At 62.9% G+C, this 43,575-nt stretch carries 43 protein-coding genes; 23 read left to right on the top strand and 20 right to left on the bottom strand.

What is annotated here, in order from left to right:
• Nucleotides 1–128 precede the first annotated feature (128 nt).
• The 5 genes from BN1132_RS00140 to BN1132_RS00160 form a co-directional block, all read right to left on the bottom strand.
• Nucleotides 129–830 carry an ABC transporter ATP-binding protein gene (locus tag BN1132_RS00140; protein WP_042074015.1) on the bottom strand — a complete coding sequence of 234 codons (702 nt, stop codon included), beginning with the start codon at nt 828–830 and terminating at the stop codon, nt 129–131.
• An 8-nt stretch (nt 831–838) separates the two neighbouring features.
• Nucleotides 839–1,612, bottom strand: a complete 774-nt coding sequence (gene livG, locus BN1132_RS00145; protein ID WP_042074016.1) for a high-affinity branched-chain amino acid ABC transporter ATP-binding protein LivG — start codon at nt 1,610–1,612, stop codon at nt 839–841.
• On the bottom strand, nt 1,609–2,877 hold the full coding sequence (locus BN1132_RS00150) for a high-affinity branched-chain amino acid ABC transporter permease LivM (RefSeq protein ID WP_042074017.1): 1,269 nt from the start codon (nt 2,875–2,877) through the stop codon (nt 1,609–1,611). Before BN1132_RS00150 ends, livG begins: the two co-directional genes overlap by 4 nt.
• Complete coding sequence (gene livH / locus BN1132_RS00155; RefSeq protein ID WP_042074019.1) at nt 2,874–3,800, bottom strand: high-affinity branched-chain amino acid ABC transporter permease LivH; 927 nt, start codon at nt 3,798–3,800, stop codon at nt 2,874–2,876. Before livH ends, BN1132_RS00150 begins: the two co-directional genes overlap by 4 nt.
• Nucleotides 3,801–3,864: 64 nt before the next feature.
• Nucleotides 3,865–4,986 (bottom strand): branched-chain amino acid ABC transporter substrate-binding protein, encoded by a 1,122-nt coding sequence (locus BN1132_RS00160; protein WP_042074020.1) that lies wholly within the window; start codon nt 4,984–4,986, stop codon nt 3,865–3,867.
• A 435-nt stretch (nt 4,987–5,421) separates the two neighbouring features.
• On the opposite strand from BN1132_RS00160, the gene BN1132_RS00165 reads away from it, so the two are divergent.
• Nucleotides 5,422–6,426, top strand: coding sequence for a substrate-binding domain-containing protein (locus BN1132_RS00165; protein WP_042074022.1), 1,005 nt, complete (start codon nt 5,422–5,424; stop codon nt 6,424–6,426).
• Nucleotides 6,427–6,516: 90 nt separating this feature from the next.
• Here the strand turns inward: BN1132_RS00165 and norR are convergent, their stop codons facing one another.
• Nucleotides 6,517–8,043: a nitric oxide reductase transcriptional regulator NorR gene (norR, locus tag BN1132_RS00170; RefSeq protein WP_042074023.1), complete on the bottom strand. Its 1,527-nt coding sequence runs from the start codon at nt 8,041–8,043 to the stop codon at nt 6,517–6,519.
• Nucleotides 8,044–8,213: 170 nt separating this feature from the next.
• Here norR and norV point away from each other — a divergent pair, with 170 nt between their 5' ends.
• From norV to BN1132_RS00200, 7 genes are all read left to right on the top strand, one after another.
• Nucleotides 8,214–9,698 carry an anaerobic nitric oxide reductase flavorubredoxin gene (gene norV, locus BN1132_RS00175; RefSeq protein ID WP_042074025.1) on the top strand — a complete coding sequence of 495 codons (1,485 nt, stop codon included), beginning with the start codon at nt 8,214–8,216 and terminating at the stop codon, nt 9,696–9,698.
• On the top strand, nt 9,695–10,861 hold the full coding sequence (gene norW, locus BN1132_RS00180; RefSeq protein ID WP_042074026.1) for an NADH:flavorubredoxin reductase NorW: 1,167 nt from the start codon (nt 9,695–9,697) through the stop codon (nt 10,859–10,861). The genes norV and norW overlap by 4 nt, the downstream gene beginning before the upstream one ends.
• Nucleotides 10,862–10,912: 51 nt before the next feature.
• Nucleotides 10,913–11,254, top strand: a complete 342-nt coding sequence (locus BN1132_RS00185; protein WP_042074027.1) for a TehB family protein — start codon at nt 10,913–10,915, stop codon at nt 11,252–11,254.
• A gap of 121 nt (nt 11,255–11,375) precedes the next feature.
• Nucleotides 11,376–12,593: a 4Fe-4S binding protein gene (locus BN1132_RS00190; protein WP_042074028.1), complete on the top strand. Its 1,218-nt coding sequence runs from the start codon at nt 11,376–11,378 to the stop codon at nt 12,591–12,593.
• Nucleotides 12,594–12,784: 191 nt separating this feature from the next.
• The gene (gene tnaC / locus BN1132_RS20480; protein WP_223302601.1) at nt 12,785–12,856 is read left to right on the top strand and encodes a tryptophanase leader peptide; all 72 of its coding nucleotides are present in this window, start codon (nt 12,785–12,787) and stop codon (nt 12,854–12,856) included.
• Nucleotides 12,857–13,060: 204 nt separating this feature from the next.
• A complete protein-coding gene (gene tnaA, locus BN1132_RS00195) occupies nt 13,061–14,527 on the top strand; it encodes a tryptophanase (protein WP_042074029.1) in 1,467 nt (488 codons plus the stop codon).
• Nucleotides 14,528–14,598: 71 nt separating this feature from the next.
• Complete coding sequence (locus BN1132_RS00200) at nt 14,599–15,813, top strand: aromatic amino acid transporter (protein ID WP_042074031.1); 1,215 nt, start codon at nt 14,599–14,601, stop codon at nt 15,811–15,813.
• A 105-nt stretch (nt 15,814–15,918) separates the two neighbouring features.
• On the opposite strand, the gene BN1132_RS00205 is transcribed toward BN1132_RS00200, so the two are convergent.
• Complete coding sequence (locus tag BN1132_RS00205; RefSeq protein WP_042074032.1) at nt 15,919–16,302, bottom strand: hypothetical protein; 384 nt, start codon at nt 16,300–16,302, stop codon at nt 15,919–15,921.
• A 323-nt stretch (nt 16,303–16,625) separates the two neighbouring features.
• Here BN1132_RS00205 and BN1132_RS00210 point away from each other — a divergent pair, with 323 nt between their 5' ends.
• The gene (locus BN1132_RS00210; RefSeq protein ID WP_042074033.1) at nt 16,626–17,843 is read left to right on the top strand and encodes an aromatic amino acid transporter; all 1,218 of its coding nucleotides are present in this window, start codon (nt 16,626–16,628) and stop codon (nt 17,841–17,843) included.
• Between the two features lie 144 nt (nt 17,844–17,987).
• Here the strand turns inward: BN1132_RS00210 and BN1132_RS19835 are convergent, their stop codons facing one another.
• Nucleotides 17,988–18,155, bottom strand: coding sequence for a hypothetical protein (locus BN1132_RS19835; protein WP_157005264.1), 168 nt, complete (start codon nt 18,153–18,155; stop codon nt 17,988–17,990).
• A gap of 215 nt (nt 18,156–18,370) precedes the next feature.
• Here BN1132_RS19835 and BN1132_RS00215 point away from each other — a divergent pair, with 215 nt between their 5' ends.
• Nucleotides 18,371–18,937 (top strand): hypothetical protein, encoded by a 567-nt coding sequence (locus BN1132_RS00215; protein WP_244462889.1) that lies wholly within the window; start codon nt 18,371–18,373, stop codon nt 18,935–18,937.
• A 119-nt stretch (nt 18,938–19,056) separates the two neighbouring features.
• Here the strand turns inward: BN1132_RS00215 and BN1132_RS00220 are convergent, their stop codons facing one another.
• Nucleotides 19,057–19,536 carry a DM13 domain-containing protein gene (locus BN1132_RS00220; protein ID WP_042074034.1) on the bottom strand — a complete coding sequence of 160 codons (480 nt, stop codon included), beginning with the start codon at nt 19,534–19,536 and terminating at the stop codon, nt 19,057–19,059.
• A 103-nt stretch (nt 19,537–19,639) separates the two neighbouring features.
• Nucleotides 19,640–20,206, bottom strand: coding sequence for an NAD(P)H-dependent oxidoreductase (locus tag BN1132_RS00225; protein WP_042074035.1), 567 nt, complete (start codon nt 20,204–20,206; stop codon nt 19,640–19,642).
• Nucleotides 20,207–20,332: 126 nt separating this feature from the next.
• On the opposite strand from BN1132_RS00225, the gene BN1132_RS00230 reads away from it, so the two are divergent.
• Together BN1132_RS00230 and BN1132_RS19235 are read left to right on the top strand one after the other, a co-directional pair.
• Complete coding sequence (locus BN1132_RS00230; RefSeq protein WP_042074071.1) at nt 20,333–21,235, top strand: LysR family transcriptional regulator; 903 nt, start codon at nt 20,333–20,335, stop codon at nt 21,233–21,235.
• A 308-nt stretch (nt 21,236–21,543) separates the two neighbouring features.
• The gene (locus tag BN1132_RS19235; RefSeq protein ID WP_084202512.1) at nt 21,544–22,230 is read left to right on the top strand and encodes a hypothetical protein; all 687 of its coding nucleotides are present in this window, start codon (nt 21,544–21,546) and stop codon (nt 22,228–22,230) included.
• Nucleotides 22,231–22,394: 164 nt separating this feature from the next.
• Here BN1132_RS19235 and glyS read toward each other — a convergent pair whose 3' ends face one another.
• Nucleotides 22,395–24,464 carry a glycine--tRNA ligase subunit beta gene (glyS, locus tag BN1132_RS00235; protein ID WP_042074036.1) on the bottom strand — a complete coding sequence of 690 codons (2,070 nt, stop codon included), beginning with the start codon at nt 24,462–24,464 and terminating at the stop codon, nt 22,395–22,397.
• 9 nt (nt 24,465–24,473) lie between these two features.
• Complete coding sequence (gene glyQ, locus BN1132_RS00240) at nt 24,474–25,403, bottom strand: glycine--tRNA ligase subunit alpha (protein ID WP_042074037.1); 930 nt, start codon at nt 25,401–25,403, stop codon at nt 24,474–24,476.
• Between the two features lie 188 nt (nt 25,404–25,591).
• Between glyQ and BN1132_RS00245 the strand changes: the two genes are divergently transcribed.
• The 6 genes from BN1132_RS00245 to BN1132_RS00270 all read left to right on the top strand — a co-directional run bounded on the left by BN1132_RS00245 (nt 25,592) and on the right by BN1132_RS00270 (nt 28,485).
• Entirely contained in the window at nt 25,592–26,170 is a 579-nt protein-coding gene (locus BN1132_RS00245) for a DNA-3-methyladenine glycosylase I (RefSeq protein WP_042074039.1), read from the top strand.
• Between the two features lie 308 nt (nt 26,171–26,478).
• Nucleotides 26,479–26,733, top strand: coding sequence for a hypothetical protein (locus BN1132_RS00250; protein WP_042074040.1), 255 nt, complete (start codon nt 26,479–26,481; stop codon nt 26,731–26,733).
• 47 nt (nt 26,734–26,780) lie between these two features.
• Nucleotides 26,781–27,053 carry a hypothetical protein gene (locus BN1132_RS19240; protein ID WP_084202513.1) on the top strand — a complete coding sequence of 91 codons (273 nt, stop codon included), beginning with the start codon at nt 26,781–26,783 and terminating at the stop codon, nt 27,051–27,053.
• Between the two features lie 43 nt (nt 27,054–27,096).
• The gene (locus BN1132_RS00260) at nt 27,097–27,351 is read left to right on the top strand and encodes a hypothetical protein (protein WP_042074042.1); all 255 of its coding nucleotides are present in this window, start codon (nt 27,097–27,099) and stop codon (nt 27,349–27,351) included.
• A 77-nt stretch (nt 27,352–27,428) separates the two neighbouring features.
• Nucleotides 27,429–27,671, top strand: a complete 243-nt coding sequence (locus tag BN1132_RS00265) for a hypothetical protein (RefSeq protein ID WP_042074043.1) — start codon at nt 27,429–27,431, stop codon at nt 27,669–27,671.
• Nucleotides 27,672–27,828: 157 nt separating this feature from the next.
• Nucleotides 27,829–28,485 carry an OmpA family lipoprotein gene (locus BN1132_RS00270; RefSeq protein ID WP_042074045.1) on the top strand — a complete coding sequence of 219 codons (657 nt, stop codon included), beginning with the start codon at nt 27,829–27,831 and terminating at the stop codon, nt 28,483–28,485.
• A gap of 76 nt (nt 28,486–28,561) precedes the next feature.
• On the opposite strand, the gene BN1132_RS00275 is transcribed toward BN1132_RS00270, so the two are convergent.
• Nucleotides 28,562–28,906, bottom strand: coding sequence for a RidA family protein (locus BN1132_RS00275; RefSeq protein WP_042074046.1), 345 nt, complete (start codon nt 28,904–28,906; stop codon nt 28,562–28,564).
• Nucleotides 28,907–28,926: 20 nt separating this feature from the next.
• A complete protein-coding gene (gene tusA, locus BN1132_RS00280) occupies nt 28,927–29,172 on the bottom strand; it encodes a sulfurtransferase TusA (RefSeq protein WP_042074048.1) in 246 nt (81 codons plus the stop codon).
• Nucleotides 29,173–29,343: 171 nt separating this feature from the next.
• Between tusA and BN1132_RS00285 the strand changes: the two genes are divergently transcribed.
• Nucleotides 29,344–29,535 carry a hypothetical protein gene (locus BN1132_RS00285; RefSeq protein WP_010672410.1) on the top strand — a complete coding sequence of 64 codons (192 nt, stop codon included), beginning with the start codon at nt 29,344–29,346 and terminating at the stop codon, nt 29,533–29,535.
• Nucleotides 29,536–29,579: 44 nt separating this feature from the next.
• Here the strand turns inward: BN1132_RS00285 and BN1132_RS00290 are convergent, their stop codons facing one another.
• The 6 genes from BN1132_RS00290 to BN1132_RS00315 form a co-directional block, all read right to left on the bottom strand.
• Complete coding sequence (locus tag BN1132_RS00290; protein ID WP_042074049.1) at nt 29,580–30,836, bottom strand: ABC transporter substrate-binding protein; 1,257 nt, start codon at nt 30,834–30,836, stop codon at nt 29,580–29,582.
• 3 nt (nt 30,837–30,839) lie between these two features.
• Nucleotides 30,840–32,285, bottom strand: a complete 1,446-nt coding sequence (locus BN1132_RS00295) for an ATP-binding protein (RefSeq protein WP_042074051.1) — start codon at nt 32,283–32,285, stop codon at nt 30,840–30,842.
• 123 nt (nt 32,286–32,408) lie between these two features.
• Nucleotides 32,409–33,131: a response regulator gene (locus BN1132_RS00300; protein WP_042074053.1), complete on the bottom strand. Its 723-nt coding sequence runs from the start codon at nt 33,129–33,131 to the stop codon at nt 32,409–32,411.
• 333 nt (nt 33,132–33,464) lie between these two features.
• Entirely contained in the window at nt 33,465–34,628 is a 1,164-nt protein-coding gene (fadA, locus tag BN1132_RS00305) for an acetyl-CoA C-acyltransferase FadA (RefSeq protein ID WP_042074055.1), read from the bottom strand.
• Nucleotides 34,629–34,649: 21 nt separating this feature from the next.
• Nucleotides 34,650–36,797, bottom strand: coding sequence for a fatty acid oxidation complex subunit alpha FadB (gene fadB / locus BN1132_RS00310; protein WP_042074056.1), 2,148 nt, complete (start codon nt 36,795–36,797; stop codon nt 34,650–34,652).
• Between the two features lie 204 nt (nt 36,798–37,001).
• Complete coding sequence (locus tag BN1132_RS00315; protein WP_042074060.1) at nt 37,002–38,939, bottom strand: acetoacetate--CoA ligase; 1,938 nt, start codon at nt 38,937–38,939, stop codon at nt 37,002–37,004.
• A 196-nt stretch (nt 38,940–39,135) separates the two neighbouring features.
• Between BN1132_RS00315 and pepQ the strand changes: the two genes are divergently transcribed.
• From pepQ to hemG, 4 genes are read left to right on the top strand one after another with little or no spacing between them, the layout of a single operon-like run.
• Nucleotides 39,136–40,458, top strand: coding sequence for a Xaa-Pro dipeptidase (gene pepQ, locus BN1132_RS00320; RefSeq protein WP_042074061.1), 1,323 nt, complete (start codon nt 39,136–39,138; stop codon nt 40,456–40,458).
• Nucleotides 40,458–41,075, top strand: coding sequence for a YigZ family protein (locus tag BN1132_RS00325; protein ID WP_042074062.1), 618 nt, complete (start codon nt 40,458–40,460; stop codon nt 41,073–41,075). Before pepQ ends, BN1132_RS00325 begins: the two co-directional genes overlap by 1 nt.
• Nucleotides 41,076–41,111: 36 nt before the next feature.
• Entirely contained in the window at nt 41,112–42,569 is a 1,458-nt protein-coding gene (locus tag BN1132_RS00330; RefSeq protein WP_042074066.1) for a TrkH family potassium uptake protein, read from the top strand.
• A 7-nt stretch (nt 42,570–42,576) separates the two neighbouring features.
• Nucleotides 42,577–43,101, top strand: a complete 525-nt coding sequence (gene hemG / locus BN1132_RS00335) for a menaquinone-dependent protoporphyrinogen IX dehydrogenase (RefSeq protein WP_042074068.1) — start codon at nt 42,577–42,579, stop codon at nt 43,099–43,101.
• The last annotated feature ends 474 nt before the right edge of the window (nt 43,102–43,575 follow it).

Raw genomic sequence — 43,575 nt, forward strand, 5'->3', positions numbered from 1 at the left:
AGCGCAGGATCAGCACCAGTTCTGGCACGACCCTGCGCTTCCTTTTGCCTGCTCATCGGCCAGCCGTTCGGACACATTTGCCACGCGAGCGCGTGACGGGTTGGTTCGGCGCTGGCCGCTGCAACTGGCTAGCCACCCAGGTAGGCCTGGCGGACGGCGGGGTTGGCCAGCAGGGCCGCCCCCGTATCCTGCAGCACCACCCGGCCGTTCTCCAGCACATAGCCGCGATCCGCCAGCTTGAGCGCCTGGTTCGCGTTCTGCTCCACCAGGAAGATGGTCATCCCCTTCTGGCGCAGCTGCTCTATGGTGTCGAAGATCTGCTGGATGACGATGGGAGCCAGCCCGAGCGACGGTTCATCCAGCAGCAGCAGGCGCGGCTTGCTCATCAGGGCGCGGCCGATGGCCAGCATCTGCTGCTCGCCGCCGGACATGGTGCCGGCCCGCTGCTCCAGCCGCTCGTGCAGGCGGGGGAACAGGGTAAATATCTGATCCAGCAGGCCGCGCTGCTCCGCCTTGTCGACGAAGAAGGCCCCCATCAGCAGGTTCTCCTCCACCGTCAGGCGGGCGAAGATGCGGCGCCCCTCCGGCACCACGGCGATGTCCTTGCGCATGATGCGGGCGGTGCTGAGGGTGTTGATCTGCTCTCCCTCGAACCAGATGCTGCCGCTGCTGGGCTTGGGTTCGCCACAGAGCGTCATCAGCAATGTGGTCTTGCCGGCGCCATTGGCGCCGATCAGGGTGACGATCTCGCCCTCTTTCACCTCGACGCTGACGTCGTGCAGCGCCTGGATCTTGCCGTAATGGGTCGATACGTTGCGAAGTTCTAACATCATGACTCCTATGATTCGCCCAGATAGGCCTTGATCACCGCCGGGTTGCTGCGAATGTCGTCCGGCTTGCCGTTGGCCAGGGGCGTGCCCTGGTTGACCACGAAGATGCGGCTGGAGATCTCCATCACCAGCTTCATATCGTGTTCGATCAACAACACTGACACCCCGAACTCGTCCCTCAGGTTGGAGATGAGCTCGTTGAGCTCGTCCGTCTCGTGGGGGTTGAGGCCGGCGGCGGGCTCGTCCAGCATCAGCAGCTCTGGCCGGGTCGCCATGCAGCGGGCGATCTCGAGCCGGCGCTGCTGGCCGTAGGCCAGGTTCCCCGCGGCGCGGTTCGCGAGATCCTTGAGCCCCACCTTCTCCAGCCAGAACGCGGACTGCTCCAGCCCCTCTTTCTCGGCGCGGCGGAAGGCCGGGGTCTTGAACAGGCCGGCGAGGAAGCCGGTGTTGAGGTGCCTGTGCTGGGCCACCAGCAGGTTCTCCACCGCCGTCATCTCCTTGAACAGGCGCACGTGCTGGAAGGTCCGCACTATCCCCTTGCGGGCGATGAGGTGGCCGGGCAGGCCCTGGATCTCCTCGCCCTTGTAGCGGATGACGCCGCCGCTCGGGCGGTAGAAGCCGGTCAGGCAGTTGAAGATGGTGGTCTTGCCTGCGCCGTTGGGGCCTATGATGGAGATCACCTCCCCCTTGTTCACGTCCAGCTTGACGCCGTTGACCGCGAGCAGGCCGCCGAAGCGCATCGACAGATCTGAGACATCCAACAATGTGTGATTGTTGCTCATTTACGCAGCTCCATATGGGGTCGACTCATGGGCAGCAGTCCCTGCGGCCGCCAGATCATCATGAATACCATCAAGAGACCGAACATCAGCATGCGATATTCGTTGAACTCGCGGGCGAGCTCCGGCAGCACCGTCATGACGATGGCCGCCAGCACCACCCCGATCTGGGAGCCCATGCCGCCCAGCACCACAATCGCAAGGACTATGGCCGACTCGATGAAGACGAAGGACTCCGGGCTGATGAAGCCCTGGCGCGAGGCGAAGAAGCTGCCGGCGAAGCCCGCGAAGCAGGCGCCTATGGTGAAGGCGGTCAGCTTGATGATGGTAGGGTTCAGCCCCAGGGATTTGCAGGCGATCTCGTCTTCCCGCAGCGCCTCCCAGGCGCGGCCCAGCGGCATGCGCAGCAATCGGTTGATGACGAACAGGGTGGCGATCACCAGCACCAGCGCCATCAGGTAGAGGAAGATCACCTTGTGGTTCGCGTTGTAGGCGATGCCGAAGAACTCGTGGAAGGTCTCGAAGCCGCCGTCCTTGACGGTGCGGTTGAACTCCAGGCCCCCCAGGGTCGGCTTGGGAATGCCGGAGATCCCGTTCGGGCCGCCGGTCAGGGTGGTCATGTTGTTGAGCAGGATGCGGATGATCTCGCCAAAGCCCAGGGTGACGATGGCCAGGTAGTCCCCCCGCAGCCGCAGCACCGGGAAGCCGAGCAGGAAGCCGAAGGTGGCCGCCATCAGGCCGGCGATGGGCAGACACTCCCAGAAGCTCAGGCCGAAGTAGCTGTTGAGCAGGGCGTAGCTGTAGGCGCCGACCGCATAGAAGCCGACGTAGCCGAGATCCAGCAGGCCGGCGAGGCCCACCACCACGTTCAGGCCCAGCCCCAGCATGATGTAGATAAGCGTCAGGGTGGCCAGATCGATGGCGCCGCGGGAGGCCATGAAGGGCCAGCTCACCGCGAACAGCAGCACCAGCACGGCGGTCAGGTTATAGAGCTTGGGCGCCTCCTCCGGGCTTGGCAGCACCAGCTTGGTGAAGCCGACGGAGAAGCCGCTGATGGAGGCCTGGAATAGGCGCGCGATCTGGCCGCGCAGCATCTGGAACCAGAAGACGAAGGTGGCGCCCCCCAGCAGCCAGGCGAGGGACACATCGAGACGACTCACCACCAGCAGGCGGGAGCCGTCGGTCTCCAGCTCGAAGCCGAGCAGCCAGAAGGAGAGCACCAGCAGCATCAGGCTGGCGATGCAGGCATGGATGAATTGCTTTTTCATACTTTCTCGACCTCCGGGCGACCCAGGATGCCTGTCGGCATGAATAGCAGCACGAAGATGAGCAGGGCGAAGGCCATGACATCCTTGTACTCGGTGCTGAGGTAGCCAGCGGTGAGCGCCTCCACCACACCGAGCAGCAGGCCGCCCAGCACGGCACCCGGGATGCTGCCGATGCCGCCCAGTACCGCTGCCGTAAATGCCTTGAGACCGGCCATAAAGCCGAGATAGGGGTTGATGACGCCGTAGTACATGCCGAGCAACACCCCGGCGACGGCGGCCAGGGCGGCCCCCAGCACGAAGGTGATGGAGATGACCACATGGGTGTCTATGCCCAGCAGGTTCGCCATCTTGATGTCTTCGGAGCAGGCGCGGCAGGCGCGGCCCATGCGGGAGCGACCGATGAACTGGGTCAGCGCCAGCATGGTGACGAAGGTCACCACGAAGATGATGAGCTGCATGTAGGAGAGGCTGGCCTGGAAGCCGTCCTCGCCGCCGAGGGACCAGCCCCCGGAGATCAGGGTGGGCATGGCGATGTCGCGCGAGCCCTGTGCCATCCGCATCATGTTCTGCAGGAAGATCGACATGCCGATGGCGGAGATGAGGGGGATCAGGCGGTTGCCGCCCCGCAGCGGGCGATAGGCGACCCGCTCTATGGTCCAGCCATAGCTGCCGGTGATGATGATGCTGACCAGGAAGGCGCCCCCCAGCAGCAGCACAGTGCTGTCGATGCCCATCATCATGAGCCCGGCCATCACCATGAAGGCGACGTAGGAGCCGATCATGTAGACCTCGCCGTGGGCGAAGTTGATCATGCCTATGATGCCGTAGACCATGGTGTAGCCGATGGCGATCAACGCATAGGTGCTGCCTATGGTCAATCCGTTCAGCAACTGCTGAACCAGGTAAAGAAGGTGTTCGGACATACCGCGTTCCCTGTACTTGCCCGCAAAGAAAGGAGGGGTGACTCATGTCACCCCGACTGGCAGATTATTTGACTTGAGTGGAGGTTCCGTCGGCGTGCCACTGGAAGACACCGAACTCGAAGCCTTTGAGGTCACCGTTCGGTGCCCAGGTCAGGGGACCCATGACGGTGTCGATCGGTGCGGCCTTGATGGCGGCAGCCACGGCAGCCGGGTCATCCTCACCCGCCTTGGCGATACCGGCCGCCAGGGCCTGCATGGCCGCGTAGGTGGTCCACACGAACGGACCGGAGGAGTCCTGACCCTTGGCCTTGAAGGCTTCCACTATGGAGGCGTTCGCCGGCACCAGGTCGTACTTGTTCGGCAGGGTGACCAGCAGGCCTTCGGAAGCCGGGCCGCCGATGGCGGAGATGTCCTTGTTACCCACGCCTTCCGGACCCATGAACTTGGCCTTCAGACCCTTCTCGCCTGCCTGGCGCAGGATCAGACCCAGCTCCGGGTGGTAGCCGCCGTAATAGACGAAGTCCACGTTCTCTTTCTGCAGCTTGGCGATCAGGGCGGAGAAGTCCTTGTCCCCGGCGGTGATGCCCTCATAGGCCACGACCTTGACGCCGGCCTTGTCCAGGGCGGCCTTCACGCTGGAGGCGATGCCTTCACCGTACTGCTTCTTGTCGTGGATGACGGCCACGCGCTGGGGCTTGACCTGCTCGATGATGTACTTGGCGGCGGTCGGGCCCTGGTCGCTGTCCAGGCCGATGGTGCGCAGGGTCAGCTGGTAGCCGCGCTCGGTGATCTTGGGGTTGGTGGAGGCCGGCGTCACCATCAGCACCCCTTCATCTTCATAGATGTCGGAGGCGGGCAGGGTGTTGTCGGAGCAGAGGTGGCCGACCACGAACTTGACGCCGTCGTTGATCACCTTGTTGGCGATGGCCACGGCCTGCTTGGGATCGCAGGCGTCGTCATAGATGACGGCTTCGATCTGCTTGCCCTTGATGCCGCCCGCCTTGTTGATCTGCTCGACCGCCATCTTGCCGCCGGTGAACTGCATGTCACCGTACTGGGCGACCGGGCCGGTCAGGGGGCCGGCGATGCCGATCTTGATGGTATCGGCCGCATTGGCCATGGATACCGAGCCAAACAGGGCCAAAGAAACCGCTGCCCTGACCGCCATTTTGTTGAAGTTATGCATTGATTCGTCCCTTAATCAGTGAATTGTTTCATTTTATGCACGTCATTCCGAGCCTGTGTCCCGCCAGCCCGGCGATAGATAAGGTTCTATCATTCCTCGCCGTGCAATAACAAGATGTTAAAGATACTAACCGGGTGGGGGTGGAGGGTCGTTTTTTGGAGCAAACAACCTGCCATTTTTTCCGTATCGGGATTAAATTCTGTTTTGGTTGATTAACATATTCACAACACCGGGTGGTGTGGTGGAAAAACAGAGTAAAAAACTGACGATATTTCATTCTGCGTTCGCTCTCATTTTGACCAAAATTCGTTTGCGCAAAAAGAAATGACCGCCTAGATTAGCCAGGATTGACAATTCACTGGCAGCTCTCGTTAAAACCAAGCCTTTATTCGGGAAATCTGCTACTGTTCCGCCTTTGATCTTCAGGAGACAGAGATGGCCACAATCAAGGATGTCGCCTCACGGGCAGGCGTATCCATCTCCACCGTCTCACATGTACTCAATCACACCCGTCGGGTCAGCGAAGACGCGACCCAGAAAGTGCTTGAGGCGGTGGCAGAACTCAACTACGCGCCCAATTCGGTGGCACGCAGCCTCAAGATAAATGCAACCAAGACCATCGGCATGCTGGTGACGACCAGCGCCAACCCCTTCTTCGCGGAAGTGGTGCAGGGGGTCGAGGCGTACTGCTTCGAGCAGGGCTACAGTCTGATCCTCTGCAATACGGAGAACCAGCCTCCCCGCCAGCAGCACTATCTGCGCATGCTGATGGAGAAGCGGGTCGACGGTCTGCTGGTGCTGGGAACCGATATCGATACCCAGTTCAGGGACATGCTGCGCATCCACAAGAACGTGCCGCAGGTGGTGCTGGACTGGGGCAACGAGTGCGACTTCGCCAACGTGATCAACGACAACGCCCGCATCGGTGCGCGGCTGGCCGTGCGCCATCTGCTGGAGCAGGGCCACACCGACATCGTCTGCATCACGGGGCACCTCGCCAAACCGACTACCCAGCAGCGGCTGGACGGGGTGCGCGATGCCCTGGCCGAGCAGGGCCTGACCCTGAAGGACGAGCAGATCTTCGAAGGGGACTACGAGAGCCAGAGCGGCTTCGATGCCATGCAGCGCATCCTGGCCCTCACCCCGCGGCCGACTGCGGTGTTCGCCTTCGACGATCCCATGGCGATCGGCGCCATCTGTGCCGCCTGGGAGGCCGGGGTCAAGGTGCCGGATGACATCTCCATGATCGGCTATGACGACGTGGAGATGGCGCGCTTCTCCAGCCCGCCGCTCACCACCATCCGCCACCCCAAGGCCGAACTCGGTCTGCTGGCGGTGCAGCAGCTGGTGAGCCGGATCCGCAACAAGGAGCTGGAAGTCGAGTCCATGACGGTGCAGCCGGAGCTTATCGTGCGCCGCTCGGTCAAGTCCCTGCGCTGATCCCCGCGTCGCCCGCGAGCCAACGCCATGAAAAACCCCCTCCCTCGCGAGGGGGTTTTTGTTTTTGGACTGCTCATATCTGGGGAGTCGTCAGGCCTTGAGGCCGAGCCGCCTGGCGAGGCGGTGCAGGTTGCCGCCGTCCAGATCCAGTGCGCGGGCGGTGGCGGCCCAGTTGCCGCCATGGGCCGTCAGGGTCTGCTCGATGAGCTGGCGCTGGAACAGATCGGTGGCGGCGCGCAGGCCCAAGCCGGCAATGGTCGGGGAGGCGGGCTGGCTGACGGTGTCGGCGGGCAGGGATGAGCCCGTCGTCCCCAGGTTGAAGTGGTGGGGTTCCAGGGTCGGCGAGGGGCTGCCCTGTTCGGCCCGCGCCAGCACGGCGGCGCGGTGGATGGCGTGCTCCAGCTCCCGCACGTTGCCGGGCCAGTCGTGGCGCTCGAGCAGTTGCAGCGCCTGTGGCTGGATGCGCAGCCGCTCCAGACCCAGGCTGAGGCGGCAGCGCTCGCAAAAATAACCGGCCAGCAGGGGGATGTCGCCGGGGCGCTCCCGTAGCGCCGGGGCCTGGATCGGGAAGACGCTCAGCCGGTGGTAGAGATCGGCCCGAAACTGCCCCTCGACCACCGCCTGCTTCAGATCCCGGTTGGTGGCCGCCAGGATGCGCACGTTCACCTTGAGCGGGGTATCGTCACCGATCCGCTGCAGATCGCCGTATTGCAGCACCCGCAGCAGCTTGGCCTGCAGCGCCAGCGACAGCTCCCCTATCTCGTCGAGAAACAATGTGCCCTTGTCCGCCAGCTCGAACTTGCCCGCCCGGTTGTGGATGGCGCCGGTAAAGGCCCCCTTCACGTGGCCGAACAGCTCGCTTTCGGCCACCGATTCCGGCAGGGCGGCGCAGTTGAGGTAGACCAGGGGGGCATGGGCGCGGGGTGAGCCGCCATGCACCGCTTTGGCGATCAGCTCCTTGCCGACTCCGGTCTCCCCCAAGATCAGCACGTTCAGCTCCGAATTCGCCACCACCTCGATCTCGTGGCGCAGCCGGGCCATGGCGGGGGACTGGCCTATCATCTCCGGCTGCTCAGGGCCGGGCCGGGTGCCGGGGATCAGGGGCTCGCTGCTCTGGCGGGCGAGGCGTTCCAGCAGCAGGGCATTGTCGAGGGCGGCGGCGGCCAGGGCGCCCACCAGCCGCAGCTCCTCGTCGCTGATGCCGTCGAACTGGGCCGGGTTCATGCCGTCTATGGTCAGCGCGCCGATCAGCGCCTGATCCGAGAACAGCGGCAGGCCGACGCAGGCGTGCACCTTGAAGTCGTCGTGATCCGGCAGTAGGCCGTCATAGGGGTCGGGCAGGCTGCTGTCGGCGGGGAAGCGCACCACGTCGCCGGCGCGGGCGATGGCCTCGAGGCGCGGGTGATCCCTGAGGGCGAAGCGGCGCCCCAGCACGTCCTGCATCAGGCCGTCGATGGCCAGCGGGATGAACTGGCCCCCCTCGTAGCGCAGCAGGGCCGAGGCATCCGAGTTCAGCAGGCTGCGCACGCTCTGGATCAGGCGGTGGAAGCGGTCCTGATGGGAGATGCCGAGTTGCAGGTCGAGGGCGATGCGCGCCAGGCTGTCGGTCGAGATCACGAGAATTGTCCAAATGACAGTGTGTTTGTGATTTTGACTATATGTGGTGATTGTCTAAATGACAATAATTGAAATTGGTGTCGATAAAAATCAATGAGTTATGACTTGGCACGTCCGCTGCAATAGCTGGTTCAGTCGAACATCCACTATTGCATTCGAGGAACTGCCTGATGAGCATTCACGTCAAGAACAACATCCACTGGGTCGGCCAACGGGACTGGGAGGTGCGCGACTTCCACGGCACCGAGTACAAGACCCACAAGGGCACCAGCTACAACAGCTATCTCATCCGCGAAGGGAAGAACGTGCTGATCGATACCGTCGATCACAAGTTCAGCCGGGAGTTCGTGCAGAACCTGGCGGCCGAGATCGATCTCGCCGCCATCGACTATGTGGTGATCAACCACGCCGAGGAGGATCACGCCGGCGCCCTGACCGAGCTGATGGTCCGCATCCCCGGCACTCCCATCTACTGCACCCACAATGCCATCGACTCCATCACCGGCCATCATCACCACCCGGAGTGGAACTTCCACCCGGTCAAGACCGGTGACAGCCTGGACATCGGCAACGGCAAGCAGCTGGTATTTATCGAGACCCCCATGCTGCACTGGCCCGACAGCATGATGACTTACATGACAGAAGATGCGGTGCTGTTCTCCAACGACGCCTTCGGCCAGCACTACTGCGACGAGCACCTGTTCAACGACGAGGTGGATCAGACCGAGCTGATGGAGCAGTGCCAGCGCTACTACGCCAACATCCTCACCCCCTTCAGCCCGCTGGTGACGGCCAAGATCAAGGAAGTGCTCGGCTTCAACCTGCCGGTGAGCATGGTGGCCACCTCCCACGGCATCGTCTGGCGCGAGGATCCCACCCAGATCATCCTGAAATACCTGGAGTGGGCCGACCACTATCAGGAAGACCGCATCACCCTGTTCTACGACTCCATGTCCAACAACACCCGCATGATGGCCGACGCCATCGCCCAGGGCATCCACGAGGTGGACCCCGGCGTGGCGGTGAAGATCTACAACGTGGCCCGCCACGACAAGAACGAGATCCTGACCCAGGTGTTCCGCTCCAAGGGGATACTGGTGGGCTCCTCCACCATGAACAACGTCATGATGCCCAAGGTGGCGGGCATGCTCGAGGAGATCACCGGCCTGCGTTTTCGCAACAAGCGTGCCTCGGCCTTCGGCAGCTACGGTTGGACCGGCGGCGCGGTGGACCGGATCCAGACCCGGTTGATGGATGCAGGCTTCGACATCAGCCTCTCCCTCAAGGCCAAGTGGCGGCCGGATGGCTCGGCGCTGGCGGAATGCCGCGAGCATGGCCGCCGGCTCGCCCGTCAGTGGGCGCTGCACCCGCTGGACGCGCCCCGCCCGATCACCACAACCCAGGCAACCGTGACGCCCGTCTCCGCGATGCCTGCTGTTGAGCCGAAAGCCGCAGCGGTGACCGCCGAATGGGACGATGATCAGGCCATGCTCTGCACCGTCTGCCAGTGGGTCTATGACCCGGTCCAGGGTGAGCCGGATCAGCTGGTGGCGCCTGGCACCTCCTGGGCCCAGGTACCGGACAGCTTCCTCTGCCCGGGCTGCGGCATCGGCAAGGAGGTATTCGAACCCTGTGGGGTGGAGGCCTGTGTATGAGTGCAGCAACCCTGAATGACGCCGGCATCAGCCGGGAGATAGTGGTGATCGGCAGCGGCTTCGCCGCCCAGCAGCTGGTCAAGAGCCTTCGCAAGCTGGACGCCGAGCAGCCCATCCTCCTCATCACCGCCGACAGCGGCGACGAGTACAACAAGCCGGATCTCAGCCACGTGGTGAGTAGGGGCTGCCCTGCCGCAGCCATGACTCGCCTTAGCGGCAGCGACTTTGCCGAGCAGCAGCGCATCGCGCTGCTGCCCCACTGCCCTGTGCTCGGCATCGATCCTGCCCGGCGGTTGGTGCTGACCGCCAAGGGGGAATTCCCCTACGGCCAGCTGGTGCTGGCCACCGGTGCCAGCGCGGTACGCCCCGAGCTGCCGGGCAGCGAACATCTGGTCACCCTCAACAGCCAGCAGGAGTATGCCGCCGCCGAGGGGGCAATCCAGCAGGCCCGCCGCATCCTGGTGCTGGGAGCCGGCCTCATCGGCTGCGAGCTGGCGATGGACATGGCGAGCGATGGCCGCGAGGTCACCTTGGTGGATCTGGCCGACAGCCCCCTCAGCGCCCTGCTGCCCGCCACCCTGACCCAGCCGCTGCAACAGGCGCTGCGCAGCCAGGGGGTCAGCCTGCGGTTCGGGACAGGTCTCGCCAGGATGGATGACCAGCCGGGCGATGGCTGGCGCGTCACCCTGAGTGACGGGCGCGTCAGCGAGCAGGATCTGGTGATCGCCGCGATCGGCCTGCGGCCGAATCTGGCCCTGGCCCGCGGGGCCGGGCTGGCCGTGGAGCGCGGCATCCTGGTCGATGATCGGCTGCAGACCAGCGACCCCCATATCTTCGCGCTGGGGGATTGTGTGCAGTGGCGGGGTCAGCTGCTCCCCTTCCTGCAACCCATAGTGCTGGGCGCCAATGCGCTGGCGCGCACCCTGCTCGGCACACCGACCCCGCTGGCCCTGCCGTCCATGCTGGTGAAGGTAAAGACGCCGCGCTACCCGCTGCAACTGGCCGGCCGCACCAAGGGCGAGGATCTCGCCTGGCAGTGCCGCTGGAACAGCCACGGCATGGTGGCCGAGGCGCGCGATCAAGCCGGCGAGCTGTGCGGCTTCGTGGTGGGGGGCGACCAGATGAGCGCCGCCTTCCCGCTGCTGCGTCAGCTGCCCCGTTAACCCCTTTCATTGCACCGGCCGGGGCGACCCGGCCACGCGAGGAGAACCGATATGGCCATGCAACTGATTCCGTCTCACTGGGTAGTGCGCCGCTCCACCCCCTTCTTCACCCGCCAGAATGTGCCCCAGGCCCTGCTCACCCACCACAACACCGCGGCCGGGGTGTTCGGCCAGCTCTGCGTGATGGAGGGCACCGTCACCTATCACGGTTTTGCCGACGAGCAGGCCGAGGAGCCTGAGCTGAGCCTGGTGATCCGGGCCGGGGAGTTTGCCACCAGCCCGCCCCGGTACTGGCACAGAGTCGAGCTGTCGGAGGATGCCCGTTTCAACATCCACTTCTGGGCCGAGCAGGCCGAATCCGACCAGCCGCTGTTCAACAGCCGCAAGGCATAAGGTTCAACCATGGGGAGGGACATTGGGCGCAAATGTCCCCCTCTGCCCATGCAGATCAAAATAATCAATTCAGATGTCCGTTATCCTTGCCGCCAGTGGTGGATGAGGCAGTGAGGGAAACATGAGCGTGATCGAAGCCGTGACCATGGCCGCCGGCCTGGCCTATCTGGTGCTGCTGGCGTGGCAGGCGCGATCGGGCTGGCAGTGGCGTCTTGCCCTCGGCCTGCTGCTCATGCTCTGGTTGCTGGCGGCTGACAGCCTGCTCTGGCTCGGCGTGGGGCTGGTGGCCGGCGCGCTTACCCTCTGGCACCAGCGGCGACCGCTGCCCACCCTCGAGGCGCTCGACAGCCAGTGGCTGCGGACGCGCACACGGCAGCTGCTGTTGCTCTGCTGGGGGCTGGTGACGCTGCAGTACGGCCTGCATGTCTGGCAGTTGGGGCAGGGGATGAGCCCCTGGCTGGTGCGCCCTGACGTGGTGGACGGCTTCCTGCCCATCGCTGGCGGGCTCGGGCTGCGGGCCTGGCTCGGGCAGGGGCTGGTGGATCCCCACCATCCGGCGGCCACCGTGACTGTGCTGGTGCTCTCGCTGTCGGCCCTGCTGCTGGGGAGGGCGTTCTGCGCCTGGTTCTGCCCGCTCGGGCTGGTGGGCGAGTGGCTGCACGGCCTGCGCATCCGATGGATAGCGGGGGAGTGGACGCCGCCGCGCTGGTTCGATGTGGTGTTGCGCGGCCAGAAGTTTCTGGTGCTTGCTTTCCTGCTGTTTATCGTGCTGATCGCGGTGCCAGGCGCTGCCCTGCCCGGCTACCTCGCCAGCCCCTACCATCAGGCGGCGGACATGAAGATGGGGGCCTTCTTCTTCAACCTGACCCCGATCTCGGGCCTCTGCCTTGTCTGGGTGCTGCTGCTCACCGCCACCTTCCGGCAGGGGTTCTGTCGCTACCTCTGCCCCTATGGCGCCTGGCTGGCCCTGCTGGGTCTATTGACGGTGCTGCGCATTCGCCGTGACCCGGCCCGTTGCCTGCGCAGCGCGGGCCACGACTGCGACAAGTGCAGCCGGGCCTGCCCGTCGCGCATCCAGGTACACCAGCTCATCGCGGTGCGCAGTCTCGAGTGCACCAGCTGTCTGAGCTGTGTGGCCGCCTGCCCCAAGCGGGCCGATGCGCTGCACTTGGGCTCCCAAGGGCGCCGGCTCGCCCCTCGCCAGTTGCTGGGGCTGCTCTGCCTGTTGCTGCTGGTGCTGCCGCTGCTCTCCTACGGCTTGCTGGATCTCTGGGTCAGCCAGACGCCGCTGGCGGAGCGCTATGACCTGCTGCAACGGCTGCCCTGGTTGAACCATTGAGCCACCGAGTCGCCGCGTGCATCGGGGTGGGACAGTGCCCGCCCCGATGCGACGGCGACCTGTATAAATTTCCCCCGGCAAATTGTTATCGCCATCCCAAATTGCTCATGTTGCAATTGATCATATGCAAGGGCTCACCATAATGGACCCTGTTAATTGGCGTTGTTAATTCCAACCAGATGAGCAACAACATGAATATCAAGGTCAGCTATCCCAAGTGGTTTACCCTGGACCATAAAATCGCGTTCTTCTTCCCGCTGTAATATCCCTGTGGTGCCGCTGCATTTCCAGAAATGCAATGCATCCGTCTGAATACCTAATCTGAAATAGTCTGCACCTGTCTTCGCTTGTTTATTTTGCGAGGCGATGTCGTGCACCCATTCTCAATATTTTCTGCCTGCCGGATATTCTATTTTCGGCGGGGGATGAGACACATTCTGAATATTTAACTCTGGGGTGTTTATATTATGGAAAACTTCAAGCATCTGCCCGAACCCTTCCGCATTCGTGTCATCGAGCCGGTCAAGCGCACCACCCGCGCCTACCGGGAGGAGGCCATCGTCCGGGCGGGCATGAACCCCTTCCTGCTGGACAGCGAGGACGTCTTTATCGATCTGCTGACCGACAGCGGCACCGGCGCCATCACCCAGGACATGCAGGCCGCCATGCTGCGCGGTGACGAGGCCTACAGCGGCAGCCGCAGCTACTATGCGCTGCAGCAGGCGGTGCAGGAGATCTTCGGTTATTCCCTCACCATTCCCACCCACCAGGGGCGCGGCGCCGAGCAGATCTACATCCCGGTGCTCATCAAGAAACGGGAGCAGGAGAAGGGGCTGGATCGCAAGAAGATGGTGGCGCTCTCCAACTACTTCTTCGACACCACCCAGGGTCATACCCAGATCAACTGCTGCGTGGCGAAGAACGTCTACACCAGGGAGGCGTTCGACACCTCTGTCACCGCCGACTTCAAGGGCAACTTCGATCTGGTCAAGCTCGAGGAAGCCATCCTGGAGGCGGGCCCGGCCAACGTGCCCTACATCGTCAGCACCATCACCTGCAACTCTGCCGGCGGCCAGCCGGTGTCGATTGCCAACCTGAAGGCTGTCTACGAGATCGCCAAAAAGTACGACATCCCGGTCATCATGGACTCCGCGCGCTTCGCCGAGAACGCCTACTTCATCCAGCAGCGCGAGCCCGGCTACGCGAACTGGACCATCGAGGAGATCACCAAGGAGTCCTACAAGTACGCGGACGGCCTCGCCATGTCCGCCAAGAAGGACGCCATGGTGCAGATGGGGGGCCTGCTCTGCTTCAAGGACGACAGCATGCTGGACGTCTACACCGAGTGCCGCACCCTGTGCGTGGTGCAGGAGGGCTTCCCGACCTACGGTGGCCTGGAGGGGGGCGCCATGGAGCGCCTTGCGGTGGGCCTGCGTGACGGCATGCGCCAGGACTGGCTGGCCTATCGCATCGGCCAGGTGCAGTACCTGGTGGACGGGCTGGAAGCCATCGGCGTGGTGTGCCAGCAGGCGGGGGGCCACGCGGCCTTCGTCGACGCGGGCAAGCTGCTGCCGCACATCCCGGCGGATCAGTTCCCGGCCCACGCCCTGGCGTGCGAGCTCTACAAGGTGGCCGGCATCCGGGCGGTGGAGATCGGCTCCCTGCTGCTGGGGCGCGACCCCGCCACCGGCAAGCAGCACCCCTGCCCGGCGGAGCTGCTGCGCCTCACCATACCGCGTGCCACCTATACCCAGACCCACATGGACTTCGTCATCGAGGCCTTTGGCGAGGTGAAGAAGAACGCCAAAAACGTGAAGGGGCTCGACTTTATTTACGAGCCGGCGGTGCTGCGCCACTTCACCGCCCGTCTGAAGGAGGTCGACAATAACAATCAAGCGGCCTGCACCAAAACTGAAAAATTAGTAGAAGCATAACGAGTCAGGGGCACAGATTATTCTGTGCCCTTTTTTTTCACAGCCTTGTGAATTTTCGGGAGTGACAACACATGACATCGAAACCGTCCGTCATCGGAGGGGCCTGCATCATTGCCAGCGTCTGTGTCGGTGCCGGCATGCTGGGGTTGCCGAGTGCAGGCGCCGGGGCCTGGACCACCTGGTCATCGCTGGCCATTATTCTCACCATGATCATCATGACGGTCTCCGGCTGGATGCTGCTGGAAGCCTTCAAACCCTATGCGCTGACTGCCTCCTTCAACTCGGTGACCAAGGATCTGCTCGGTCACAACATCAATGTCTTCAACAACCTGACCGTCTATTTCGTGGGCGGCATCCTGTTGTACGCCTATATCACCTCCTCGGGCCTGATCCTGAGCGGCCTGCTGGGCATCGGCAGCCAGCTTGCCTCCGTCCTGTTCGTGCTGGTGTTCTCCTGGTTCGTCTGGCATTCGACCCGGGCGGTGGACCGGATTTCGGTCGTCTTGATCGTCTTTATGGTGCTGAGCTTCGTGTTCGGGGTCTCGGGCCTGGCCAGCAAGATCGACACCGCCATGCTGTTCAGCACAGTCGCCGAGGAGCTGGAGCAGGCCCCCTATGCCCTGGCCATGCTGCCGGTGGCGCTCACCTCCTTCGGCTACCACCATTCGGTGGCCTCGATGCGCGCCTACTACGGCGAGGAGCAGAAGGCGAAGCAGGCGATCCTGGGGGGCACCCTGATCGCGCTGGCGCTCTACCTGCTGTGGCTGCTCAGCATCTTCGGGAATCTGCCCCGCAGCGCCTTCGGCCCCGTCATCGCCAAGGGGGGCGACGTGGACGTGCTGCTCGGGGCGCTGGCCTCGGTGATCGAGTCCAGACAGGTATCACAGGCCATCAACCTCTTCTCCATGGCGGCCATCCTCTCCTCCTTCATCGGGGTGGGGCTGGGGGTGTTCGACTATCTGGCGGATCTGTTCAAGTTCGACAACAGCCGCCAGGGCCGCGCCAAGTCCTGGGCCGTGACCTTCCTGCCGCCCCTGGTGCTCTCCCTGCTGTTCCCGTTCGGCTTCGTGGTGGCCATCGGCTACGCCGGGGCTGCGGCGACCGTCTGGGCCTGCATCATCCCCGCCCTGCTGGCGAAGAAGTCCCGGGAGCTGGCCCCACAAGAGGCGGGCTTCAAGGCGCCCGGCGGCCAGCCCATGATCTTGGCGGTCATCGTCTTCGGGGTGCTCACCGCCATCTTCCATCTGATGGCCATGGCGGGCATGCTGCCCGTCTATACGGGGTGATCCGCAAGGGCGGGCATGCGGCCTCTCTATACGGGATGAGTGCGGCATAAAGCGGGGCCTGGCCCCATCACGCTGAAACGGCGCCCAAGGGCGCCGTTTTGTTGTTTATGGCTGCGGCCGGGATCGGTGGCGCATCAGCAGGACCAGCATGATCCCCATGGCGATCAGCACCGCAAGGGAGGAGGCGGCGAGGAGGGGGTCGACCCGCTCCGGTGGCAGCAGCCGGCCATAGAGCAGGTAGAGCCCCGCCGACATCACCAGCGCCCCCAGCTGGTGCAGGTAGAACTGCACGGACACCAGCCGCCCGCTCGGGTTGTCGAGCCACAGCCGGTGGCACAGGGCATAGATGAACGAGACCACGAAGCCGACCAGCATGATGTGGGCATGGGTCACGAACTGGCCGTGATCCTTGCTGGCGGCCATATGGATGCCCAGCACCATGCCGAGCAGGGCATAGCAGAGGGCGCTGATGACGAACTTCCTGTCCATGGGATGGCTCCTTGCCGTGAAAACCGGCTTGAGTATAGTCCCGCGCCCGCGGCAGGCGGGGCGCACGGGGAGTGACTCCAGGGGAATGGCGCCAACATTTGATACCCGGGGGTGAGCAGGGTAAAGTCACACCCCCAAGATGGCGGCCCTGCTGCCATGTTGGGATCGGTAGCTGGCCTCAGCCACGTCTTGCCTCGCTGACGCAGCAGCAAGCGGCTGGGCACCGATAGCACAGATGATCGCGATCTTACGATGACAACCGGCGTAGCAGATGCAACGGTCCGCGGTCGCGACCAGATCAACAATCGTCTTTGGGGAAGTAAATGGAACATAAACCATCGTTGGTGGGCGGGGCATGCATCATTGCCGGCGTCTGTGTGGGGGCTGGCATGCTGGGCCTGCCGAGTGCGGGCGCGGGGGCCTGGAGCCTCTGGTCCATGCTCGCGGTGGCGCTGACCATGGTGGTGATGACGGTCTCCGGCTGGATGCTGCTCGAATCCTATCGTGGCTACCCCCTGCGCGTCTCCTTCGATACCGTGACCCGGGATCTGCTGGGGGAGAAGGTGAACGCCCTCAACAACCTCAGCGTCTATTTCGTCGGCGGCATCCTGCTCTACGCCTACATCACCTCGGCCGGCCTCATCATAGACGGCATGACGGGGATGGGCAGCCAGCTCTCCTCCATCCTCTTCACCCTGGCCTTCTCCCTGCTGGTGTGGCACTCCACCCGGGCGGTGGACCGCATCTCGGTGCTGCTGGTGATCCTGATGGGGCTGAGCTTCGCCTTCGGCATCTCGGGCCTGTCCATGAACGTCCGCCTGGATCTGCTGCTGGATCGGGTCGGCAGCGAGACCCACTACGCCCCCTATGCCCTGGTGATGCTGCCGGTGGCGCTCACCTCCTTCGGCTATCACCACTCGGTGTCGTCCATGCGCGCCTATTACGGCGAGGAGAAGCGTGCCAGCCGCGCCATCCTGGGGGGCACCCTGATCGCGCTCGCGTTTTACCTCGTCTGGCTGGTGAGCGTCTTTGGCAACCTGCCGCGCAGCGAGTTCGGCCCGGTGATCGCAGAGGGGGGCAACGTGGACGCCCTGCTCAAGGCGCTGGGCTCGGTGATCGAATCCAGGGCGGTGGCGAGCGCCCTCAACGCCTTCTCCATGGCGGCCATCCTCTCCTCCTTCATCGGGGTGGGGCTGGGGGTGTTCGACTACCTGGCGGATCTGTTCAAGTTCGACAACAGCCGGGGCGGCCGCGCCAAGTCCTGGGCGGTGACCTTTGTGCCGCCCCTGGTGCTCTCCCTGCTGTTCCCGTTCGGCTTCCTGGTGGCCATCGGCTACGCCGGTGCCGTCGCGACCCTCTGGACCTGCATCATACCGCCGCTGCTGGCCTGGAAGGTGCGGGCGGCTCAGGGCGACGAGGGCGAAGGCTTCCGCGCCCCCGGCGGGGTGCTGATGATCGCCCTGGTGATCGGTTTTGGCGTGCTGACCGCCGCCTTCCACCTGCTCAACATGGTCGAGCTGCTGCCCGCCTACAAGGGGTGATAGGCCTGCGATGCTGCGAGCAACGGCGCCTTCGGGCGCCGTTTTCTATGGCGTCGAGACGAAAGGGGCAAGAGGGCACAGGGACCGGCGACCCATGGTTATCCGGGAGGGGGCCTGAGCGTCAGGGCAAGCTTTCAGGGTCGGTCAGCGTGCCTGCCTGGCCACCAGGGTCTGCTCCACATAGGGGTCGCTGCGCCCCTTGAGCAGCTTGCCCATCCCCTGCTCCACGGTGGCGATGTCGAACAGCCTGTCCGGCGCGACCACCCTGGCCAGCATCTGCTCCGGCAGCTTGGCGCCGCGGCGAAACTCCACCCGATAGCCGGTCCCTTTGGCCCCACCGGCGAAGGGACCCGGAGGGGCTATAGTCAGACAGATGGCACCTGCGCGTCACTGCCTGCGGGCTGCCAGCTTTCGATCACCCCGTCCATCCACCAGACAGCTGCTGCCCGGCAGCACGGCCGCCATGGTAGTCAGGCCGTGCGTGATCCTGTTTTGCATCGTATTCACCCAACCGGGAGAGAGATGTTTTGTGCAAACACCTATTGGCCCTGGGCGTGCTCGCGGCCATCACCCTGGCCACGCCGGTCCAGGCCGAAGAGAAGGCCGGCATGCCAGCCATGACAGACGAGGCGATGATCGCCAGCGCCATGGCGGCGGCCCCCGTCAAGGTCGGGGCCGGCGCCACCGTCGTCGCCATGGGGGCGGACGGCAAGATGCGCACCCTGCGCGAGGGCGGCAATGGCTTCACCTGCATGCCAGACAACCCGGCCACGCCGGGGCCGGATCCTATGTGCATGGACGCGGCGGCGATGGCCTGGGCCCATGCCTGGATCAACCACGAGATGCCGCCCAAGGGCAAGATTGGCTTCATGTACATGCTCAAGGGCGGCACCGATGCCAGCAACACCGACCCCTACGCGACCCAGCCCACCACCAGCAACAACTGGTTGCAGACCGGACCCCACGTGATGATCGTCGGGGCGGATGATGCCTTCTACGACATGTATCCGAAGGGTGCAGATCCGGATACCTCTGCCCCCTACATCATGTGGTCTGGCACCCCCTATCAGCATCTGATGGCACCAGTGGAGTAAGACGTTGTGTGCAGCAGGTCGGCGGCGTCGCGGCCGATCATCAAGAGGCGCCCGTCGGGCGCCTTTTGCATGGGGCTCGCTGGCGGTATGCCTGCGAGACGCGCCTGGGTGGCGGGCTCTCATTCCCGATAGCGGGCCGAGGTAATGAACTGTCCGAAGGTTTCACACCAGACGATCACGGTGTCGTAGCGGGCGGGGTCGATGCCGGCGGGGAGCGGCACGATAAAGTTGTCGAAGGTCTTCACCGGCCCGACATGCACCATCCGATCCTTCAGGCGGGCAAAGTCCGCCTCGGTCTCGACGAAGGCGGGCGACAGATAGAGCTGGTAGTCGGGGCCCGGCGCCAGCCTGCCCATCAGGCTGATGGCGTCCGGCCCTATGCTCACCTTGCCTTCCCCCCAGTGCAGCCGATCGCTGTCCTGCCGTTCCCGTTTGAAGGTGCCCTGATAGGTCGCCTGCGCCTGACGGGCCGCGACCTGTTCACCGCTTGGGGCGGGCGGCGCGATCAGGATGGGCAGCAGATAGATGCCGGCGGCGAAGCCGGCAGCCCCCACCAGCAGATGGCTGGCCAGCAGCAGGGCCAGGGTCTTGCGTTGCATGGCTGTCTCGGTCGGTGATCAATGGATGGCCCAACATATCAGGGCCTGCCGCCCATGCCCATCCCGGGGGGCGTGAAAGGTGCTGACGTGAGGCTGCTCTCCCTCAACGCTCCTGCTGCAATGTCCGGAGGGTGGCAATCAGCCGGCCGGCGTGGTCGCGGGCGCGCGCCTCGACCAGCTCCTGGGTGTTGTAGATCCCCGGGATATAGACCATGCCGTGGCTCCAGATCGGCGGCTCGAAGACCATGCCGGTCAGGTAGGCCAGCTGCTCCAGGGGCTTGAGCAGCTCGGGGATGGCGAAGTGGTTGTACCCGAGCGTGCGGTAGGACTCCTGCGGCCCGCCCACGGTCAGGGAGAGCAGCAGCGGTTTGCCCTTGAGCTTGTCCCCCTCAGGCCCGTAGGCGAAGTTGAAGGTCATCACCTCGTCGATCCACTTCTTCAGCAGCGCCGGCACCGAGTACCAGTAGAAGGGGAACTGCAACACCAGGATGTCCGCGTCCAGCAGGGCCTGCTGCTCGGCCGCCACGTCGATGCGGCCATCGGGGTAGCGCTGGTCGAGGCGCCGCACCCGGACGTGGTCGACGGCCTCCTCAAGCTCGCCGAGGATCACCCGGTTGGTGTAAGAGTGGGACAGGTCGGGATGACCGGAAATGACCAGCACCTTGCTCATGATGCGTTCTCCTGTGAAAGCCGTGATGGATGGATTGGCGCCACTATAAGGGGGAGAACTGTTTATTTTTAGACGGGATTGGGCAAAATGATTGTTAGTCATCAACTAACAATGGCGGCTGCCACCATGAAAGGATCCACCTTCCACTGCCTGATGATTTTCCACTGTATCGTGCAGGAGGGGTCGATCCGCGGCGCCGCCCGCCGGCTCGAGATGTCGGCCCCGACCGTGAGCCTGGCTCTCAAGCAGCTGGAGCAGACCCTGGGGCTGGCGCTGTTTCGGCGCACCACCCGCAGCATGGAGCTGACCGAGGCGGGGCAACAGCTGCACGATCAGACCGGCCACGCCATGGCGACGCTCGACGGCGCCCTGGAGCGGGTCGGGCAGCATGGCCGCGCCCCCGCCGGCAAGGTGCGCGTGACCCTGCCCCGCTTCGTGTTCCAGAGCTTCCTGCAGCCGCTCTATGCCGGTTTCTGCCGCCAGTACCCCGAGATCGAGCTGGAGCTGCACCTCTCGGACGCCACGGTCGACATCCTGCGGGAGGGGATAGATCTCGGCATTCGCTCAGGCGATCGGGTCGACGAGGGCATGGTGGCGCGGCCGCTGAGCGGCCCCCTGCGCGAGGCGCTGTTCGCCTCCCCCGACTACCTGGCCCGGCACGGCGAGCCGATGACGCCGGCGCAGCTCAGCGAACATCGGCTGATCCGCAACCGCTTCACCACCTCCAACCGCCTGTCCGCGCTGCGGCTGGCCCTCGACGACAACACGCCGGCCCCGGAGATGGGCACGGCGCTTATCGTCAACGACACCGACGCCATGATCGATGCCGCCAGGCAGGGGCTGGGCATCGGCAAGATGATCGAGCCGGTGGCAACCCCCCATCTCGCCGCCGGCACCCTGATGCCTGTGCTGGAGTCCTGGTGGGTGACCCACCCCGGCCTGCACCTCTACTACCGGCGGGAAAGTGCCCAGACCGGCCGGGTACGCGCCCTGATCGACTACCTGCTGGCCCATCGAATGCAGCCATAGGCAGCCTTCGTCAGGCTGTGGTCTGCACCAGATACCATCACCCCATGCGGGGTCGACTGGCGCGGCATAATCGGACGAACGAGTCGCCTTGGTTGCGGTTGTTGCCGTGAAACAGGGGCGGCCAACAGGAGGGGAAATTAGGTTTGGCCGTGAGAGCGGGAGAATGCAATTACGCGAACGTCCGATTACGCCTGACGGCTCATCGAACCTAGGGGCTGCTCGGGTGAGAGAAAAATAGGTGGGTGTCACAGTTTTTAATTGTGTTAATGTGCTTTTATTAAATCTGTTCAGGGATATGAGTAGCAATTATGGATATTGTAGATTTTATAAGAAAATTTATTTTTGAGTTATCAGAGCAATTAGAAAAATCAGAATTATACCTCACAATCTTTGCCGCTTTATTAGGTGCAGTAGTCGGAGCACTGCTTACAATGCTTGTGTCGATTCTCTCTGGGTTTTTGAATAAATTAAGCTATAACAAATTGGTCAGAATGCAAATTCATCATATAACCGAATCTAATATAATGCGATGTCAAGTTAATATAGGTGTTCTAGATAATGAGATTGATGGATTATCTTCTCGGGGAAAATTCACATTGAATGGTCTTGCTTTGCTTCAAGACTACGAAAATACGTTACTTTATACACCTGCAAAATTTAGACCTACAGAGTTTTTTTTAATCCGCATGCAAACCACAGCATTGAACTCACATCATGCGCAACTAGCGTCAATGCTAGAACAAAGAGCCAGGCTAGATATAGAGATTAGAAAAGCCTCCCAAGGTGAGCAGGAGTGGGAATTAACAGGGCTAAGGCTCGAATATGATAGGCACCTTAAAAATAAATTTTCTGAGATACAAGAGTTTACAAAAGCCCTTAGAGATTATATTGACCTTGGATGTCTCAAACGATTTGTTATGAATTTCATCCCACTAAGAGTGATTAAAAGTCAGTCAATGAAAGCTGTCATGGAGACACCAACTCAGACTAACTAACTGGCACTCTACATTACATTGGAGGACCAATTAGGTAGATCTATTAATTATTCCTTAACCATTACACCATCTGTTTTATTAGTGAATGTTAAATATATTGGTAAGGACTCAATAAAAACGGCGCCTTAGCGGCGCCGTTTTTTATATCACTAACCCAACCAAGATCACTGCAGCAGAGAGATATCCGCGACTTGCAGGAACAGGTTGCGCAGGTTGTTCAGCAGTGCCAGACGGTTGGCCTTGAGGGCCTCGTCGTCGGCCATCACCATGACTTCGTTGAAGAAGGTGTCGACCGGCTCGCGCAGGGCGGCCAGACGGGTGAGGGCGGCCTGATAGTCACCGGCAGCGAACAGCGGGGCCAGTTCGGCTTGCAGTGCTGCAACCTGGGTGGCCAGCGCCTGCTCGGCAGCATCGACCAGCAGTTCCGGTTTGACGGCAGTCGGCAGATCGCCTTCGACCTTGGCCAGAATGTTGCTCACGCGCTTGTTGGCGGCGGCCAGGGCCAGGGCTGCATCCAGGGTGCGGAAGTGGCTGACGGCCTTGACGCGGCGATCGAAGTCCAGCGGACGGGTCGGGCGGCGGGCCAGCACGGCCAGCACCACGTCGGCACCGATGCCTTCGTCCTGATAGGCGGCGCGGAAGCGGCCCAGCATAAAGTCGACCACGTCGGTGACGACTGTCTTGTTGGTGAGCTTGTCACCGTAGACGCTGACGGCCTCTTCGACCAGCTCCACCAGATCCAGATCCAGCTGCTTCTCGGTCATGATGCGCAGGGCACCGATGGCGGCGCGGCGCAGGGCGAACGGGTCCTTGTCACCCTTGGGCAGCATGCCGATGCCGAAGATGCCGGCCAGGGTGTCGAACTTGTCGGCCAGGGCCACGGCGCAGGAGACCAGGCCGGACGGCAGGGCATCGCCGGCGAAGCGCGGCATGTACTGCTCGTTGAGGGCCAGGGCCACCGCCTCGGCTTCGCCGTCGTGACGGGCGTAGTGCATCCCCATGACACCCTGGGTGTCGGTGAACTCGCCGACCATGTTGGTCATCAGATCGCACTTGGAGAGCAGACCGGCACGCTGGGCCTGGCCCACGTCGGCACCGACCTTGGCGGCGATGAAGCCGGCCATGGCCTCGATGCGGGCGGCCTTGGCACGTACTGTCCCCAGCTGCTGCTGGAACAGCACGGTCTCGAGGCGCGGCAGGCGGTCGGCCAGCTTCTGTTTGAGGTCGGTCTTGAAGAAGAACTCGGCGTCGGAGAGACGGGGGCGCACCACCTTCTCGTTGCCGCTGATGATCTGGCTCGGGTCCTTGGACTCGATGTTGGTGACGAAGATGAACTTCGGCAGCAGCTTGCCGCTCTTGTCGTAGACCGGGAAGTACTTCTGGTCGCCCTTCATGGTGTGCACCAGGGCCTCGGCCGGCACGGCCAGGAACTTCTCTTCGAAGTTGGCGGTCAGCACCACGGGCCATTCGACCAGGGCGGTGACCTCTTCCAGCAGGGCGTCGTCCAGATCGGCCACGCCACCGAAGGCGGCCGCGGCGGCCTCGACGTCAGCCTTGATCTTGGCCTTGCGCGCCATAAAGTCGGCAATCACCATGCCGCGCTCCTGCAGGATCTGCGGGTACTGGCTGGCGTTGTCGATGGTGATCTCGCTCTCGCCCATGAAGCGGTGACCGCGCAGGGTGCGGGTGGAGTCGATCCCCAGAATGTGGGCGGGCACCAGATCCCCATCCAGCAGCAGGGTCACGGTGAACACCGGACGCACGAACTGGATGGTCTTGTCGCCCCAGCGCATCATCTTGGGGATGGGTAGCTTGGCCAGCGCGGAAGCGACCAGCTCACCCAGCAGTTCGCGGGCCGGGCGGCCTTCGACGCGGGCATTGTGGACCAGCCACTCGCCCTTGTCGGTCACCAGACGCTCGGCCTGCTCGACTGTGATGCCGTTGCCACGGGCCCAGCCTTCGGCGGCCTTGGTCGGCTTGCCTTCGGCATCGTACGCCTGCGCCACGGCCGGGCCGCGTTTCTCGACGCTCTTGCTCGGCTGCTCGGCGGCCAGCTCGCTCACCTTCAGCGCCAGGCGGCGCGGTGAGGCAAACCACTCGACGTCGCCGAAGGCCAGATCGGCCTTGGTCAGCTCGCTCTTGAGGTTGTCGGCAAAGGCTTCGGCCAGGGAGCGCAGGGCCTTGGGGGGCAGCTCGGCGGTGCCGATCTCTACCAGAAATGTATGTTGTGCCATGTCCGTTCCTTAACCTTGCTTGTGCTCGTTGTTGCCACGCTGGCACATGGGGAAGCCCAGCGCCTCGCGGGAGGCGTAGTAGGCCTCGGCCACGGCCTTGGTCAGGGTGCGAATGCGCAGGATGTAGCGCTGACGCTCGGTGACCGAGATGGCCTTGCGGGCATCCAGCAGGTTGAAGGAGTGAGCGGCCTTGAGGATGCGCTCGTAGGCGGGCAGCGGCAGCGGCTTCTCCAGTGCCAGCAGGGACTGGGCTTCCTTCTCGTACTGCTCGAAGCAGTGGAACAGGAACTCCACGTCGGCGTGCTCGAAGTTGTAGGTGGACTGCTCCACTTCGTTCTGGTGGAAGACGTCGCCGTAGGTGGTCTTGCCCAGGGGGCCGTCGGACCAGACCAGGTCATAGACGCTGTCCACGCCCTGGATGTACATGGCCAGGCGCTCGAGACCATAGGTGATCTCGCCGGTGACCGGCTTGCACTCGAGGCCGCCCACCTGCTGGAAGTAGGTGAACTGAGTCACTTCCATGCCGTTCAGCCAGACTTCCCAGCCCAGACCCCAGGCGCCCAGGGTCGGGTTTTCCCAGTTGTCTTCCACGAAGCGGATGTCGTGGATCTCGGGATCCATGCCCAGCTCCTTCAGGGAGCCCAGATAGAGTTCCTGGATGTTGTCGGGGGAAGGCTTGATGATCACCTGGAACTGGTAGTAGTGCTGCAGGCGGTTCGGGTTCTCACCGTAGCGGCCGTCGGTGGGACGGCGGGACGGTTGAACGTAGGCGCAGGCGATGGGCTCCGGGCCCAGGGCGCGCAGGCAGGTCATGGGGTGGGAGGTACCGGCACCCACTTCCATATCCAGCGGCTGAATGATGGTACAGCCCTGGCGGGACCAATAGTCCTGCAACTGCAGGATCAGGCCCTGAAAGGTTTTGACATCGAATTTTTGCATAGTGTTTTTCGCGCGAAATGAAATCAGAGCAAGATTTGCTGAATGTGAACCGAGGGAGTATACCGTCTGGCATGGTCGGATAATAGGCGAAATTACAGGGGATTAGTGGGGCTATGCTGCCGCTTGCCCTATGATGTCGCCGACACAAGCGGCCTGCCGATGGCCGATGAAATGACAGGGGAGAGGAAATGGAACTGCGCTGCGCCTGGGTGACCAAGGACCCGGAATACATCGAATACCATGACAAGCAGTGGGGCAGGCCGGTCCGTGACCCGCGCGAGCTGTTTGCCAAGCTCTGCCTCGACGGCCAGCAGGCGGGGCTGTCGTGGATCACCATCCTCAAGCGCACCGAGAGCTACCATCGCGCCTATGCGGACTTCGATCCGGTGCGCATCGCCCGGTTCGACGACCGGGACGTGGAGCGGCTGATGCAAGATACCGGCATCATTCGCAACCGGCTCAAGGTACAGTCGATCATCAAAAACGCCCGCGCCTATCTGGCGCTGGAGGCCGAAGGCATCGACTTTGTCGATTATCTGTGGGGCTTCGTGGGCGGCGCCCCCATGGTCAACCAGCGTCAGGGCAACGGCGACATTCCGGCGACCTCGCCGGAGTCGGATGCCATGTCAAAAGCCCTGAAAAAACGCGGCTTTACCTTCGTCGGCAGCACCATCTGCTACGCCTTCATGCAGGCGGTGGGCATGGTGAACGATCATCTGGTGACCTGCCCCTGTCACGCCGAATGCCAGCAAGCGATGCCGGAGTGAATGGGGGAGTGAGCGAAGAAGGGAGGCCTGGGCCTCCCTTCTTCTTTGGGCCCGAATCAACAGGGTTGAAGGACCTGGCTCAGCGTCTCGCACACCTCGAGGATGTCTCTGCCGGGGCTTGCAAGGCCACCTGTGTCACCCTGGTCGGTGCCTCGGGAGGCCGGTGGTTGCCATGATGAACGAGCATGGCTGGCTGGTCCCTGCCATGCCAGAAGCCGCCACCGTGGGGAGTCCATTTTCGCTGTCGGTACAGCCGGCATACAGTCGTGGCTGCCCAGAATCGGGATATCCATCACGAGGATTTCCCTATGTCACTGAATTCATTCCGCCCCCGTACCCTCGCCAGCCTGCTGCTGGCCAGTTGCTCCCTGCTGGCGACCCTGCCCGCCCAGGCGACCGATCGCCAGGACTCCCGCGACGTGCGCCAGGAGGTGCGTCCCGAGATCCGCGACGCCAAGCAGGATTGCCGCGAGAACGACCAGAAGGACAACTACGAGTGCCGCCAGGACAAGCGTGAAGTGAAGCAGGACGTGCGCGAGAAGGCCCGCGACGTCAAGTACTGATCCCCGTGACCGCCCCGACGTCCGTCCATCCATACAGGAGCCTCGACATGAAGACCTCAACTCCTCGCTTTGGCCGTAGCGCGTTGCTGTCAGCCCTGCTGGCCGGTTGCACCCTGTTGGTGGCCCTGCCGGCCCAGGCCACCGAACAAGCCCAGCAACGCCGCGACGCGCGGGATCTGCGCCAGGAAGTCCGCCAGGAGTCCCGCGAACAGAAGCGCGACTGCCGCCAGGAAGAGTTCCTTGGCAATGCCGATTGCCGTCAGGAGCATCGCCACCACAAGCAAGATGCCCGTGAAGCGGCTCGTGATATCAAGTATTGAGGCCGGGAGCATTCCCCCGCCGTCAACCCTTATTGGAGTTCCCATGACCATTGCCATCTCTCGCCTGGGCGCCGCCCTGCTGACCGCCTGCACCCTGCTTGCCGCCGTACCGGCCCAGGCCACCAATCAGGGCGAGCAGCGCCAGGATGCCCGTGACATCCGCCAGGACAGCCGTCAGGAGTCCCGCGATGCCAAGCAGGAGTGCCGCGAGGGGCTGGTCGGCAATGCCGACTGCCGCCAGGACCATCGCGACAGCAAGCAGGACGCCCGCGACGAGGCGCGCGACGTCAAGTACTGATGTGCCGGGCCCCACAGGGCTCGGTGTATAATTGAGAGACGCCGATCCGCTGCGTTTCATCCCTTTCAGGAGTCATCATGAAGAAATTTGTATTCATGCTGCTGGCGGCCACCGCCCTGTCGACGGTACTGCCCGTGCAAGCCACCGAGCAGGCCAGGCAGCGGCGCGAGGCCCGCGATGTGCGTCAGGACACCCGTCAGGAATCCCGCGACGCCAAGCAGGAGTGCCGCGAGGGGCTGGTCGGCAACGCCGACTGCCGCCAGGAGCACCGCGAGAACAAGCAGGAAGGGCGAGACCAGGCCCGCGACATCAAATATTGATGCCCGACCTGCAGGGTGCAGGTTCCGCCATCTTTGCGCCACAAGGAGACCCGGTTTCCTTGTGGCGCTTTGTCGATCCTCAGCGTCACACTCTGGCGCCTCTCTGGGTTAGAATGCGCGGCCATCGGCTAGCGTCGTTCTTTTTCGGAGATTTTTCATGCATTTCAAGAAACTGGTTCCTGCCCTTGCCCTGACCGTCGCCATCACTGGCTGCACCACCAACCCCTATACCGGTGAATCCCAGACCTCCAAGGGGGCCTGGGGGGCGCTGGCCGGTGCGGCGACCGGCGCCGCCGTGGGGGCGCTCTCCTCCAGCAAGGGGGATCGCAAGAAGGGCATCCTGACCGGCGTGGCGGCCGGTGCGGCTCTGGGTGGCGGTATCGGTTACTACATGGACGTGCAGGAGGCCAAGCTGCGCGAGAAGCTGCAAGGCACCGGGGTCAGCGTGACCCGCAACGGTGACGAGCTGATCCTGAACATGCCGAACAACGTCACCTTCGACAGCTCCAGCGCCCAGCTGAAGGCGGCCGGTGCCAACACCCTGTCCGGCGTGGCCATGGTGGTGGCCGAGTTCGACAAGACCCGGCTGAACGTGGTCGGTCACACCGACAGCACCGGCTCCCGCGAGCTGAACATGAAGCTCTCCCGCGATCGCGCCGATGCCGTCGCCGCCCAGCTGATCGGTCAGGGCGTGGCGGGCAGCCGCATCGCCATCAGCGGTGTGGGCCCGGATCAGCCGGTGGCCACCAACAGCACCGCCGAGGGCAAGGCCCAGAACCGCCGGGTGACCATCACCCTGACCCCGACCGCCTAAGCGGCCCGGTTCGCGCCAAATAAAGAGGCCCCGCCAGTCATGGCGGGGCCTCTTGCTATCTCAAGCCAGGGAAATCTTAGACGGCGGCGGTCAGCTGCACTTCCACCTTGTAGCCTTCGTGGGCGAGGCGGGCCTGTACGCAGGCTCTAACCGGGGCTGTACCCGCAGGGATCCAGGCGTCCCACTGGGCGTTGAAGGCTCCGATATCGGCGATGTCTTTGAGATAGATGTTGGCCATCAGTATCTTGTCGACGCCGGAGCCGCTGGCTTCCAACAGACGCTGCAGGCTTTCCAGCACCTCACGGGTCTGCTGGTGAATGTCGGCCTCGTCGGTGGCGGGCACTTCCACCACATAGAGGGTGCCGTTGTGGATGACAACATCAGACCAGCGGGCCGTGGTGCCGATTCGGGTAATCGTCATGGATTGCTCCGGTACTGGGCTTATTGACCCTTGCGGATCAGATAGCGATAAGGGGCCTGCTCTGTCTCGCTGGCGACCAGGGTGTGGTCCATGAAGCGGCAGAAGCTGGGAATGTCGCGGGTGGTGGAGGGATCGTCGGCGCTGACCAGCAGGGTCTCTCCCTCGGCCATCAGCCGCACTTTCTTGCGAACCATCATCACGGGTTCCGGGCAACGAAGCCCGATTGCGTCCAACTCATGAGTTGCGTCGCAGAATAAAGCACTCATCAATAATCAACCTTCAACCAATTCAGCCAGCAATGATACTCACGGCGAAAAAATAATCAAACCACGGTGCGGTTATGCAGCATATGCTACCAAAATGTGAACCGGCTCTACCCAGGCTCCGCTCGATGAGTAATATAAAAATTGAACCATATTCAACAAGGAGGTGTGAATATGCAGGTCTCCTACGGCAGATTGCAAGCCTACGCGGGCATGGGGTTCTTGTCGTTCGCCATGATAGTGCTGGGCAGCCCGATCGGTAATACCGGTACCTGGTTCGGCTCCATGGTGATGATAGGGCTGGGGCTCTGGATCGAGCTCAGCGACTATTACGACGAGGATGAGGACGAGAACGATCCCTCCTGAGAGCCAGGCTCTCGGCATTCAAAGGCGGACAGGTTCCGCCTTTGTCATTTCTGCTCCGCGCCGGATCGGGTCGAGCGCATGGCGCGCTCCAGCTGCAGCGCCGTCTGCTCCGGGTTGGCCCTGGCATCGTTGAAGAAACTGCTCAGCACATCCATGATCCCCTGACGCATGTTGGTCGGCACCGCCATCCCCTCCGCCATGCTGGGCAGCAGGTTGTCCTGCTGCTCGGCGTGGAGGAAATCCTGATAGGAGCGGATGGCGCAGCGGTCAAACTTGCTCATGTCCGGCTTGATGAGCGCCGGGATGGAGCCCTTCACCCGGTTGAACTCCTCCTGGAATCTCGGCGTCATCAGCAGCCTGGCCAGCTCGCCCTGGGCCTGCAGCTGGGCGGGGTCCCGCTGCTTGAACATGGCGATGGAGTCGAGGTTGTAGCTGAACAGCCCGGCACTGCCGGGGCTCGGCAGGCACTCGATATCCTCACCGGGCCGGTAGTTGCCGGCGCTCAGCTCCCCCTTGACCCAGTCCCCCATCACCTGCATGGCGGCACCGCCGCTCTCCAGCAGGTTGGTGGCCTGGTGCCACTTCAGGCCGGCGTATTTCTCCGGCACATAGGCGCGCAGCTGCTGGAAGCGGGTCAGCACCCGCACCATGTCGGGGCCGGTCAGGGTGGCGCTGTCCTGTTCGAGGAAGGCCTTGCGGTAGAAGATCTTGCCCCCTTCGCCGAGGGCTACCGTCTCGAACAGCACCGCGAGCTGCCAGGGTTCGTTGCCGATGGCGAGCGGGGTGATGCCTTTCTCCTTGAACTGTTCCGCCACCGCCACGAACTGGGCCCAGTCGGTGGGAGGCCTGAGCCCCAGCCGCTCGAACGCCTTGCGGTTGAGCCACAGCCAGTTGACCCTGTGGATGCCGGTGGGCACCGCCATCAGGGCGCCGTTCTGGCTCAGGGTCTCCCGCACCATGGGCGGCAGTTGCGGGTACCAGCCGAGGTGTTCGGCCATGGGGGTGAGATCGCGCAGGAAGCCCAGACTGCCCCACTCGTGCAGCTCGTACCCCTTGAGGTGGGCCGCCTCCGGCGGGTTGGCCGCCAGGGCCCGGCTCTTGAGCACCGTCATGGCGCTCTTGCCGCCCCCGCCCTGCACCGCGAAGTCGTTCCACTGGTTGCCCTGCTCGGCCCATTCCGACTTGAGCACTTCCACCGCCTTGGCCTCGCCGCCGGAGGTCCACCAGTGCAACACCTCCACCTGGGAGGCGCGAACGGGCAGGGAGAGCAGGGCGATGACAGAAAACGACAACCACTTCATACATTACTGCCTTGGTAGGGAGAGGGTGGCCTGCAGGCCGCCCTGGGGGCGATTTTCCAGCACCAGATCGCCGCCGTGGGCGTGGGCGATGTTGCGGGCGATGCCAAGGCCCAGCCCGGTCCCGGAGGGGTCGTTGCTGAGGCGATAGTAGGGCTCGAAGATGCGTTCGAACTGATCTTCCGGCAGGCCGGGGCCCTCGTCCATGATGAAGAGGATCAGCATCTCCTCGTCATCCATGATGATGACGCGCACCCTCTGGCCGTACTTGATGCCGTTGTCCACCAGGTTGCCGATGCAACGCTTGAGAGCCAGCAGCTTGCCGCGGTAGGGCCACTTGCAGTGCCCCTCTATGGTGAGCAGATCCTCGTGCAGGTTCATGGACTCCGCCATCTGCTCCAGCAGGGCGTTGATGTCGATCTGCTCGAGGTTCTCGTGGATGTCGGTCTCCTTCACCGTCTGCAGCGCCCCTTTCACCATCAGCTCCAGCTCGTCGAGATCCTTGTTGAACTTGGCGATCTGCACCTCGTCGTCCAGCAGCTCGACTCGCAGCCGCAGCCGGGTGATGGGGGTTTTGAGATCGTGGGAGATGGAGCTGAACAGCCGCTCCCGATCGTCGATGAAGCGGCGGATGCGTTGCTGCATGATGTTGAAGGCGCGGGTCGCGGCCACGATCTCGGAGGCTCCCTCCTCTTTGAGCGACGGCTGGTCGATGTCCTTGCCGAGGTTGACCGCCGCCTTGGCCAGCCGGCGCAGGGGGCGGGTCTGCCAGCGCACCAGCATGAAGGTGAAGAAGCAGAGGAAGACCGTCATCAGGGCGATGAAGCGCACTTGGTTGCTCGGCATCACGGTGTCGTCCAGCGTCATATAGGGGGCGGGCAGCAGGGCCGCCAAGTAGAGCCACTCCCCCGGCTCTATCTCGATCTGGGTCACCAGCACCGGCGGATTGATGGGCTCCAGTGACAGGGTGTAGCGGGCCCAGGAGGAGGGGAGGTCCGCCAGCAGGGTGTCGTTGTTGAAGACGTGCAGCTCCTCGGGACGGGAGAAGTCCACCTTGATGGCCATGGCGTCGGAGAGCTTGCGGGTCAGCACCTCCTGCACCTCCTTCAGCACCAGCGTCTTGCGCTCGCTGTCGGGGATGGCGCTGATGTGGATCTCCTCCTCGTTCAGGGACACGAAGAAGCGGCTGCCCCCCATGTTGCGCAGCTGATCCAGCGCGATGTGGCGGTACTGCAGCGGCAGGGACTTGAAGAAGTTGACGGTGGAGGCGGCCGACAGCGCCAGGTTGCGGGTGGTGCTGAGCATGCCCTCCAGCTCCCGCTTCTGGATCTGCTGCATCCAGATGCCGGTGAGTATGGTCTGGGAGAGCAGGATGGCGAGCAGCAACAGCAGCAGCATCCGTGACAGCAGGGAGCGGGGCACCAGGGCACGCCAGAACCATCTCGTTCTCACGGATTTTCGCGCCTCTTGTCGATCAGCATGGGGTGGTTACCTCTGCGCCTTGCCGTTGACCCGTCATGGGCCTCTCTTTTGCCGTTCAAGGCCACTCGTGCCTCTCGCCGTACAGCCTGCCTGTTACGGGATCTCGTGGACTTCGGCGATCAGCATATAGCCGCTGCCACGTATGGTCTTGATGATGCGCGGGCTCTTGCCGTTGTCACCCAGCTTCTGGCGCAACCGGCTGATCTGCACGTCGATGCCGCGCTCCATGGGCAGGCTCTCGCGACCGCGGGTGGCGTCCGAGATGGTATCCCTGTCCAGCACCACGCCGGGCTGCTGCAGGAACATGCCGAGCAGCATGGCGTCGCTGCCGGAGAGGTCCAGCAGGCTGCCGTCGTCGTGGGTCAGCTGGTGGCTCAGGGTGTCCAGGGTCCACTCGGCAAAGCGCAGCCGGCGGCTCGGCTCCTTCTCCTTCTCCGGCTGGCGGAATTCGGCGCGGCGCAGCAGCGCCTTGATGCGGGCCTGCAGCTCGCGCGGGCTGAACGGCTTGGCGATGTAGTCGTCGGCGCCAAGCTCCAGGCCGATCACCCTATCCGCCTCGTCGGAGGCGGCGGTCAGCATGATGATGGGTACCTGGGAGTCGCGACGGATCTGCTGGCAGAGGGTAAAGCCGTCGTCGCCGGGCATCATGATGTCCAGAATGATGAGGTCCGGGCTGTGCTGGGCGAGTTGCTGGCGCATCTCGTTGCCCTCTGCCGCGGTCAATACCTGAAAGCCCGCCCGGGTCAGGTATTCGTTGAGCAGCTCGCGGATCTCCTGATCGTCGTCGACGATAAGCAGTTGTTTGCTCGTTGACATATGTATGTGCATCCACCCATTTTTTTGTGCAGATTGAACCTGTCGGGGGAGCAAAAAGCAAGCAAGGCCCCCCTCTAATGTGAAGTTATGGGCAATATAGCCCCCGGATTGACCCCGATCGCGGGAAAAGAATAAAAAAGGCCGACCCAAACGGGCCGGCCAACACGCAGATTCCGACGACAGGAGTGCACCCCGTGTGGCGCACTCCACAGACTCGATAACGGGGTCGCAAAGGCGGCCCCAACACCTGTGATGGGGCCCGCTGCGCCGGGATGCAGGGGCGGGCCCGTGTCTGTTGTTTCCCCCTGACCGGCGAGCCGGCCAGGGCGTTACTTACACTCGTTCGAAGACGGTGGCGATGCCCTGACCCAGGCCGATGCACATGGTGGCCACCCCCAGGGTCGCATCCTTCTCCTCCATCAGATTGATGAGGGTAGTGGAGATGCGGGCGCCGGAGCAGCCGAGGGGGTGACCCAGCGCAATGGCGCCACCGTTCAGGTTCACCTTCTCGTCCACCAGATCCTGCAGACCGAGATCCTTCACGCAGGGCAGGGACTGGGCGGCAAACGCCTCGTTCAGCTCGAACAGGTCGATGTCGCCGACGGTCAGACCGGCCCGTTTGAGCGCCTTCTGGGTCGCCGGCACCGGGCCGTAACCCATGATGGCGGCGTCGCAGCCGGCGATGGCCATGGCGCGCACGCGGGCGCGCGGGGTGAGGCCGAGGGCCTTGGCTCTGTCCGCACTCATCACCAGCATGGCGGCAGCGCCATCGGACAGCGCCGAGGAGCTGCCGGCGGTGACGGTGCCGTTGACCGGGTCGAACACCGGGCGCAGCTGGCTCAGAGTCTCGACCGTGGTCTCCGGGCGGATCACTTCGTCGTAGTCGTAGAAGAAGCGGGCGCCGCTGGCGTCATGGCCTTCCAGCCCGACGATCTCCCTGGCAAAACGCCCTTCCACGGTGGCGGCGTGGGCGCGGCGGTGGGAGCGGGCGGCAAACTCGTCCTGCTGCTGGCGGCTGATGCCGTGCAACTTGCCGAGCATCTCGGCGGTCAACCCCATCATGCCGGAGGCTTTCGCCACCGACTTCGCCATGCCGGGGTGGAAGTCGACGCCGTGGCTCATGGGCACGTGACCCATGTGCTCGACGCCGCCGATGATGAAGATATCCCCATCACCCACCTGGATGGCGCGGGAGGCGTCGTGCAGCGCCTGCATGCTGGAGCCGCACAGACGGTTGACGGTGACCGCCCCCACCTGCTTCGGAATACCGGCCAGCAGTGCGGCGTTGCGGGCGATGTTGAAGCCCTGCTCCAGGGTCTGCTGCACGCAGCCCCAGTAGATATCCTCGATCTCGTTCGGGTCGAGGTTGGGGTTGCGCAGCAGGATGGATGTCATCAGGTGCGCGGACAAGTCTTCTGCACGCACGTTGCGGAAGGCGCCGCCCTTGGACCGGCCCATCGGGGTCCGGATACAGTCGACAATGACTACGTCTTTCATGAATGGATCTCCTTTCCGCAATCAGTAGAAGGTTTTGCCCTGGGCGGCCATCTCGCGCAAGCGGTCGCTGACGCGGTAGAGCGGGCCCAAGTCGGCATACTGGTCGGCCATGGCCACGTAGCGATCCAGACCAATGGTGTCCAGATAGCGGAACACGCCGCCGCGGAAGGGAGGGAAGCCCAGACCGTAGACCAGTGCGATGTCGGCTTCGGCTGGCGTGGCGACGATGCCCTCTTCCAGACAGAGCACCACCTCGTTGATCATCGGGATCATCATGCGAGCGATGATGGCGTCCTTGTCGAAATCCTGTTTCGGCTTGGCGATGGGGGCCAGCAGCTCGTAAGCAGCGGCATCGGCCACCTTCTTCGGCTTGCCCTTCTTGTCCTGCTCGTAGGCGTAGAAGCCCTTGCCGTTCTTCTGACCGAAGCGGTTCACTTCGTACATCACGTCGATGGCGGTACGACCATCCTTGCTCATGCGCGCCGGGAAGCCCTGCGCCATCACGTCACCGGCGTGGTGGCCGGTGTCGATGCCGACCACGTCCAGCAGGTAGGCGGGGCCCATGGGCCAGCCGAACTCCTTCTCCATCACCTTGTCGACGGCGGCGAAGTCGGCACCATCGGCGACCAGCTTGTTGAAGCCGAAGAAGTAGGGGAACAGCACCCGGTTGACGAAGAAGCCCGGACAGTCGTTGACCACGACCGGGGACTTGCCCATGGCGGCGGCATAGGCCACCACGCGGTTGATGGTTTCATCGGAGGTCTGCTCGCCGCGGATGATCTCCACCAGTGGCATGCGGTGCACCGGGTTGAAGAAGTGCATGCCGCAGAAGCTCTGCGGGCGCTTCAGCCCCTTGGCCAGCAGGGAGATGGGAATGGTGGAGGTGTTGCTGGCGAGCACGGCGTCTTCGCCGATCACGCCTTCCACTTCGCCCAGTACGGCGGCCTTCACTTTCGGGTTCTCGACCACGGCTTCGACCACCACATCCACATGCTTGACGTTGTCATAGCTGAGGGTCGGGGTGATGGCGGAGAGCACCTGGCCCATCTTGATGCCGTCGATGCGACCCTTCTCGAGCTGGCCGTTGAGCAGCTTGGTGGCCTCATTCATACCAAGTGCCAGCGCCTTCTCGTTGATGTCCTTCATCACCGCCGGGATGCCCTTGCTGGCGGACTGGTAGGCGATGCCGCCCCCCATGATGCCGGCACCCAGTACGGCGGCGTGGCCAGTGGCCTTGCTTGCCTGCTTGGCAGCCTTCTTGGCCAGCGCCTTGATGTGCTGATCGTTCAGGAAGATACCGACCAGCGCCTTGGCCACGTCGGTCTTGGCCAGCTTGATGAAGGTGGCGGCTTCGGCGGCCAGCGCGTCGTCACGACCCATGCCGGCGGCGGCTTCCACCGTCTTCACGGCGGCCATGGGGGCCGGATAGTGTTTGCCCGCCACGGCGGCAACCATGCCGGCGGCGGTGGTGAAGCTCATCATGGCTTCCAGCTTGGAGAGGCGCAGCGGGGCCTTCTTGGCGGCGCGGCGGCCCTGCCAGTCCAGCTTGCCCGCGATGGCGTCTTTGATCATCTGCAGCGCAGCGCTCTGCAGCGCCTCTGGCGCGACCACGGCGTCGATGGCACCCACCTTGAGGGCGTCATCGGCACGGACATCCTTGCCGGTGGTGATCCACTCCAGCGCGTTGTCGGCACCGATCACCCGTGGCAGGCGGACGGTGCCGCCAAAGCCCGGCATGATGCCGAGCTTGGTCTCGGGCAGACCGATCTTGGCGCTGGTGTCGGCCAGCCGGAAATCGGTGGAGAGAATGGTCTCGCAGCCGCCGCCCAGGGCGTGGCCCTTGATGGCAGAGAGGGTCGGAACCGGCAGATCTTCGATGGCGTTGAAGATGTCGTTGGCCTTTTTCAGCCAGCCGAGCAGATCTTCTTGCGGCAGATCGAACAGTTCCAGGAATTCGGTAATATCGGCGCCGACGATGAAGGCGTCTTTGCCGGAGGTGAGGATCAGACCCTTCAAATCGGCTTGTTGCTGTAATGCGGCGATCGCTTCGCTCAGGGAGAGCAGGGTAGCGCGATCCAGCTTGTTGACTGAACCCGGGGCATCGAACCTCAGTTCGGCAATGCCGTCTTCGAGGTAGCTGACCGTCAGGGTTTCGCCTTGGTAGATCATGAGAGTGTCTCCTTGTTCCCACTCTGTGGGGAATGGTGCTCCTTTATCCCCAGCAGGGGGCGAGGCTCACTATTGATCCAAAAGGAGACATTTTCAACACCTATTTAAAACATTTGTTTAACAGTTGTCGAGTAAAAGCTCTCCATCACGGAACGGACAAAAGAGAGGCGCCTTGCGGCGCCTCCGATGGATATGAGTCTTTTATCAACTGGCCAGTTCGGGACGATCGCGATACTGGTTCAGCACCTCGGGATCGGCGAGGGCATGGGTGTTGTTGACGGGTCTGTTGTGCACCACTTCCCGCACCGCCAGCTCCACAATCTTGCCGGACTTGGTACGGGGGATGGCATCCACCTGCAGGATGCGGGCAGGCACGTGACGGGCGGTGCAGTGCTGGCGCACCTGCTGGCGGATGCGCTCGCGCAGCGCTTCGTCCAGCATGAGGCCTGGCTTGAGCTTGACGAACAGCACCACCCGCTCGTCCTGCTGCCACTGCTGGCCGATGACGATGCTCTCCTCCACTTCGTCGAGCTGCTCCACGTAGCGGTAGATCTCGCTGGTGCCGATGCGCACGCCGCCCGGGTTGAGGGTGGCGTCGGAGCGGCCGTAGAACAGGATGCCACCGGTCGGGGTCAGCTCGATCCAGTCGCCGTGGCACCAGACGTTGTCGAACCGCTCGAAGTAGGCGGCGTGGTACTTGTCGCCCTTCTCGTCACCCCAGAAGCCGATGGGCTGTGCCGGGAAGGGTTTGGTACAGACCAGCTCGCCCTTCTCCCCCTGTACCGGCTGGCCCGCTTCGTTGAACACCTGTACCGCGAGGCCGAGACCGCGCCCCTGGCTCTCGCCGCGGTAGACGGGGCTGAGCGGGTTGCCGATGACGAAGCAGGAGCAGATGTCGGTGCCACCGGAGATGGAGCTGAGCTGCACATCCTGCTTTATCTGCTGGTAGACGTAGTCAAACCCCTCCGGCGACAGCACTGAGCCGGTGCTGCAGATCAGCCGCAAGTGCGGCAAGTTGTGGCTGTTGATGGGGGCATAACCCTGCTTGTGCAGCGCGTCGAGATACTTGGCCGAGGTGCCGAACAGGGCGACCTCTTCGTCGCGGGCGAGATCCCAGAGCACGTTGCCATCCGGGTAGAACGGCGAGCCGTCGTAGAGCACCAGAGTCGCGCCGGAGGCGAGGGCGCTGACCAGCCAGTTCCACATCATCCAGCCACAGGTGGTGAAGTAGAAGATCCGCTCCCCCGGCTTGATGTCGCAGTGCAGCTGGTGCTCTTTCAGATGTTGCAGCAGGGTGCCGCCGATGCCGTGCACGATGCACTTGGGCTTGCCGGTGGTGCCGGACGAATAGAGGATGTAGAGCGGATCGTTGAAGCCCATGGGCTCGAAGGCGAGCTGGGCGCTGGGCTGACTGGCCAGCATCTGCTGCCAGTCGTGACCCAGTTGCAGGGCGTTGCCCAGCAGGGGGATCATCACCGTCTGCTCTATGCTGTCTATCTGGCTCACCACGCCGGCCACCTTCTCCTGAATGTCGATGGCCTTGCCACCGTAGCGATAGCCGTCCACCGCAAACAGCACTCGCGGCCGGGTCTGGCCGAAGCGCTCTACCACGCTGGCTTCGCCGAAATCGGGGCTGGTGGAGGTCCAGATTGCGCCGAGGCTGGTGGTTGCCAGCATGGCCACCACGGTTTCCGGGATATTGGGCAGGTAGGCGGCGATCACATCGCCACGACCAATCCCCTGATTGCGCAGCCACTGGGCCAGACGGGCCACCTGATCCGCCAGCTCGCGCCAGCTCAGGGCGCGGCTTGGGCTCCCTTCAATGCGGGAGATGATGGCCGGGCTCTCGTCCTGGCGGCGCAGCAGGTTTTCGGCGAAGTTGAGCCGGCTGTCCGGGAACCAGCGGGCACGCTGCATCTCCTGGCGGTTCTCCGCCACTATGTTGCCGAGCTCCCCCTTGACGCCGCAGTGCTGCCACACCAGCGGCCAGAAGCGGGTGGTCTTCTCCACCGACCATTGATAGAGATCGGCGTAGCTGCGCAGTTGCAGGCCGTGGAAGTGGTTGACCTCGGCCATGAACCTATGGAGGTTGGAGTGCTGCATCCTGTCCTGATCCGGTGTCCACAGACAAAGGTTTTGCATGAGTCGTTCCTGACGGCTGATATCTACTGTCTGTGGGCAGTGTATTGAATTGTTCTTTGTTTGTTAATTGTCTGTTTTCGTTTAATAACAAAAACCCTGTAACCTATGCGTTACCTCACGAAGCGAAAGCCTGGCGGCTCGAGCCTTGATTCGCTTGATGTTATGCTGAAGTCACATTCGCCCGGAGCAGGACGCCATGAGCAGTTACAGCCAACTTTTTGCCCAGCATCTCGACACCCTTCAGCGGCGCACCCGCGACATACTGCAGCAGCAGGGGCTGAGCGGACTGGCCATCCATGCCGGCCAGACCCACCGCATCTTCCTCGACGATCAGGATTACCCCTTCAAGGTGAACCCCCAGTTCAAGGCCTGGTTGCCGGTGCTGGACAATCCCCACTGCTGGTTGCTGGTGGACGGGGTGAGCCAGCCGGTGCTGCTGTTCTACCGGCCGGTGGATTTCTGGCACAAGGTGGCGGATCTGCCCACTGCCTTCTGGGTCGACTTCTTCGACATCCGTTTCCTGACCCGGCCTGAGCAGGTGGCGGATCACCTGCCGGCCAACAAGCAGGAGTGGGCCTATCTGGGGGGCCACCTGGAGGTGGCCGAGCTGCTGGGGCTGGGGCAACCCAATCCAGAGGCGGTGCTCAACTATCTGCATTATCACCGTGCCTACAAGACGCCCTATGAGCTGGAGTGCCTGCGCGATGCGAACCGCATCGGCGTGCGCGGCCACATCGCGGCCAAGGACTCCTTCATGGCGGGGGCGAGCGAGTTCGAGATCAACCTGGCCTACATGAAGGCGGTCGGGCAGGGGGCCAATGATGCGCCCTACGGCAATATCGTCGCCATCAACCGCAATGCGGCCATCTTGCACTACACCCACCTCTCCACCCAGCGGGTGCCGGATGCGGAGCGCCACTCCTTCCTCATCGATGCCGGGGTGGACGTGCATGGTTATGCCTCCGACATCACCCGCACCTGGGCCTGGCGCCGGGGCGAGTTCGCCGATCTGATCGCGGCGCTGGACGCCCAGCAGCAGGAGATTATCAAGGAGATCAAGCCGGGTCGTCGTTACAGCGAGCTGCACCTGCAGATGCATCACAGGCTGGCGCGCCTGCTGCAAGCCACTGAGCTGGTGGACATGTCGGTGGACGAGATGATCCACACCGGGGTCACCAATGCGTTCTTCCCCCATGGCCTGGGCCACTTTCTTGGCCTGCAGGTACACGACGCCGGCGGCTTCATGCAGGACGAGCGCGGTACCCATCTGCCCGCTCCCGAGCAGTTCCCCTATCTGCGCTGCACCCGGGTGATGGAGGTGGGTCAGGTGTTCACCATAGAGCCGGGCCTCTACTTCATCGACAGCCTGCTGGAGCCGCTGCGCCAGGGTGAACAGGGCAAGCGGGTCAACTGGAACAGGGTCGAGGCCCTGCGCCGCTATGGGGGCATCCGCATCGAAGACAACGTGGTCCTGCACGCCAACGGGGTGGAGAACCTGACGAGGCAAGCAGGGCTCTGATGGCGGCGGATTACCCCATACCGGTCGGGCCTGTGGAGGTGAGTGAAGAGATCAAGAAGAGCCGCTTCATCACCTTCATCGCCCACACACCCACAGTGCCGGCCGCCAAGGCCTGGATCGACGACATCAGAGCACAACACCCCGGGGCCCGGCATCACTGCTGGGCCTTTGTCGCAGGGGCCCCGCAGGACAGTCAGGTGTATGGCTTCAGCGATGATGGCGAACCCTCGGGCACGGCGGGCAAACCCATGTTGGCCCAGCTGATGGGGGCAGGCCTCGGTGAGGTCGCCGCCGTGGTGGTGCGTTATTACGGTGGAGTCCTGCTCGGCACCGGTGGCCTGGTCAAGGCCTACGGCGGTGGCGTGGGGGCCGCCCTCAAGCGGCTCGAGACCCGGATCAAGCGTCAGCAGACCCCCTCCCTCATCCAGTGCGACTATACCGACATGGGGGCGGTGGAGGCGCTGATCTCCACCCATCAGGGTCAATTGCTGGCGGCCGACTACGGTGCCAGCGTCACTCTTCAGGTGGCGTGGGAATCCTCCGCTTGGGCCCAGGTTGCGCGAGAACTGACCGACCGAACTCAGGGTCGGGTATCCCTTCGTCCTCTAGATGGCTAGAATCCATCGCTCTTTTAGTCTGAAGAGGGAGCCGGAATGCAGATTCTGAGCATCATCCGTATCGTGGGTCTGCTGGTCGCGCTGTTCAGCTCGACCATGTTGCTGCCTGCGATGGTGGCTTTTGGGTACCGAGATGGCGGGGGGGCCGAGTTCGTCAACTCCTTCTTCATCGCCCTGCTGCTCGGCACCGCGCTCTGGTTCCCCAACCGCCATCAGAAGAAAGATCTCAGGTCCAAGGAAGGCTTCCTCATCGTCGTGCTGTTCTGGGTGGTGCTGGGCAGCGTGGGGGCCGTCCCCTTCATCCTCAGCGACGTGCCGAGCATGTCGGTCTCCGAGGCCTTTTTCGAGTCGTTCTCCGGCCTGACCACCACGGGGGCGACCGTGCTGACCGGGCTGGACGAGCTGCCCAAGGCATTTCTGTTCTACCGCCAGTTGCTGCAGTGGCTGGGGGGCATGGGGATTATCGTGCTGGCAGTCGCCGTGCTGCCGCTGCTCGGGATCGGGGGCATGCAGCTCTATCGCGCCGAGATCCCGGGGCCGGTCAAGGACAACAAGGTGACCCCGCGCATCGCCGAGACGGCCAAGGCGCTCTGGTTCATCTATCTGCTGCTCACCTCCCTCTGCGCCCTGGCTTACTGGATGGCGGGCATGACGCTGTTCGACGCCATCTGCCACTCCTTCTCCACCCTGTCGGTGGGAGGCTTCTCGACCCATGATGCCAGCATCGGCTTCTTCAACAGCCCGACCATCAATTTGATCACCGTGCTGTTCCTGCTGCTGGCCAGCGTCAACTTCGCCCTGCACTTCATGGTGTTCGCCCACAAGCCGGTGCGCCTGAGCAGCTATCTGCGGGACTCCGAGCTCAAGGTATTCCTAAGCATCCAGTGCGTGCTGGTGCTGATCTGCTTCGTCTCCCTGCTGTTTCACGGCCACTACGCCTCCTGGCAGGAGGCGCTCAACCATGGCCTGTTCCAGGCGGTGTCGCTGGGCACCACCACAGGCTACAGCACCACCAGCTATGCGGAGTGGCCCTCCTTCCTGCCCATGCTGCTGATGTTTTCCGCCTTCATCGGCTGTTGCGCCGGCAGCACCGGGGGCGGCATCAAGGTGATGCGCTTCATGATCCTGTTCCTGCAGGGGATGCGAGAGTTGAAGCGGCTGGTGCACCCGCGCGCCATCTATACCCTGAAACTGGGGCGTCGCGCCGTGCCTGAGCGAATTGTCGAAGCCGTGTGGGGCTACTTTGCGACCTACATCATCCTGTTCTTCATGTTCATGCTGTTGCTGTTGATGACGGGGCTGAACGAGGTGACCGCCTTCTCCGCCGTGGCGGCCGCATTCACCAACGTGGGGCCGGGACTAGGGGAGGTGTCGGCCAACTTCGGCAAGATCTCGGCCACGGCCCAGTGGATACTGATCGTGGCCATGCTGTTTGGACGATTGGAAATCTTCACGCTTCTGGTACTGTTTACTCCTGCATTCTGGCGTAGTTGAGGTAGGTATGAACAAGATTTTGGTGCTTTATTCTTCCCGTGACGGTCAGACGCGGAAAATCGTGGATGTCATGTTGGAGGAGATGCCAGGGTGCGAGGTGGTGATGCACGATTTGCATACCCTGCCCATGTGTAATCTCAGCAAGTATGGCAAGGTGCTGATCGGCGCCTCCATCCGTTATGGCAACTTCCATCCCAGCTTGTTCAGCTTTATCCATGCCCATGCGGAGCAGCTGGAAGTGGCCAACGCCGCCTTCTTCTGCGTGAACCTGACGGCCCGCAAGCCCGAGAAGCAGACACCGCAGACCAACGCCTACATGAAGAAGTTTTTGCGCCTCTCCCCCTGGAAGCCGAAGACCCTGGGGGTGTTCGCCGGTGCGCTGCAGTACTCCCGCTACAACTGGTGGCAGACTCGCATCATTCAGCTGATCATGAAGATCACCGGTGGCAGCACGGATACCAGCAAGGACATCGAGTTCACCGACTGGGAAAGAGTGCGCAGCTTCGCCAGGGAGTTCTGGTCAAAAAGATAGCGGCAATAGGTCTAGAGTGGCTTGGGCCCTGCGGATGCGGGGCGTTTTGTTTGATAAATAGGCGTTTGAGTCATCAAATAGTAAAAACTGTCATTTTTTGCCATTTTTCCCTTGTCAGATCAAATCCGCTCCCTATAATGCGCCTCCATCGACACGGCAAGCGGCAACGCAGAAAGCCTAAGTCGGTAGCCTCGAAAAGCCTGTGAAAATAAGGCTTGACTCGAGAAGGCGGTTGAGTAGAATGCCACTCCCGCAGCAGCCAAAAGCTGCGTCGCTCTTTAACAATTTGAATCAAGCAATCTGTGTGGGCACTCACAGCATCGAGCATCAAAAACAATTTTTGATTTTCACTATCTGTTGACATGATCAAAGCCACTTTTAGTTGCAGCCGTTAATTCAGCAATTCATTGAGCCGCTTTTCGAAGCAACCAAACTTACATTGAAGAGATTGATCATTGCTCAGATTGAACGCTG

Origin of the sequence: Aeromonas sanarellii (genome assembly GCF_000820085.1) — a bacterium.
Classification (GTDB): domain Bacteria; phylum Pseudomonadota; class Gammaproteobacteria; order Enterobacterales; family Aeromonadaceae; genus Aeromonas; species Aeromonas sanarellii.

Bases quoted from the DNA above. Each gene is read 5' to 3' on its own strand.
- hemG (WP_042074068.1), top strand. From the start codon at position 42,577: ATGAACAAGATTTTGGTGCTTTATTCTTCCCGTGACGGTCAGACGCGG.
- BN1132_RS00190 (WP_042074028.1), top strand. From the start codon at position 11,376: ATGAGCGTGATCGAAGCCGTGACCATGGCCGCCGGCCTGGCCTATCTG.
- BN1132_RS00290 (WP_042074049.1), bottom strand. From the start codon at position 30,836: ATGAAGTGGTTGTCGTTTTCTGTCATCGCCCTGCTCTCCCTGCCCGTT.
- BN1132_RS19240 (WP_084202513.1), top strand. From the start codon at position 26,781: ATGAAGACCTCAACTCCTCGCTTTGGCCGTAGCGCGTTGCTGTCAGCC.
- BN1132_RS00150 (WP_042074017.1), bottom strand. From the start codon at position 2,877: ATGAAAAAGCAATTCATCCATGCCTGCATCGCCAGCCTGATGCTGCTG.
- BN1132_RS00230 (WP_042074071.1), top strand. From the start codon at position 20,333: ATGAAAGGATCCACCTTCCACTGCCTGATGATTTTCCACTGTATCGTG.
- BN1132_RS00325 (WP_042074062.1), top strand. From the start codon at position 40,458: ATGGCGGCGGATTACCCCATACCGGTCGGGCCTGTGGAGGTGAGTGAA.
- fadA (WP_042074055.1), bottom strand. From the start codon at position 34,628: ATGAAAGACGTAGTCATTGTCGACTGTATCCGGACCCCGATGGGCCGG.
- norV (WP_042074025.1), top strand. From the start codon at position 8,214: ATGAGCATTCACGTCAAGAACAACATCCACTGGGTCGGCCAACGGGAC.
- BN1132_RS00330 (WP_042074066.1), top strand. From the start codon at position 41,112: ATGCAGATTCTGAGCATCATCCGTATCGTGGGTCTGCTGGTCGCGCTG.
- BN1132_RS00300 (WP_042074053.1), bottom strand. From the start codon at position 33,131: ATGTCAACGAGCAAACAACTGCTTATCGTCGACGACGATCAGGAGATC.
- BN1132_RS00160 (WP_042074020.1), bottom strand. From the start codon at position 4,986: ATGCATAACTTCAACAAAATGGCGGTCAGGGCAGCGGTTTCTTTGGCC.
- livH (WP_042074019.1), bottom strand. From the start codon at position 3,800: ATGTCCGAACACCTTCTTTACCTGGTTCAGCAGTTGCTGAACGGATTG.
- BN1132_RS00315 (WP_042074060.1), bottom strand. From the start codon at position 38,939: ATGCAAAACCTTTGTCTGTGGACACCGGATCAGGACAGGATGCAGCAC.
- BN1132_RS00225 (WP_042074035.1), bottom strand. From the start codon at position 20,206: ATGAGCAAGGTGCTGGTCATTTCCGGTCATCCCGACCTGTCCCACTCT.
- glyS (WP_042074036.1), bottom strand. From the start codon at position 24,464: ATGGCACAACATACATTTCTGGTAGAGATCGGCACCGCCGAGCTGCCC.
- BN1132_RS00285 (WP_010672410.1), top strand. From the start codon at position 29,344: ATGCAGGTCTCCTACGGCAGATTGCAAGCCTACGCGGGCATGGGGTTC.
- livG (WP_042074016.1), bottom strand. From the start codon at position 1,612: ATGAGCAACAATCACACATTGTTGGATGTCTCAGATCTGTCGATGCGC.
- BN1132_RS00220 (WP_042074034.1), bottom strand. From the start codon at position 19,536: ATGCAACGCAAGACCCTGGCCCTGCTGCTGGCCAGCCATCTGCTGGTG.
- BN1132_RS00270 (WP_042074045.1), top strand. From the start codon at position 27,829: ATGCATTTCAAGAAACTGGTTCCTGCCCTTGCCCTGACCGTCGCCATC.
- BN1132_RS00140 (WP_042074015.1), bottom strand. From the start codon at position 830: ATGTTAGAACTTCGCAACGTATCGACCCATTACGGCAAGATCCAGGCG.
- norW (WP_042074026.1), top strand. From the start codon at position 9,695: ATGAGTGCAGCAACCCTGAATGACGCCGGCATCAGCCGGGAGATAGTG.
- BN1132_RS00250 (WP_042074040.1), top strand. From the start codon at position 26,479: ATGTCACTGAATTCATTCCGCCCCCGTACCCTCGCCAGCCTGCTGCTG.
- BN1132_RS00210 (WP_042074033.1), top strand. From the start codon at position 16,626: ATGGAACATAAACCATCGTTGGTGGGCGGGGCATGCATCATTGCCGGC.
- fadB (WP_042074056.1), bottom strand. From the start codon at position 36,797: ATGATCTACCAAGGCGAAACCCTGACGGTCAGCTACCTCGAAGACGGC.
- glyQ (WP_042074037.1), bottom strand. From the start codon at position 25,403: ATGCAAAAATTCGATGTCAAAACCTTTCAGGGCCTGATCCTGCAGTTG.
- BN1132_RS00245 (WP_042074039.1), top strand. From the start codon at position 25,592: ATGGAACTGCGCTGCGCCTGGGTGACCAAGGACCCGGAATACATCGAA.
- BN1132_RS00205 (WP_042074032.1), bottom strand. From the start codon at position 16,302: ATGGACAGGAAGTTCGTCATCAGCGCCCTCTGCTATGCCCTGCTCGGC.
- tnaA (WP_042074029.1), top strand. From the start codon at position 13,061: ATGGAAAACTTCAAGCATCTGCCCGAACCCTTCCGCATTCGTGTCATC.
- BN1132_RS00165 (WP_042074022.1), top strand. From the start codon at position 5,422: ATGGCCACAATCAAGGATGTCGCCTCACGGGCAGGCGTATCCATCTCC.
- BN1132_RS00275 (WP_042074046.1), bottom strand. From the start codon at position 28,906: ATGACGATTACCCGAATCGGCACCACGGCCCGCTGGTCTGATGTTGTC.
- BN1132_RS00260 (WP_042074042.1), top strand. From the start codon at position 27,097: ATGACCATTGCCATCTCTCGCCTGGGCGCCGCCCTGCTGACCGCCTGC.
- BN1132_RS00185 (WP_042074027.1), top strand. From the start codon at position 10,913: ATGGCCATGCAACTGATTCCGTCTCACTGGGTAGTGCGCCGCTCCACC.
- BN1132_RS19235 (WP_084202512.1), top strand. From the start codon at position 21,544: ATGGATATTGTAGATTTTATAAGAAAATTTATTTTTGAGTTATCAGAG.
- tusA (WP_042074048.1), bottom strand. From the start codon at position 29,172: ATGAGTGCTTTATTCTGCGACGCAACTCATGAGTTGGACGCAATCGGG.
- BN1132_RS00265 (WP_042074043.1), top strand. From the start codon at position 27,429: ATGAAGAAATTTGTATTCATGCTGCTGGCGGCCACCGCCCTGTCGACG.
- BN1132_RS00200 (WP_042074031.1), top strand. From the start codon at position 14,599: ATGACATCGAAACCGTCCGTCATCGGAGGGGCCTGCATCATTGCCAGC.
- pepQ (WP_042074061.1), top strand. From the start codon at position 39,136: ATGAGCAGTTACAGCCAACTTTTTGCCCAGCATCTCGACACCCTTCAG.